Source organism: Microbacterium sp. NPDC058021 (genome assembly GCF_042885955.1).
Lineage (GTDB): Bacteria > Actinomycetota > Actinomycetes > Actinomycetales > Microbacteriaceae > Microbacterium.
The window spans coordinates 1-56,468 of record NZ_JBHVRF010000001.1; the positions used below are offsets into that span (position 1 = coordinate 1).

Annotated in this window: 52 protein-coding genes (1 of these 52 running past the window's edge); 28 read left to right on the top strand and 24 right to left on the bottom strand. The window is 70.5% G+C overall.

Annotated features, from left to right (window positions below):
- Window positions 1-403 precede the first annotated feature (403 nt).
- A complete protein-coding gene (locus ACFVR6_RS00005; protein WP_386957618.1) occupies window positions 404-1,936 on the bottom strand; it encodes a DHA2 family efflux MFS transporter permease subunit in 1,533 nt (510 codons plus the stop codon).
- Between the two features lie 124 nt (window positions 1,937-2,060).
- Here ACFVR6_RS00005 and ACFVR6_RS00010 point away from each other — a divergent pair, with 124 nt between their 5' ends.
- Window positions 2,061-2,990, top strand: coding sequence for a phosphoribosylaminoimidazolesuccinocarboxamide synthase (locus tag ACFVR6_RS00010; RefSeq protein WP_386957620.1), 930 nt, complete (start codon window positions 2,061-2,063; stop codon window positions 2,988-2,990).
- A 79-nt stretch (window positions 2,991-3,069) separates the two neighbouring features.
- Window positions 3,070-4,413 carry a uracil-xanthine permease family protein gene (locus ACFVR6_RS00015; protein ID WP_386957622.1) on the top strand — a complete coding sequence of 448 codons (1,344 nt, stop codon included), beginning with the start codon at window positions 3,070-3,072 and terminating at the stop codon, window positions 4,411-4,413.
- 159 nt (window positions 4,414-4,572) lie between these two features.
- On the opposite strand, the gene ACFVR6_RS00020 is transcribed toward ACFVR6_RS00015, so the two are convergent.
- From ACFVR6_RS00020 to ACFVR6_RS00040, 5 genes are all read right to left on the bottom strand, one after another.
- Entirely contained in the window at window positions 4,573-5,586 is a 1,014-nt protein-coding gene (locus ACFVR6_RS00020; RefSeq protein ID WP_386957624.1) for a LacI family DNA-binding transcriptional regulator, read from the bottom strand.
- A gap of 22 nt (window positions 5,587-5,608) precedes the next feature.
- Complete coding sequence (locus tag ACFVR6_RS00025; RefSeq protein WP_386957626.1) at window positions 5,609-7,066, bottom strand: GH1 family beta-glucosidase; 1,458 nt, start codon at window positions 7,064-7,066, stop codon at window positions 5,609-5,611.
- Between the two features lie 37 nt (window positions 7,067-7,103).
- Window positions 7,104-8,018 carry a carbohydrate ABC transporter permease gene (locus tag ACFVR6_RS00030; protein ID WP_386957628.1) on the bottom strand — a complete coding sequence of 305 codons (915 nt, stop codon included), beginning with the start codon at window positions 8,016-8,018 and terminating at the stop codon, window positions 7,104-7,106.
- On the bottom strand, window positions 8,015-9,070 hold the full coding sequence (locus tag ACFVR6_RS00035) for a carbohydrate ABC transporter permease (RefSeq protein WP_386957630.1): 1,056 nt from the start codon (window positions 9,068-9,070) through the stop codon (window positions 8,015-8,017). The genes ACFVR6_RS00030 and ACFVR6_RS00035 overlap by 4 nt, the downstream gene beginning before the upstream one ends.
- Before the next feature lie 83 nt (window positions 9,071-9,153).
- The gene (locus tag ACFVR6_RS00040; RefSeq protein WP_386957632.1) at window positions 9,154-10,422 is read right to left on the bottom strand and encodes an ABC transporter substrate-binding protein; all 1,269 of its coding nucleotides are present in this window, start codon (window positions 10,420-10,422) and stop codon (window positions 9,154-9,156) included.
- 234 nt (window positions 10,423-10,656) lie between these two features.
- Here ACFVR6_RS00040 and purS point away from each other — a divergent pair, with 234 nt between their 5' ends.
- From purS to ACFVR6_RS00055, 3 genes are read left to right on the top strand one after another with little or no spacing between them, the layout of a single operon-like run.
- On the top strand, window positions 10,657-10,905 hold the full coding sequence (gene purS / locus ACFVR6_RS00045; protein ID WP_386957634.1) for a phosphoribosylformylglycinamidine synthase subunit PurS: 249 nt from the start codon (window positions 10,657-10,659) through the stop codon (window positions 10,903-10,905).
- Window positions 10,902-11,609, top strand: a complete 708-nt coding sequence (gene purQ, locus ACFVR6_RS00050) for a phosphoribosylformylglycinamidine synthase subunit PurQ (protein ID WP_386957636.1) — start codon at window positions 10,902-10,904, stop codon at window positions 11,607-11,609. The genes purS and purQ overlap by 4 nt, the downstream gene beginning before the upstream one ends.
- A 34-nt stretch (window positions 11,610-11,643) precedes the next feature.
- Window positions 11,644-12,576, top strand: coding sequence for a 2-hydroxyacid dehydrogenase (locus ACFVR6_RS00055; RefSeq protein ID WP_386957638.1), 933 nt, complete (start codon window positions 11,644-11,646; stop codon window positions 12,574-12,576).
- Window positions 12,577-12,725: 149 nt separating this feature from the next.
- On the opposite strand, the gene ACFVR6_RS00060 is transcribed toward ACFVR6_RS00055, so the two are convergent.
- A complete protein-coding gene (locus ACFVR6_RS00060) occupies window positions 12,726-13,244 on the bottom strand; it encodes an adenine phosphoribosyltransferase (RefSeq protein ID WP_386958791.1) in 519 nt (172 codons plus the stop codon).
- A gap of 92 nt (window positions 13,245-13,336) precedes the next feature.
- On the opposite strand from ACFVR6_RS00060, the gene ACFVR6_RS00065 reads away from it, so the two are divergent.
- The 6 genes from ACFVR6_RS00065 (at window position 13,337) to sufU (ending at window position 21,405) form a co-directional block, all read left to right on the top strand.
- Complete coding sequence (locus ACFVR6_RS00065) at window positions 13,337-15,022, top strand: glycoside hydrolase family 13 protein (protein WP_386957640.1); 1,686 nt, start codon at window positions 13,337-13,339, stop codon at window positions 15,020-15,022.
- A 25-nt stretch (window positions 15,023-15,047) separates the two neighbouring features.
- On the top strand, window positions 15,048-16,067 hold the full coding sequence (locus ACFVR6_RS00070; RefSeq protein WP_386957641.1) for a LacI family DNA-binding transcriptional regulator: 1,020 nt from the start codon (window positions 15,048-15,050) through the stop codon (window positions 16,065-16,067).
- Window positions 16,068-16,077: 10 nt separating this feature from the next.
- A complete protein-coding gene (locus tag ACFVR6_RS00075) occupies window positions 16,078-17,292 on the top strand; it encodes an amidohydrolase (RefSeq protein ID WP_386957643.1) in 1,215 nt (404 codons plus the stop codon).
- 347 nt (window positions 17,293-17,639) lie between these two features.
- The gene (locus ACFVR6_RS00080; protein WP_386958793.1) at window positions 17,640-19,631 is read left to right on the top strand and encodes an APC family permease; all 1,992 of its coding nucleotides are present in this window, start codon (window positions 17,640-17,642) and stop codon (window positions 19,629-19,631) included.
- Window positions 19,628-20,944 carry an aminotransferase class V-fold PLP-dependent enzyme gene (locus tag ACFVR6_RS00085; protein WP_386957645.1) on the top strand — a complete coding sequence of 439 codons (1,317 nt, stop codon included), beginning with the start codon at window positions 19,628-19,630 and terminating at the stop codon, window positions 20,942-20,944. Before ACFVR6_RS00080 ends, ACFVR6_RS00085 begins: the two co-directional genes overlap by 4 nt.
- Window positions 20,941-21,405 (top strand): Fe-S cluster assembly sulfur transfer protein SufU, encoded by a 465-nt coding sequence (gene sufU / locus ACFVR6_RS00090; protein WP_386957646.1) that lies wholly within the window; start codon window positions 20,941-20,943, stop codon window positions 21,403-21,405. Before ACFVR6_RS00085 ends, sufU begins: the two co-directional genes overlap by 4 nt.
- Before the next feature lie 169 nt (window positions 21,406-21,574).
- Here sufU and ACFVR6_RS00095 read toward each other — a convergent pair whose 3' ends face one another.
- From ACFVR6_RS00095 to ACFVR6_RS00110, 4 genes are all read right to left on the bottom strand, one after another.
- Window positions 21,575-22,012: a hypothetical protein gene (locus ACFVR6_RS00095; RefSeq protein ID WP_386957648.1), complete on the bottom strand. Its 438-nt coding sequence runs from the start codon at window positions 22,010-22,012 to the stop codon at window positions 21,575-21,577.
- A gap of 141 nt (window positions 22,013-22,153) precedes the next feature.
- Entirely contained in the window at window positions 22,154-23,143 is a 990-nt protein-coding gene (locus tag ACFVR6_RS00100) for an SRPBCC family protein (protein ID WP_386957650.1), read from the bottom strand.
- 1 nt (window position 23,144) lies between these two features.
- On the bottom strand, window positions 23,145-23,507 hold the full coding sequence (locus ACFVR6_RS00105; RefSeq protein WP_386957652.1) for an ArsR/SmtB family transcription factor: 363 nt from the start codon (window positions 23,505-23,507) through the stop codon (window positions 23,145-23,147).
- 201 nt (window positions 23,508-23,708) lie between these two features.
- Window positions 23,709-24,302: a fasciclin domain-containing protein gene (locus ACFVR6_RS00110; RefSeq protein WP_386957654.1), complete on the bottom strand. Its 594-nt coding sequence runs from the start codon at window positions 24,300-24,302 to the stop codon at window positions 23,709-23,711.
- Window positions 24,303-24,524: 222 nt separating this feature from the next.
- On the opposite strand from ACFVR6_RS00110, the gene purL reads away from it, so the two are divergent.
- The 4 genes from purL to ACFVR6_RS00130 all read left to right on the top strand — a co-directional run bounded on the left by purL (window position 24,525) and on the right by ACFVR6_RS00130 (window position 28,883).
- Window positions 24,525-26,855: a phosphoribosylformylglycinamidine synthase subunit PurL gene (purL, locus tag ACFVR6_RS00115; RefSeq protein WP_386957656.1), complete on the top strand. Its 2,331-nt coding sequence runs from the start codon at window positions 24,525-24,527 to the stop codon at window positions 26,853-26,855.
- Between the two features lie 11 nt (window positions 26,856-26,866).
- The gene (locus tag ACFVR6_RS00120) at window positions 26,867-27,001 is read left to right on the top strand and encodes a hypothetical protein (RefSeq protein ID WP_386957658.1); all 135 of its coding nucleotides are present in this window, start codon (window positions 26,867-26,869) and stop codon (window positions 26,999-27,001) included.
- Window positions 27,002-27,212: 211 nt separating this feature from the next.
- Window positions 27,213-28,073, top strand: a complete 861-nt coding sequence (locus ACFVR6_RS00125; RefSeq protein WP_386957659.1) for a hypothetical protein — start codon at window positions 27,213-27,215, stop codon at window positions 28,071-28,073.
- A gap of 54 nt (window positions 28,074-28,127) precedes the next feature.
- Window positions 28,128-28,883: a hypothetical protein gene (locus ACFVR6_RS00130; protein WP_386957660.1), complete on the top strand. Its 756-nt coding sequence runs from the start codon at window positions 28,128-28,130 to the stop codon at window positions 28,881-28,883.
- Between the two features lie 187 nt (window positions 28,884-29,070).
- Here ACFVR6_RS00130 and ACFVR6_RS00135 read toward each other — a convergent pair whose 3' ends face one another.
- The 3 genes from ACFVR6_RS00135 to ACFVR6_RS00145 form a co-directional block, all read right to left on the bottom strand.
- Entirely contained in the window at window positions 29,071-29,970 is a 900-nt protein-coding gene (locus tag ACFVR6_RS00135; protein WP_386957662.1) for a glycine betaine ABC transporter substrate-binding protein, read from the bottom strand.
- A gap of 106 nt (window positions 29,971-30,076) precedes the next feature.
- Entirely contained in the window at window positions 30,077-31,045 is a 969-nt protein-coding gene (locus tag ACFVR6_RS00140) for an ABC transporter permease (protein ID WP_386957664.1), read from the bottom strand.
- A complete protein-coding gene (locus ACFVR6_RS00145) occupies window positions 31,042-32,361 on the bottom strand; it encodes a quaternary amine ABC transporter ATP-binding protein (RefSeq protein WP_386957666.1) in 1,320 nt (439 codons plus the stop codon). Before ACFVR6_RS00145 ends, ACFVR6_RS00140 begins: the two co-directional genes overlap by 4 nt.
- 336 nt (window positions 32,362-32,697) lie before the next feature.
- Here ACFVR6_RS00145 and ACFVR6_RS00150 point away from each other — a divergent pair, with 336 nt between their 5' ends.
- Genes ACFVR6_RS00150 through ACFVR6_RS00160 form a run of 3 tightly spaced genes read left to right on the top strand, consistent with a single transcriptional unit; the run spans window position 32,698 to window position 34,723 of the window.
- Entirely contained in the window at window positions 32,698-33,081 is a 384-nt protein-coding gene (locus tag ACFVR6_RS00150) for a GntR family transcriptional regulator (RefSeq protein ID WP_386957668.1), read from the top strand.
- The gene (locus tag ACFVR6_RS00155; protein ID WP_386957669.1) at window positions 33,078-34,031 is read left to right on the top strand and encodes an ABC transporter ATP-binding protein; all 954 of its coding nucleotides are present in this window, start codon (window positions 33,078-33,080) and stop codon (window positions 34,029-34,031) included. The genes ACFVR6_RS00150 and ACFVR6_RS00155 overlap by 4 nt, the downstream gene beginning before the upstream one ends.
- The gene (locus ACFVR6_RS00160) at window positions 34,028-34,723 is read left to right on the top strand and encodes a hypothetical protein (protein ID WP_386957671.1); all 696 of its coding nucleotides are present in this window, start codon (window positions 34,028-34,030) and stop codon (window positions 34,721-34,723) included. Before ACFVR6_RS00155 ends, ACFVR6_RS00160 begins: the two co-directional genes overlap by 4 nt.
- 61 nt (window positions 34,724-34,784) lie before the next feature.
- On the opposite strand, the gene ACFVR6_RS00165 is transcribed toward ACFVR6_RS00160, so the two are convergent.
- Window positions 34,785-35,078 carry a chorismate mutase gene (locus ACFVR6_RS00165; RefSeq protein WP_386957673.1) on the bottom strand — a complete coding sequence of 98 codons (294 nt, stop codon included), beginning with the start codon at window positions 35,076-35,078 and terminating at the stop codon, window positions 34,785-34,787.
- A gap of 103 nt (window positions 35,079-35,181) precedes the next feature.
- Between ACFVR6_RS00165 and ACFVR6_RS00170 the strand changes: the two genes are divergently transcribed.
- Window positions 35,182-36,354: an AI-2E family transporter gene (locus ACFVR6_RS00170; RefSeq protein WP_386957675.1), complete on the top strand. Its 1,173-nt coding sequence runs from the start codon at window positions 35,182-35,184 to the stop codon at window positions 36,352-36,354.
- Window positions 36,355-36,456: 102 nt separating this feature from the next.
- On the opposite strand, the gene ACFVR6_RS00175 is transcribed toward ACFVR6_RS00170, so the two are convergent.
- Window positions 36,457-37,725, bottom strand: a complete 1,269-nt coding sequence (locus ACFVR6_RS00175; RefSeq protein ID WP_386957677.1) for a lactonase family protein — start codon at window positions 37,723-37,725, stop codon at window positions 36,457-36,459.
- A complete protein-coding gene (locus tag ACFVR6_RS00180) occupies window positions 37,725-39,011 on the bottom strand; it encodes an adenylosuccinate synthase (protein WP_386957679.1) in 1,287 nt (428 codons plus the stop codon). Before ACFVR6_RS00180 ends, ACFVR6_RS00175 begins: the two co-directional genes overlap by 1 nt.
- 201 nt (window positions 39,012-39,212) lie before the next feature.
- Between ACFVR6_RS00180 and ACFVR6_RS00185 the strand changes: the two genes are divergently transcribed.
- The 8 genes from ACFVR6_RS00185 (at window position 39,213) to ACFVR6_RS00220 (ending at window position 49,071) form a co-directional block, all read left to right on the top strand.
- The gene (locus ACFVR6_RS00185) at window positions 39,213-40,232 is read left to right on the top strand and encodes a methionine ABC transporter ATP-binding protein (protein WP_386957680.1); all 1,020 of its coding nucleotides are present in this window, start codon (window positions 39,213-39,215) and stop codon (window positions 40,230-40,232) included.
- Window positions 40,229-40,945 carry a methionine ABC transporter permease gene (locus tag ACFVR6_RS00190; RefSeq protein ID WP_386957682.1) on the top strand — a complete coding sequence of 239 codons (717 nt, stop codon included), beginning with the start codon at window positions 40,229-40,231 and terminating at the stop codon, window positions 40,943-40,945. The genes ACFVR6_RS00185 and ACFVR6_RS00190 overlap by 4 nt, the downstream gene beginning before the upstream one ends.
- 31 nt (window positions 40,946-40,976) lie before the next feature.
- Window positions 40,977-41,810, top strand: coding sequence for a MetQ/NlpA family ABC transporter substrate-binding protein (locus ACFVR6_RS00195; protein WP_386957683.1), 834 nt, complete (start codon window positions 40,977-40,979; stop codon window positions 41,808-41,810).
- Window positions 41,811-41,897: 87 nt separating this feature from the next.
- Window positions 41,898-42,569: a peptidylprolyl isomerase gene (locus ACFVR6_RS00200; RefSeq protein ID WP_386957684.1), complete on the top strand. Its 672-nt coding sequence runs from the start codon at window positions 41,898-41,900 to the stop codon at window positions 42,567-42,569.
- Between the two features lie 62 nt (window positions 42,570-42,631).
- Complete coding sequence (argG, locus tag ACFVR6_RS00205; protein WP_386957686.1) at window positions 42,632-44,074, top strand: argininosuccinate synthase; 1,443 nt, start codon at window positions 42,632-42,634, stop codon at window positions 44,072-44,074.
- Window positions 44,075-44,166: 92 nt separating this feature from the next.
- Entirely contained in the window at window positions 44,167-46,851 is a 2,685-nt protein-coding gene (locus tag ACFVR6_RS00210; protein ID WP_386957688.1) for a penicillin acylase family protein, read from the top strand.
- Between the two features lie 82 nt (window positions 46,852-46,933).
- The gene (locus ACFVR6_RS00215; protein WP_386957689.1) at window positions 46,934-47,623 is read left to right on the top strand and encodes an SRPBCC family protein; all 690 of its coding nucleotides are present in this window, start codon (window positions 46,934-46,936) and stop codon (window positions 47,621-47,623) included.
- On the top strand, window positions 47,620-49,071 hold the full coding sequence (locus tag ACFVR6_RS00220; protein ID WP_386957691.1) for a phytoene desaturase family protein: 1,452 nt from the start codon (window positions 47,620-47,622) through the stop codon (window positions 49,069-49,071). Before ACFVR6_RS00215 ends, ACFVR6_RS00220 begins: the two co-directional genes overlap by 4 nt.
- Before the next feature lie 84 nt (window positions 49,072-49,155).
- On the opposite strand, the gene ACFVR6_RS00225 is transcribed toward ACFVR6_RS00220, so the two are convergent.
- A complete protein-coding gene (locus ACFVR6_RS00225) occupies window positions 49,156-50,883 on the bottom strand; it encodes a glycosyltransferase family 2 protein (protein WP_386957693.1) in 1,728 nt (575 codons plus the stop codon).
- A gap of 135 nt (window positions 50,884-51,018) precedes the next feature.
- Between ACFVR6_RS00225 and ACFVR6_RS00230 the strand changes: the two genes are divergently transcribed.
- Window positions 51,019-52,152, top strand: a complete 1,134-nt coding sequence (locus tag ACFVR6_RS00230; RefSeq protein ID WP_386957695.1) for an alpha/beta hydrolase — start codon at window positions 51,019-51,021, stop codon at window positions 52,150-52,152.
- A 114-nt stretch (window positions 52,153-52,266) separates the two neighbouring features.
- Here ACFVR6_RS00230 and mnhG read toward each other — a convergent pair whose 3' ends face one another.
- The 6 genes in view from mnhG to ACFVR6_RS00260 are tightly spaced (each overlapping or abutting the next) and all read right to left on the bottom strand, a layout consistent with a single transcriptional unit that may run on beyond the window.
- Complete coding sequence (mnhG, locus tag ACFVR6_RS00235; RefSeq protein ID WP_386957696.1) at window positions 52,267-52,623, bottom strand: monovalent cation/H(+) antiporter subunit G; 357 nt, start codon at window positions 52,621-52,623, stop codon at window positions 52,267-52,269.
- Window positions 52,620-52,889 carry a monovalent cation/H+ antiporter complex subunit F gene (locus tag ACFVR6_RS00240; protein ID WP_386957698.1) on the bottom strand — a complete coding sequence of 90 codons (270 nt, stop codon included), beginning with the start codon at window positions 52,887-52,889 and terminating at the stop codon, window positions 52,620-52,622. Before ACFVR6_RS00240 ends, mnhG begins: the two co-directional genes overlap by 4 nt.
- Window positions 52,886-53,470: a Na+/H+ antiporter subunit E gene (locus ACFVR6_RS00245; protein WP_386957699.1), complete on the bottom strand. Its 585-nt coding sequence runs from the start codon at window positions 53,468-53,470 to the stop codon at window positions 52,886-52,888. Before ACFVR6_RS00245 ends, ACFVR6_RS00240 begins: the two co-directional genes overlap by 4 nt.
- Window positions 53,467-55,038 (bottom strand): Na+/H+ antiporter subunit D, encoded by a 1,572-nt coding sequence (locus ACFVR6_RS00250; RefSeq protein ID WP_386957701.1) that lies wholly within the window; start codon window positions 55,036-55,038, stop codon window positions 53,467-53,469. The genes ACFVR6_RS00245 and ACFVR6_RS00250 overlap by 4 nt, the downstream gene beginning before the upstream one ends.
- Complete coding sequence (locus tag ACFVR6_RS00255) at window positions 55,035-55,568, bottom strand: Na(+)/H(+) antiporter subunit C (protein ID WP_386957703.1); 534 nt, start codon at window positions 55,566-55,568, stop codon at window positions 55,035-55,037. Before ACFVR6_RS00255 ends, ACFVR6_RS00250 begins: the two co-directional genes overlap by 4 nt.
- Window positions 55,553-56,468 carry the 3' portion of a Na+/H+ antiporter subunit A gene (locus ACFVR6_RS00260; protein ID WP_386957705.1) on the bottom strand. It continues 2,030 nt past the right edge of the window, so only the last 916 of its 2,946 coding nucleotides appear in the window; its start codon lies beyond the right edge, outside the window — the gene reads right to left on this strand; the stop codon is at window positions 55,553-55,555. The genes ACFVR6_RS00255 and ACFVR6_RS00260 overlap by 16 nt, the downstream gene beginning before the upstream one ends.

The following is a 56,468-nucleotide window of genomic DNA, read 5'->3' on the forward strand; positions in this document are numbered from 1 at the left end:
ATCCAAAGGAATCTCACCCGGTAAAAACCGGGACGAGGTTATTTGGCATTTGACAAGTGCACGCTGTTGAGTTCTCAAGGATCGGATGCTCCTGCTGCTCAGCCTCACGGCCTCGCCCACAGGGCAACTAATCGTTTGTCCGGTGTCCACCCGATCGGCGCTTCGCTCGGCATGACGCCGAGCAGTGGTCCCTGACCTGGTTTCCGTGAACCGGACTCCCCATCATAGCACGCCCCGGAGGGTGTGTGTAAGAGGTGGGGGTTGTTGACTGCATGAGGGGAGCGGGGCTTCTCAGCCTCTCCGCTGTCCCTGTGGGGCCAACAAGAAAAACAATACGTGGATCCTGGGGACCCGGCAAATCGGGCCTACCCCCCGGGCGTGTCGCACCCCTGGTTCCGCATGATCACGCGGGACCAGGCCGCTCCGGCGCGGGCACAGGCGGACGGCGCAGGAACACCACGGCGACGATGCCGAGCAGGATCACCCCGGCCGGCAGCAGCGTCGCCTGCGCCATCGCCGTCGCGAACCCGGCGGCGACCTCGGGCGGCAGCGCCCCGCCGCCGGCACTGCCCCCACCGGCATCCATCCCGGGGAGGTTCGCCTCCAGCCGCCCCTGCATGACGGCCGCGATCGCCGCGGAGCCGAGCACCGAGCCGATGGTGCGCATGGTGTTGTACACGCCGGATCCGGCTCCGGCCTGCCGCGGCGCGAGGTTGCGCGTCGCGGTCGTCGCCAGCGGTCCCCACAGTCCCGCCTGCCCGGCACCCATGAGCGCCGAGGGCAGCAGGAACATCCAGATCGGGGTGTCGAGGTTCATCAGCACCGCGTACCAGACGAGCGCTGCAGAGACCGCGAGCATTCCGGGCACCAGCAGGAACCGCGGATCGGTGCGGTCCAGCAGCCGCCCCGCCAAGGGCGACAGGATGCCGGCGGCCACCGCCATCGGCACGAGCACGAGCGCCGACTCGGTGGGGGTGAGCCCGCGGGCCAGCTGCAGGAAGAACATGAAGGGCAGCGACATACTCGCCGCCATGAACCCCACCGTCGTGATCCCGATGCCGGCGATCGCGAAGTTGCGGTCACGGAAGAGCACCATCGGCACGAGCGGCTCACTGCGCGTGCGCACCTGTTGCCAGAGGAACAGCCCGAGCACCGCGATGCCCGCCAGGAGCAGCATCCACACCGTCACCGGGCCCCAGATGACGCCCCAGTCGTAGTGCTCGGCCTCCTGCAGCGCGAACACGATGAGGAACAGCGCCGTGGCACTGAGGAGGACCCCCACGATGTCGAACCGATGCGGGTGGGTCTCGAGGGTGGGCACCAGCAGCCACGCCAGCACGAACCCGATGACGCCGACGGGGAGGTTGACGAAGAAGATCCACTCCCACCCGAGCGCGTCCACCAGCAGCCCGCCGGCGAGCGGTCCCACGAGCATCGCGACACCCGAGGTCGCGCCCCACAGCCCCATCGCCGCGCCCCGGCGGTCGGCGGGGAACGTGCGGGTGATGACGGCCATCGTCTGCGGCGTCATGAGCGCAGCCCCCAGGCCCTGCACGGCGCGGAAGGCGATGAGCGCGTCGAGGGTGGGCGAGAGCCCGCAGCCGAGCGAGGCGAGGGTGAACACCGCCAGGCCGATCAGGTAGATGTTCTTCGGCCCGAACCTGTCGCCCAGGCGCCCGGTGACCAGCAGCGGGACGGCGTACGCGAGCAGGTAGGCACTGGTGACCCAGACGACGTTGTCGAGGTTGCTCGTCGCGGGATCCAGCGCCGCCTTGATCGCGGGATTGGCCACCGAGACGATCGTGGTGTCCACCAGGATCATGAAGAACCCGATGACGAGCGCCCACAGCGCCGGCCACGGTCCGCGTTCGGGGGTGGATGCCGCGGGCGGACGCGGCGCGGGCGCGCGCCGTGCGCGGGTATCGGATTCGGTCACGGGTTCGCACTCCCTCGTCGCGCGGCCATCGCCCTGGTCGGGTCCACGGCGCACTCTACGCCCGGCGCGCGCCCGCGAGGGCCGCACGGGCAGGTCACCTGCCGCCACCGTCGATAATGGGCACGTGACCTCCCCCGAACTGCCCGGCTGGCGACACGTCTACTCCGGCAAGGTGCGCGACCTCTACGTCCCGGATGCCGCCACGAGCGACGAGGCGGTGGCCGACCGCATGCTCGTGGTCGCCAGCGATCGCGTCAGCGCATTCGACTTCGTGCTGGAGCCCGGCATCCCGGGCAAAGGCGTGCTGCTGACGACGCTGAGCCTGTGGTGGTTCGACCAGCTCGCCGGCGCCGACGGGGGGCGCGGCATCCCGAACCACCTCGCCGCGAACGTCGTGCTCGGCGACGACGACCAGCCGCACCCGCTCGCGCCCGAGGCCGTCGCGGGGCGGGCGATGGTGGTGCGCTCGCTCGAGATGCTGCCGGTCGAGTGCGTCGTGCGCGGCTATCTGACCGGGTCGGGCTGGGCGGAGTACCAGGCCGACGGCACGGTGTGCGGCATCCCGCTGCCGGCGGGGCTGGAAGACGGCGACCGGCTGCCCGAGCCCCTCTTCACCCCCGCGTACAAAGCGCCGATGGGCGAGCACGACGAGAACATCTCGTTCGCACAGACCATCGACCTCGTCGGCGCCGAGCGCGCGCACGAGCTGCGCGACACCTCGCTGGAGATCTACGCGCGCGCTGCGGCGACCGCCGAACGCCACGGGCTGATCCTCGCCGACACGAAGTTCGAGTTCGGCCTCGACGACCAGGGCGCGCTCACCCTCGCCGACGAAGTGCTCACGAGTGATTCGTCGCGCTACTGGGATGCCGCGGCCTGGCAGAGCGGCACGACCCCCGCCGCGCGCATGGCCTCGTTCGACAAGCAGATCGTGCGCGACTGGCTGGCGGCCAACTGGGACAAGGAGGGCACACCGCCCGCGCTCCCGGACGACATCGTCCGGCGCACCGCCGACCGCTACCGGGAGCTGCTGGAGCGCCTCACCGGCGACTGAGGTCACACACGGCATCCGCTCACGCATCTCGCCGATAATCTGACTCCAGCACATCCCCCGTTCCTACCCGAGGAGTCCCATGGCCATCTGGCGCCTGCACGGTGACGGCCGTCACGTCGAACGCGGAGCCGTCGTCAAGCCCGACGAACGTCTGAGCTGGGGCGCGACCGTCGCCATCGGCGCGCAGCACGTGGTCGCGATGTTCGGCGCCACATTCCTCGTGCCGATCCTCACCGGCTTCCCGGTGTCGACCACGCTGCTGTTCTCCGGACTCGGAACGCTGCTGTTCCTGCTCATCACCAAGAACCGCCTGCCCAGCTACCTGGGGTCGTCGTTCGCGTTCATCGCGCCGATCACCGCGCTGAACGCCGGCGGTCCGCTGGAGAACCCGCAGCAGCTGACGCAGGCCCTCGTGGGCGTCGTCGTGGCCGGTGCGCTGCTGGCCGCGGTCGGCTTCGTCGTGCAGGCGGTGGGCACGGGATGGATCGAGAAGCTCATGCCGCCGGTCGTGGCGGGCTCGATCGTCGCGCTCATCGGCTTCAACCTCGCCCCCGCCGCCTGGAACAACTTCCGCCTGCAGCCGGAGCTGGCCACCATCACCCTGGTCGCGGTCGTGCTGTTCAGCGTGCTGTTCCGTGGGTTCCTCGGCCGCATCTCGATCTTCCTCGGTGTCATCGTCGGCTACCTCGTCGCCGCCTTCACCGGTCAGATCGACTTCACCTCGGTGAACGAGGCCGCATGGATCGGCCTGCCGGAGTTCCACCTCGCCGGTCTCGCCGACCCCGCCGCGTGGGCGCTCGTGCCGATGTTCCTGCCGGTCGTGCTCGTGCTCATCGCCGAGAACGTCGGTCACGTCCGCGGCGTCGCGACCATGACCGAGGACCCCTCGATCAACAAGCACACCGGTCGGGCGCTCATCGCCGACGGTGCCGCCACGATGCTCGCCGGCGGCTTCGGCGGATCGGCGACGACGACATACGGCGAGAACATCGGCGTCATGGCCGCGACCCGCGTCTACTCCACCGCGGCGTACTGGGTCGCCGGTCTCGTGGCGATCCTGCTGGCGTTCTCGCCCAAGATCGGCGCGCTGTTCAACACCATCCCCGCCGGGGTCCTCGGCGGCGTGACGACGGCCCTCTACGGGCTCATCGGCGTCATCGGCATCAAGATCTGGGTCGACAACCGCGTGGACTTCTCCCGCCCGGTGAACCAGTACACCGTGGCGGTGTCGTTCATCATCGCGATCGCCGGCTTCACGATGGACTGGGGCTCGCTGCAGTTCGGCGCGATCGTGCTCGGCACGGTGGCCGCCCTCGCGATCTACCACGGCGGCAATGCCATCGCCCGCTGGCGCCGCACCGGCGCCGACGACGGCGGCCCCATCCCCGCGGTCGGCCAGCTGGGCGGCGACCCCCAGGACTGACCGCCGCCGCCACCCGGACCGTGAGACTACAGCTGGCGGCCGAGACGATGGGAAGTTCCCAATGTCTCGGCCGCCAACTGTCGTTTCAGCGATCAGGCGGGGCGGCGCGGGGCGGCAGGGCGGCAGGGCGCGGTGCGGCGACCGGGGCGCGGAGCGGGGTCAGGCGGAGTCGCGGACGATCAGCTCGGTGTCGAGCATCGTCACGTGCGGCGGGCGCCCGCCGTGCAGGAGCTCCAGCAGGATCGAGACCATCTGCTCGCCCTGCCCGTACGAGGGCTGGCGTACCGTCGTGAGCGCGGGGGTCACGGTCGTCGCGACCGGCGAGTCGTCGAAGCCGACGATGCCGACGTCCTGGGGCACCCGGATGCCGGCCTGCGCGAGGGTCGTGAGCGCTCCCCGGGCCATCAGGTCGCTGGCGACGAACAGTCCGTCGAACTCCACGCCCGCCTCGAGGATGCGCTGCATCGCCCGCGCGCCGCCCTGGACGGTGAAGTTGCCGTCCTCGATCGCCGCCTCCTCGAGCCCCGCGGCGGCGATCGCCTCGCGGTAGCCCTGCAGCCGGTCCACGCCCGCGGGCATGGTGAGCGGGCCCGTGATCGACGCGATGCGCCTGCGCCCACCGTCGATGAGGTGCTGGGTCGCGACGCGTCCGCCGGCGACGTTGTCCACGTCGACGTAGTAGTCGTTGTCGCGCTCGCGCACGGGGCGCCCGCCGTAGACGACCGGAACGCTCGCGGCGATGCGGTCGATGAAGGTGTCGCTGGTGTGGTGCGAGACGATGACGGCGCCGTCGACCGCGCCGCTGCGCAGGTAGCTCGTCGTCTTGTCGCGCGGATCGTCGTTGGCGAGGATCAGGTTCAGCACGTAGTCCGACCGGCTGATGCGCGCGTTGATGCCCGACACGACCGCCGCGAAGAACGGGTCGCCGAAGAACCTCGTCGTGTCCTCGGGCACCACCAGCGCGATCGCCAGCGTCTGGCGCCGCGCCAGCGAGCGCGCCGCCCGGTTGGGGACGTAGTTCAGCTCGGTGATCGCCCGGTTGACCGCCTCCAGCGCCGTGGGGCTGACCGCGGTCGAACCGTTGACGACGCGTGAGACCGTTGAACGCGAGACGCCGGCGGCGGCGGCGACCTCTTCGATCGTCACCGCACCGCGCAGTTCGTCGGTACTCATGCGTCCCCCGGTGACGTCGTGGCTAGCCCGCCGGCGGGACGTCCAGCGCCCGCTCGGCGATGATCCGACTGTACTCGCGACCGCTGTCCTTGACCGAGCGCTGCTGGGTGTCGTAATCGACGTGGACGATGCCGAAACGCTTCTCGTACCCCCACGCCCACTCGAAGTTGTCCAGCAGGGACCAGTAGAAGTAGCCGCGCACGTCGACACCGGCATCCTGCGCGTCGAGGATCGCGCCCAGGTGCACCCGCACGAACTGCGCGCGCTCGGCGTCGTGAACGCGCACCTCGCCGTCCTCGACCACGGCGACGTCGTCGTATGCGGCACCGTTCTCGGTGACGTAGAGCGGCACCCCGTTGGCCCCGGTGTAGTCGTCCTGCACGCGCTGGAGGAGGCGGGTCAGTCCTTCGGGCTGCACCTCCCAGTGCATGGTGGTGCGCGGCAGACCGCGGTCGTGCCAGTGGATGCCCTGGTGCGAGGGGAACGGCGACGAACCGCGGCGGTCGGTCGGGGCATCCCCGCCGGTCACCGGCACGGCCGGCGGCCGGCCGCCGACGAACTCGCCGTGGTAGTAGTTGACGCCGAGGGTGTCGATGGGAGTCGCGATGGCCTCGAGGTCACCCGGACGCACCGCCTCCTCGAGCGCCGCGATCGCCTCGGCATCCACCGCACGGATGTCCTCGACGGTGTCGGCGGGGTAGGCCGCCCGGAAGATCGGGTCGAGGAACCAGCGGTTGAACTGGCCGTCGATGCGCCGCGCGGCGTCGAGGTCTGCGGCATCCGTCGGGTCCACCGGGTCGGCCACCGTCAGGTTCAGCGTGATGCCCAGCTGCAGCGACGAGTCACGCACGCGCAGCTCCCGCACGGCCTGGCCGTGTCCGAGCAGCAGGTGGTGGGCGGCCAGCACACCCTCGCGCACGCTCTGGTGCCCCGGGGCGTGGATGCCGGCGGTGTAGCTGAGGAACGACGAGCACCACGGCTCGTTGAGGGTCGTCCACGCCTGCACGCGGTCACCGAGCGCGTCGTGCATGTCCACGGCGTACTCGGTGAACCGCTCGGCGGTGTCGCGGTTGGTCCAGCCGCCCTGCTCCTGCAGGGCCTGCGGCAGGTCCCAGTGGTAGAGCGTCAGCCACGGCACGATGCCGGCCTCGAGCAGCTCGTCGGTCAGCCGCTTGTAGAAGTCCACGCCCTTCGGGTTCAGCGCGCCGCCGTCGGGGCGCACGCGCGACCACGAGGTGGAGAACCGGTACGTCTGCAGCCCCATGCGCTTCATCAGCGCCACGTCGTCGCCGTAGCGGTGGTAGTGGTCGCAGGCGACGTCGCCGTTGTCGGCGTTGATGACGGCGCCGGGGACGCGGGAGAAGGCATCCCAGATGGAATCCTTGCGCCCGTCCTCGTGTGCGGCGCCCTCGATCTGGTAGGCCGCGGTGGCGGCTCCGAAGAGGAAGTCGGCGGGGAAGGGGCGGCTACGTGCCGACATGCGGACGGAGTCCTCTCGTGTGATTGTGCTCATGGCCTCAGCCCTTCACCGCTCCGGCCATGATGCCGCTGACCAGCTGCTTGCCCGCGAAGATGAACAGCAGCAGGAGCGGGATCGTGGCGAGCACCACCCCGGCGAGCACGATGGAGTAGTCGACGAAGTAGTTCGACTGCAGCAGCGAGAGCGCGACGGGCAACGTGGGGTTCTGGCGATCGAGCACGATGAACGGCCAGAAGAAATTGTTCCACGAGCCGACGAAGGTGAACAGGAACAGCATCGCGGCGGCGGGGCGCGCGGCGGTGACGCCGACGGTCCAGAAGGTGCGGATCATCGATGCCCCGTCCACACGGGCGGCCTCGATGAGCTCATCGGGCACGGCCTGCTGCAGGTACTGCGTCATCCAGAACACCCCGAAGGCGCTCGTGAGGGCCGGAATGATGATCGCGCCGATCTCACCGGTCCACCCGAGGTCGGCGAACAGGATGTACAGCGGGACGACGCCCAGCTGCTGCGGCACGGCCATGGTCGCCACGACGAACACCAGCAGCGCCGGTCCGCCGAGGAAGCGCAGCTTGGCGAACGCCCACCCGGCGAGGGTCGAGGTGATGACGACGGCCGCGGCGATGATGAACGAGCTGTAGATCGAGTTCCACAGCGCCGGCCAGAAATTGACCGCCGGGTTGGTCATGACCGAGACGGCGTTGTCGATGAAGTTCCCCGCCGGGATCCACGGGAAGTCCCCGCGGAGCGTCGTGGAGTCGCCGGAGCCGATGATGAACGACCAGTACAGCGGGAACACGGCGGACAGGAACACGACGCCGAGGGCCGCGTACGCCCAGAACCCGGGCCGGGCACCGCGGATGCGGATGGCCTTGGCGCCGCGGCGTCGCTTGGCGGCGTTGGGGATGCCCGATTCGACGATCGCGAGGGGCGGAGTGGTTCCGATGCTCATCGCTGGGCCTCCTTGACCTGCTTCTTGGCGGCGCGAACGGCCTGTTTCTGCTGGCGTTTGCTGAGCTCCGAGCGCAACCCCTCATCGCGCACCATCGTGCGGGTGATGAGCAGGTTGATCAGGCCGATGCCGAGGATGATGATGAACAGGATCCAGGCCATCGCCGCTGCGCGGCCGAAGTTCCACTGTCCCCACCCGATGTCGTACAGGTAGAGGGTGATGGTGAGCCACTGCTGGCCCGCACCGCCGCGACCGAACTGGTCGAACATGCGCGGTTCGTCGAAGATCTGCAGACCGCCGATGGTCGAGGTGATGATGACGAAGATCAGCGTGGGCTTGAGCGAGGGCATCGTGATGCTGAAGAACTGACGCACGGGGCCGGCGCCGTCGACGGTGGCGGCTTCGTAGAAGTCCCGGTTCACGGCCTGCATGGCCGCCAGCAGGATGAGGGCGTTGTAGCCGACCCAGCGGTAGTTGACCATCGTGGCGATGGCGACGTGGCTCCAGAAGGGCTCGACATGCCACGGGATGGCGGAGATGCCGATGAGCTCCAGCCCGCTGTTGATGAAGCCGGACTTGTCGGCGAACATCGCGTTGAAGATGAGGCCTACGGCGACGGGGGCCACGACGTAGGGCACGAGCACGCCCATGCGCCAGAAGGTCTTGGCGCGGATGTTGCGGTCGAGCACCGCCGCGATGAAGATCGCGAGGATCAGCTGCGGGACGCTGGAGAGCACGAAGATGCTGAAGGTGTTGCGCAGCGCCGTCCAGAAGTGGGGCTGCGACAGGATCCAGATGTACTGGTCGAAGCCGACGAACTCGCCGGAGTTGCGGACGAGGTCCCAATCCATGAACGAGATGACGGCGGTGTAGGCGATGGGGAACAGGCCCACGATCGCGAACATGATGAAGAACGGCGAGATGTAGAGGTAGGGCGAGACCTTCAGGTCCCACTTGCTCAGCCGTTGCGAGAACGAGATCACACGCGGCGGTCGCTGCGGCTGATCGGATGCCTCGGCGCTCGTCGCCGGGCGGGTGTCGGTAGCGGTCACGATCGCCTTTCGTTGTCGGGAGTCACGGGGTGCGGGCCGAGCGGGCGGCCCGCACCCCGTGGTTCAGTGGTCGAGACCGTGCGTCAGAAGCCGCTGATCTCGGTCAGCCACGTCTCCCAGGCGGTCTCCTTGTCTTCGAGGCCGTCGAAGACGCGGGTGATCGCGTTCTGCAGTGCGTCGTGGTACTTGAAGTAGTCCTGACCCTTGTAGGTCGACACGGTGATCGCGTTGGCGCGGTCGATGCCGATCTCACCCGTCGGGGCGTCGTTGAAGTACTCGTTGACGAAGCCGGTCAGATCAGCGCTGTCCTGCGCCTCGACCTGGCTCGGGAAGGTACCGGCGTTGACGAAGGCCTTGATCTGGTTCTCGGGGGCCGTCAGCCAGTCGGCGAGCTGCTGGGCAGCCTCGACGTTGTCGCCGTCGGCGGGGACGACGAGGTACGAGCCGCCCCAGTTGCCGCCGCCCTCGGGGAACGCGTTGGCGATGTCCCACCCTGCGACGTCGGGAGCCTCACCGGCGATGATGCCGTGCATCCACGGCGGGCACAGCATGGCGGCGAACTCGCCACCGGCCATGGCCGCGTACCAGTCGTCGCTCCACTGTCCGGCATAAGCCGAGATCGGCAGACCCTGGTCGATGACCGTGTCGTAGGCCGCGCGGATGTCGGGGTTGTCGGCGGCGATGATGGTGCCGTCCGGCTCCTCGTACGCGAACTCGAGCTGGTTGACCAGACCCTGCAGCACCGAGTTGGCCGAGTCGATGAACGGCTTGCCGGTCTTGGCGACGTAGTCCGAACCCACCTGGAAGAAGGCGTCCCACGTCGGGAACAGCTCGGCGACGGCCTCGCGGTCGCTGGGCAGGCCGGCGGCCTCGAAGAGGTCCTGGCGGTAGCAGACCGCCTGCGGGCCCATGTCGGTGCCGTACGCGACCAGGTTGCCGGCGGCATCCGTCGCCGCAGCTTCCTTCCAGTCGAGCCAGCGGCCCTTCAGGTCGTCGGGCACGGGCACGACGAGGTCGGAGTACTGCATCATCTCGGTGAACCAGTCGACCTCGACGGCCTCGACATCGGCGAGGCCGCCCTTGCCGAGCTTCTGGAAGAAGTTGGCGCGGGCGTCGTTGGAGGTGGCCGCCTTGTTGTGGACGACCTCGATGCCGGTCTCTTCGGTGAACTCCGCGAGCAGCTCGTCCGAGTAGCCCATGTCGTTGAAGGTGGCGAGGGTCAGGGTTCCCCCTTCGGCCTCGCCGTCGCCTGCGTCCCCGCCGCCGTCGCCGGCGCAGCCGGCGAGCACGAGCGCGGAGGTGGTCGCGACGGCCGCCAGAAGGGCGGTGCGCCGCAGTGCGCGTGATTTCACGTGTCACTCCTTTGTGGTGTGGGTATGGCTGGTGCGTCGGCCCGTGCCCTCCCGTGGGAGCGCTCTCACCGATGACCTCGACGCTATGGGATCGCTCCCATGAGCGTCAAGGGAGCGCTCCCACGTTTTGATCACGCTTGCGTAACGGTGTCCGGTTCCCACCGCGGCGGCGGCGCTCGGCGGTGTCCCCGTAGACTGGCCCGGCACCCTTCCCGCGACATCCGGAGCCCCCACATGCCCACCATCGTCGTCGACGTCATGCCCAAGGCCGAGCTGCTGGATCCGCAGGGGAAGGCCGTCTCGGGCGCACTGGACCGCCTGGGGGTCGAAGAGTTCACCGGCGTGCGCATCGGCAAGCGCTTCGAGCTCACCGTCGACGGCGAGGTCACCGACGAGGTGCTCGCCACCGCCCGGCGCATCGCCGACGAGATCCTCTCCAACGCCGTCATCGAGGACGTCGTGGGCATCGAGGTCGTCGAATGACCGCCCGGGTCGGGGTCATCACCTTCCCCGGCTCGCTCGACGACGGCGACGCCGCCCGCGCCATCCGCCTGTCCGGCGCCGAGCCGGTCGCCCTCTGGCACGGCTCGCACGACCTCGAGGGCGTCGACGCGCTCGTGCTGCCCGGCGGGTTCAGCTACGGCGACTACCTGCGCGCCGGCGCGATCGCCGCGCTCGCGCCGATCATGGCCGAGGTGAAGGATGCCGCGGCCAAGGGCATGCCGGTGCTCGGCATCTGCAACGGCTTCCAGATGCTCGTCGAGGCGCACCTGCTGCCGGGCGGCCTCATCCGCAACGCGCACCAGCAGTTCATCCGCCGCGACCAGCGTCTGCGCGTCGAGAACGCCACGACCGCGTGGACGAGCGACTACGAGGCGGGGCAGGAGATCGTCATCCCGCTGAAGAACGCCGACGGCGGCTACATCGCCTCGGAGTCCGAGCTCGACCGGCTCGAGGGCGAGGGCCTCGTGGCCCTCCGCTACCTGGGGGTCAACCCCAACGGGTCGCTGCGCGACATCGCCGGCATCACGAACGAGCGCGGCAACGTCGTGGGACTCATGCCCCACCCCGAGCACGCCGTCGAACCCGGCTTCGGCCCCGACACGTCCGTGGCGATGCGTTCGGGCGTCGACGGACTGACGTTTTTCACCTCGGCCATCGCGGCTGTGGCGGCATCCGTCGCCTGACCCTCCGCGCGGCGGTCGTCGGTAGGGTCGGATCGTGACCCCCGGCATCCCTCGCGTCCTCGTCAGCGTCCCCACCGACCGGCTCGCCGGAGACCTGGAACCACTCCCCGACGGCGTGGAGGTGGTGGTGTGGGACATGGAATCGGCCGCTCCCCGCGCCCGCATCGACATCGTCGTGCCGCCCTACATGAGCCAGGGATCGACGCTCCCGCGCCTCGCCGACATCGACGTGCGACTCGTGCAGGGCCAATCGATCGGCTACGAGGGCATCGAGGACGTGCTGCCCGCGGGTCTCGTCTTCGCCAACGCCGCGAGCGTGCACGAGACGTCGACCGCGGAGCTCGCCGTCGGGCTCGCCATCGCCGCGCAGCGCCACCTCGACGACTTCGCCGTCGACACCCGCGAGGGCCGCTGGCGGCCGCAGTTCTCGCAGAGCCTCGCCGACCGCCGGGTGCTGCTGATCGGCTACGGCGGCGTCGGCAAGGCCACCGCCGCGCGACTGGCGCCGTTCGAGGTGGAGCTGACCGTCGTCGCCCGCACCGCGCGCGACGAGGACGGCGTGCACGTGCACGGCATCGACGAACTCGACGACCTGCTCGCCGATGCCGAGATCGTGGTGCTGACCCTGCCCGGCGGCGCGGAAACGCGCGGCATCCTCGATGCCCACACCCTGGCCCTGCTGCCCGACGGCGCGCTCGTGGTCAACGTCGGCCGCGGCTCGCTGATCGACACCGATGCGCTCGTGGCGGAGACGGCGTCGGGCCGCCTGCGCGCGGCACTCGACGTCGTCGACCCCGAGCCGCTGCCCGAGGGACACGCGCTCTGGGGCACGCCGGGCGTGCTGATCGCGCCCCACGTGGGAGGTGCGTCCAGCGCCATGCGCCCGCGCATCGCGCGGCTCATCCGACGTCAGGCCGAGCGGATGCTGGCGGGCGAAGAGCCGCTCAACGTGGTCGTCCGCACCTGAGCGGACGCGGCGGGGCGCGACGAGCGCGACGAGCGTAGGAGATGTGGCGAGCGTAGGACCGTTCGCGTGCGCGGCATCCTACGTCCGTGTCATCGCCTACGCCCGCGACATGATGCGGGCCGGATGCCGCAGCCCGCGGTGCCGGCGACTCAGGCGGTGAAGACCGAGTACACGTCGCCGACGGCCTCGCGGCCCCCGAGGCCCTCGAGCTCCATGAGCACGGCGGTGCCGACCACGACGCCGCCGAGCAGGCCGATGAGCTCGTGCGCGGCGACGAGGGTGCCGCCGGTGGCGAGCACGTCGTCGACCAGCAGCACACGGGTGCCGTCGGCGATGTCGTCGTGCGCCTCGATCGTGGCGGTGCCGTACTCGAGGGTGTACGAGACGGCGGCGGCGGGACGGGGGAGCTTGCCGGCCTTGCGGATCGGCACGAGTCCGACGCCGGCGGCGGTCGCCATGGCGCCGGCGAGCAGGAAGCCGCGCGCCTCGATGCCGGCGACCACGTCGAACTCGCCGGCGAACGGGGCGATCATCGCGTCGATCACGCTGCGCAGCGCGGCGGCATCGGCCAGCAGCGGGGTGACGTCGCGGAAGAGCACGCCCGGCTGGGGATAGTCGGGGATCGTGCGGATGAGCGAGTCGGCGTGTGCGAGCGCGGTTTCGGGGATCACCAACAGATTCTACGCGCCACACCGAGGAGGTCCCTGAGAGATCCGGTGGACGCCGCGACCACTGTAAGCGCTTGCAGTACCATGTCGGCATGACACTTTCCGACACCGCCCTCCCCGGTGAGACCCGCGAGAACACCCGCCCCGGCGCCGAGTGGTGGCGCACCGCCGTCATCTACCAGATCTACCCCCGCTCCTTCGCCGACGCCTCGGGCGACGGCGTGGGCGACCTGCCCGGTGTCACCGCGCACATCGACGATCTGAAGTCCCTCGGCATCGACGCGATCTGGCTGAGCCCGTTCCAGCGGTCGCCCCAGAAGGATGCCGGCTACGACGTGTCCGACTACTGCGACGTCGACCCGCTCTTCGGTACCCTCACCGACTTCGACGACCTCATCGAGGCGGCCCACGCCCGTGGCATCCGCATCATCGCGGACCTCGTCCCCAACCACTCCTCCGACCAGCACGTGTGGTTCCAGCAGGCCCTCGCCGCCGCCCCCGGCAGCCGCGAGCGCGCCCGCTACATCTTCCGCGACGGCAAGGGCGAGCACGGCGAACTGCCGCCGAACAACTGGGAGTCCGTGTTCGGCGGGCCTGCCTGGACCCGTGTGATCGAGCCCGACGGCACGCCCGGTCAGTGGTACCTGCACCTGTTCGACTCGTCGCAACCCGACTTCGACTGGTCCAACCCCGAGGTGCACGAGGAGTTCCGCCGCATCCTGCGCTTCTGGCTCGACCGCGGGGTCGACGGCTTCCGCGTGGACGTCGCCCACGGCCTGGTGAAGGCTGCGGGCCTGCCCGACTACACGCCCGACCCCGAGAGCGGGTCGATGGGTGGCGACGAGGCCGACGTCCCCTACTGGGGCCAGGAGGGCGTGCACGACATTTACCGCGACTGGCACAAGCTGCTCGCCGAGTACGACGGCGACCGGGCCCTCTGCGCCGAGGCGTGGCTGCCCACCGTGGACATCACCGCCAAGTGGGTGCGTCCCGACGAGATGCACCAGGCGTTCAATTTCGCCTACCTCGAGACCCCCTGGGATGCCACGGCACTGCGTGAGGTCATCGACGAGTCGCTGCGCGCCTACCCCGCCGTCGGCGCCCCGAGCACGTGGGTGCTGTCCAACCACGACGTCGTGCGCCACGCGTCGCGTCTGGCGCTGACCGCTGAGAACCCGCAGGGTCACGGCATCGGGCCGGACTCCCCCGGCCAGCCGGAGCCCGTGCTGGGCCTGCGCCGCGCCCGCGCCGCGTCGTCGGTCATGCTCGCTCTTCCCGGTTCGGCCTACCTCTTCCAGGGCGAGGAACTGGGCCTGCCCGAGGTCATCGACCTCCCCGGCGACGCCCGCCAGGACCCGACCTGGTTCCGCACCGAGGGTGAGCGCTACGGACGCGACGGCTGCCGCGTGCCGATCCCGTGGGATGCCGACGCCCCCGCGTACGGGTTCAGCCCGACCGGTCAGTCCTGGCTGCCGCAGCCCGCGGAATGGGCACGGTTCGCCCGCGACGCGCAGGCCGGCGACCCGGCATCGACCCTGTCGCTGTACCGCACGCTCCTCGCCGAGCGCCGCGCGCACGGCCTGGGCGCCGGCACGCTGGAGTGGATCGACGGCTTCGGCGACGACGTGCTGGCCTTCCGCAACGGCGACGTCACCGTGCTGTCGAACATCGGCTCCGAGCCGGTGGCACTGCCGGCCGGTGACGTGCTGGCGGCGAGCGAGCCGGTGACCGGCGGCTCGCTGCCGGCCGACACGACCGTGTGGCTGCGATCGGCCTGATCCGAGCCCTGCGGGGCCCGACACCATGGTGAGCATCGACGAAGTGGCCCGCGCGGCCGGGGTCTCCACGGCCACGGTCTCGCGGGCCCTCAGCGGCCGCGGCCAGGTGTCGCTGGACACCCGCTCGCGGGTGCTCGCGACGGCGGCGGAGCTCGGGTACGTCGTCTCGTCGTCGGCGTCGAGCCTCGCCTCCGGCCGCACCCGCAACATCGGGGTGCTGCTGCCGGTGGTCGACCGCTGGTACTTCTCCACCGTGCTCGCCGGCATCGCCTCCGGACTGCAGCGGGCGGGGTACGACATCACGCTCTACGCGTTGACGGAGGATGCCGCCGAGCGCGCGACGGTGTTCGAGACGTTCCTGCGGCGGCAGCGGGTGGATGCCGTGATCGCGATCGCCATCTCGCTCGACGCCGCCGAGGTCGAACGGGTCGAGGCGCTGGGGCTCCCGGTGGTCGCCCTCGGCGCCGCGCACCCGCGATTGCCGAGCCTGTCGGTCGACGACGTTGCGGTGGCGCGCCTGGCCACCGGGCACCTCACCGCCCTCGGGCACCGCAGCATCGCCCACATCGGCACCACCTCCGCGTACGACGCCGAGGGCGACCACATTCCGACGCTCCGGCGACACGGCTTCGAACAGGCCATCGCCGACGCCGGCCTGCCTGCGGCATCCGCCCGCCATGAGCACGCCGACTTCACGATCGAGGGCGGCCACCGCGCGGCCATGCGGCTGCTGCGCTCCGACCAGCCGCCCACCGCGATCTTCGCCGCCTCGGACGAGATGGCGATCGGCGCGCTCATCGCCGCGCGCGACCTCGGCCTCTCGGTGCCGGGCGACCTGTCGATCGTGGGTGTCGACGGTCACGAGCTGAGCGGGTTCTTCGGGCTCACCACCGTCGATCAGTTCCCCCACGACCAGGGCCTGCGCGCCGCCGAGGCTGTGCTGGCCGAGCTCGGCGACGTCGCACCATCGGCGCCGCTCGCGCCCCTTCCGTTCGAGCTCGTCGTGCGCGCGTCCACCGCACCACCGGCACGCCCCGCCCCCTAGGCTCACGGGCATGAGCATCGACCTCGAAGCCCTCTACCTCGATCTGCACCGGCATCCGGAGCTCTCGTTCCAGGAGACCCGCACCGCCGGCGTCGTCACACGCGTGCTGGACAAGCTCGGCATCGAGTTCGAAGAGGGCATCGGCAAGACCGGCGTCGCCGCTGTGCTGCACAACGGCGAGGGGCCCACGGTGTGGCTGCGTGCCGACATGGACGGCCTCCCCGTCGAGGAGCGCACGGGACTGGAGTACGCCAGCACCGCGCGCGGCATCGATCCGGCGGGCCAGGACGTGCCGGTCATGCACGCGTGCGGTCACGACATGCACGTCACCGCGCTGCTCGGCGCGCTGGAGCGGCTGAGGGCCACGAGGAACGAATGGTCGGGAACGGTCGTGGCGGTGTTCCAGCCGGCCGAGGAGTACGGCGCCGGCTCGCAGGCGATGATCGCCGACGGCGTGCTCGACAGGTTCCCCCGTCCCGACATCGTGCTCGGCCAGCACGTCACGCCGCTGCCTGCGGGCGTCGTCGGGGTGCGCAGCGGCACGCAGATGGCGGCGTCCGACGGACTGACCGTGACCCTGCTCGGCCGCGGCGGCCACGGCTCGCGCCCGCACGCCACGATCGACCCCGTCGTCATGGCGGCGGCCACCGTCATGCGGCTGCAGACGATCGTCTCGCGCGAAGTCGACCCGCGCGATGTGGCGGTCGTCACGGTGGGGTCGATCCACGCGGGCCTGAAGAACAACATCATCCCCGCCGAGGCGAGGCTGGAGCTGAGCCTGCGCTACCCCGACGACCAGGCACGCGCCCGCGTGATGGCGAAGGTGGAGCGGATCGTGCGGGCCGAGGCGGATGCCTCCGGCGCAGAGGCCCCGCCGGTGATCAGCATCCAGCACACGCTGCCGCCGACGATCAACGACGCGGATGCCACGGCGCGCCTCACCGCGGCGTTCGAGCGGACGTTCGGCGAGGGCACGGTCGTGGACCCCGGCATGTTCACCGGCAGCGAGGACGTGTCGTGGTTCGCCCGCGACAGCGGCGCACCCTTGGTGTTCTGGTTCTTCGGCGGCGTGGACCCCGACGCCTACGCCGCGGCGGTCGCCGCGGACACGGTGGAGAAGGACATCCCGACCAACCACTCCCCGTTCTACGCGCCGGTCCTGCATCCCACCATCGAGCGGGGCGTGGCGAACCTGGTGGTCGCGGCGCGGGAGTTCCTCGGCTGACGCGCACCCGGCATCCGGTGTCCCGGCATCCGCTGCCCCGGCATCCGCTGCCGGAATGCGGAGATCTGCCGGGCTGAGGGCCGGATGCCGCGAACGCACCGCATTCCGGCCGATCACCGCATTCCGGTCGACCGGGGGACGCGCTCGCACGTGGGCGGCCCCTGAGCCCGCACACCTCGGGCGACGCGCCGCGCGCCCATTGCGCACCGGACCGCGCAGGCGTAGCGTCCCCCGCCGTGACCACAGATCAACCGGGTCCGGCGGCGGAGTCCCCCGCCGTGAAGCGCCTGCTCCTCGGCGAGCCGCTCACCTCCAGCGGGCAGGACCAGCAACTGCTGCGCAAGCGCATGGCGCTGCCGATCTTCGCCTCCGACGCCCTGTCGTCGGTGGCGTATGCGCCGCAGGAACTGCTCATGATCCTGCTGCTGGGCGGGCTGTCGTTTCTCACCTTCAGCCCGTGGATCGCCCTGGCGGTGGTGGTGCTGCTGGCCGTCGTCGTGCTCAGCTACCGGCAGCTGATCACCGCCTACCCGTCCGGCGGCGGTGACTACGAGGTGGCACGCACCAACCTGGGCGAGGTACCGGGGGTGGTCGTCGCCTCCGCCCTGCTGGTGGACTACATCCTCACCGTCGCGGTGTCGGTGGCTGCGGGGGTCGACAACATCATCTCGGCGCTGCCCGTGCTGAACCCGTGGCGCGTCGAGCTCGCCATCGGGTTCGTCGCCCTCCTCGTCGCGGTCAACCTGCGCGGGGTGCGCGAAGCGTCGCGCGCGTTCGCCCTGCCGACCTACCTGTTCATCGGCTCGGTGGGCGTCATGGTGGCCACCGGGCTCGTGCGCTGGGCCGTCGGCGACGCCCCGGTGGCATCCAGTGCGCAGTTCGGGGTGGAGGCGGACGGCCTCACCCAGGTCGCGGTCGTGCTGCTGCTCCTGCGTGCTTTCGCCAGCGGCTGTTCGGCGCTGACGGGGGTCGAGGCGATCGCCAACGGCGTGCCCGCCTTCCGTCCGCCGAAGGACCGCAACGCACGCACCACCCTGGCGATCATGGGCGTCATCGCCATCTCGCTCTTCGCGGGACTCACCGCCCTCGCCCTCGTCAGCGGCGTGCGGTACGCGGAGGACCCCTGCCGGCTGATCGGCTTCGACTGCTCCCTGCCCCAGCCATCGCTCATGGCACAGGTCGCGGCGGCGACCTTCGGCATGGGCTCCGTGCCCTTCTACATCGTGCAGGCCACCACCGCGTGCGTTCTGCTGCTCGCCGCCAACACCGCGTTCAACGGGTTCCCCCTGCTCGGATCGGTGCTCGCCCGCGACGGATACGCACCCAAGTCGCTCAACACGCGCGGTGACCGCCTGGTCTACTCCAACGGCATGATCCTGCTCGGCATCGCCGCCCTCGCCGTGCTGCTGATCTTCCAGGCCGACCTCACGACGCTGATCCAGCTGTACATCATCGGCGTGTTCGTGTCGTTCTCGCTCGGCCAGATCGGCATGGTGCGGCACTGGAACCGCGAGCTGAGGCTGATCCCGCGCAGCGCGACGCTCGAACGACGCGCCGCCCTGCGCGGGCGCGTCGTCAACTCGCTCGGCGCCGTGATGACGGTGGTGGTGCTGGTCATCGTCACGGTGACCAAGTTCACGCACGGAGCGTGGCTGATCTTCCTGGCGATCCCGGTGCTGACGGCGCTGATGATGGGCGTGCGCCGGTACTACCTCCACGTCGAGGAGGAGACCACCATCGACGACAGTGTCCACTTCGGATCCCGCGGCGACGTCGCCCTGGTGCTCGTGGGGTCCCTCCACAAGCCGGCGGCGAAGGCGATCGACTACGCCCTCGCCGCCCGGCACGACACGACGATCGCGGTGCATGTGAGCGTCACGCCGCGCGACACCGCACAGCTGGAAGCGGACTGGGAGGAGCACCACGTGCCGGTGCCCCTGGTCATCCTGGAATCCCCGTACCGCCAGTACGCCGGCCCGCTGGCCGCGTTCATCGGCGAGTACCGGAAGAAGCACGGGTCGTCGGTCGTGACCATCTACCTGCCGCAGTACATCGTCGGGCACTGGTGGGAGTCGTTCCTGCACAACCGGCGTGCGCGACGGCTCACCCAGCGGCTGATGCTCGTGCACGGGGTCGTGGTGACCCTCGTACCCTGGATGCTGGACTCCTCGCGGCTGCTCTACCGGCGGGCGGCCCGTCCTCTGCCCGGCGACGACCGGGCAGGGCTCCCCGCGACCTACGGCCTGGTGGCGCACCTGGCGCCCGCCGCCGACGCCGAGCCCCCGGACCCCGTACCGCCGGACCCCGTACCGCCGGAGCGGCGTAGCCTGGAAGGGTGAGTGCCCCCATCGCATCCGAGGCCGCGGGCCGTCTTCTCGACGCCGCTGCGCTGCGCGCCGACTTCCCGATCCTGGGCGAGACCGTCAACGGCGAGCCGCTGGTCTACCTCGACTCCGGAGCCACAAGCCAGAAGCCGCGCGTCGTGCTCGACACCGAGATCGACTTCCTCACGCGCGCCAACTCCGCCGTGCACCGCGGCGCCCACACGCTGGCCGCCGAGGCCACCGAGCTGTTCGAGGACGCCCGCGAGACCGTCGCCGGCTTCGTCGGCGCCGACCCCGAGAACCTGGTGTGGACCAGCGGCGCCACCGCCGCCCTCAACCTGGTCGCCTACGCCATCGGCAACGCCACGGCGGGGCGGGGCCTCCCGGCATCCGCACCCTACGCGCTGCGTGAGGGCGACGAACTGGTCGTCACCGAGGCCGAGCACCACGCGAACCTCATCCCCTGGCAGGAGCTCGCCGCCCGCACCGGCGCCGTGCTGCGTCACATCCCGGTGCGCGAGGACGGCACGCTCGACATGGATGCCGCGGCCGAGATCATCGGCGAGCGCACCCGGGTCGTGGCGTTCTCGCACGTCTCCAACGTGCTCGGCATCGTGAACCCCGTCGCCGACATCGTCGCCCTCGCGCGCGACGTCGGCGCTCTGACCGTGATGGATGCCTGCCAGTCGGTGCCGCACCTGGCGCTGGACCTCCCCGCGCTCGGCGTCGACCTCGCCGCCTTCTCGGGCCACAAGATGCTCGGCCCCTACGGCATCGGCGCGCTCTACGGCCGCACCGACGTGCTCGAGGCCCTCCCGCCGTTCCTCACCGGCGGCTCGATGGTGACGACCGTGACCCTCGACGAGGCCGGGTTCCTGCCCGCCCCGCAGAAGTTCGAGGCCGGCACGCAGCCGGTGTCGCAGGCCATCGCGCTGGCTGCGGCGGTGCGGTACCTCGAGGACATCGGCATGGATGCGGTCCACGCGCACGAGCGCGAGATCGGCCGTCGGCTCCTCGCGGGGCTGCGCGACATCGACGGCGTGCGGGTGCTGGGTGACGCCGCCGAGGGCGCGGCCGACCGCATCGGGCTCGCGTCGTTCGACGTCGCCGGCGTGCACGCCCACGACGTGGGGCAGTTCCTGGACTCCCGCGGCATCGCGGTGCGTGTCGGTCACCACTGCGCCAAGCCGCTGCACGCCCGATTCGGCCTGACGGCGTCCGTGCGCGCCTCGGCATCCGTGTTCACCACCGACGACGACGTCGACCGCTTTCTCGACGCTGTCGCCGGAGTGCGGTCGTACTTCGGCGTGGAAGGGGCCACCGCATGAGCAACCTCGATTCGCTGTACCAGGAGCTGATCCTCGATCACTCCAAGCACCCGCACGCCCGCGGGCTCGCGCCCGAGGAGGGCCGCACGGCCACCTCGCACCAGCACAACCCCATCTGCGGCGACGACATCACGCTGCGCGCCCGGGTGTCCGACGACGGTGAGACGCTCACCTCGGTCACGTGGGACGGCGCCGGATGCTCCATCTCGCAGGCGTCGGCATCCATGCTCGCCTCGCTCATCGACGACCGGGTCGAAGCCGACGGCGGCATGAGCCGTGAAGACGCCATCAAGCTCATCGGCGGGTTCCGCGAGGTGCTGCGCTCGCGCGGCAAGCTCGAACTCGACGACGACGTCTACGGGGATGCCACGGCGCTGTCGGGGGTATCGAAGTTCACCGCCCGCGTGAAGTGCGCGATGCTCGCGTGGGTGGCATTGGAAGACGCGCTGCCGCGCGCCTGAGGCACTGCGGGGCCCGCCTGCCGGAGGCTGCCGCGGCTCTGCCGGAGGCTGCCGCGGCTCTGCCGGAGGCTGCCGCGGCTGAGCCGCCGTTGCCGCGCCTGTCTGACACCTGCCGTGAGTCTGGCGCCTGCCGCTGGGCTGGGCAGCCCGGCCGTCGTGCGCCTCGCCGCTAAACGGCGTCGTCGGGAGCGAGGATGCGCAGGCCCCGGTCGTGCAGCAGGAACTGCGCACGCACGCGCGCGCCTTCCGCGCGGAGCGCCGCTCCCAATGCCCGCGCCCACTCACGTTCCTCCGCGTGCATCTTCGCGCCGCCCCGGCGCTCCCACACCAGTACGACCTGCGCGAGGCCGAGCTCCTGCATGAGGGTGGAGAACCGGGCCCCGATCACGTCGGCGACGGTCTGCTCCCCGAGGTCCTCGGTGAGCACCATGCGGGACGGATCGCGGGGCAGTTCGGCGGTCGGCATGACAGGGCCGCCGAGGCGGTCGTCGGCGTCGAGGAAGAACAGCCACAGCTGTCGGCGTGCCGCCGTCTGCAGGAGCGGCTCGAGGTACTCCTGCAGGCGCACGTCGTCGGTCAACGGGGGTGATGCGATGGGTGTCGTCATGCCCCTCAGGGTGGCCCCCGGCGGGGTGTCCCCGCGGGCGCAAAGCGGCGTTCTGGGGACGACTCGCCGGGATCACCTCCCTGTGGAGGAGGCGCTGTGCACCGGCAGAGGCACACAGCGCCTCTGGGGCGTCAGCGCGGTTCAGCGGGGTGCGGTGTCGCTCGCGAGCACCGACTCGAGCCGGGCGTAACTGTCTTCCATCCCGTCGGCCATGCCGGTGGCGAGGATCATGTCGCGGGTCTGCAGGTCGGGGTATTCGATGAACAGGGTCAGCAGCGTCGCGCCGTCCTCCTCTTCGAGGTTCATGTCGTTGACGGTTCCCGGACCTTCCATCCCGACCATGCGCTCGGTCGTGACGGCCCGTCGCGGCGGCTCGGACAGCAGCGTCTCGCCCTCGAAGCCGAACTCCGTCCCGGGCACCCCGTCCTGAGCCCACGCGTAGTGGTAGCGCCCGCCCACGGCCGGAGCGACCTCGCACGTCGTCATGGACCAGCCGTCGGGACCGAGCATCCATCGACGCAGCAGATCCGGGTCGTGGTGCGCGCGCCACACGAGTTCGCGCGGGCCCTCGATCAGACGGGTGATGCGCACGTGGGTGTCATCGAGCAGTCCGACCTGGGTGCCCTTGCCCTGCGCGTAGTCCCGCAGTCCCGCCAGGACGCGGTCCAGTTGGTTCATCGCCATCGTCGATCCCTCGACGAAACCGATCGCGACGATCTGCTCCAGCGCCTCGGCCGACGTGAAGTAGTTGGTGCTGCGCAGGCGCGAGCCGTCGGGCGTGGGCTCGAAAGAGAGCACCATGCGCGTCGTCGGCATCCCTTCCGACGGCTGTCCGTCCTCATCGACGAACGAGTCGAGAACCTCGATGCTCCGGGGCTCTTCGATCGCGAGGAACTCCCATACCGCGCCGGCGCGCTCACCCCGCGGACCGGTCATGTGGTAGCGAGCGCGCCCACCGACGGACAGGTCGAACTCGGTGAAGGTGGCGGGCCATCCCGGCGGGCCCCAGAACCGCTCGAGCTCGCGGGGGTCGGTGAACGCCTGCCAGAGACGCTCTGCGGGGGCGGCGAAGTCCGCGATGAGCGTCATCGTGAGGGCTTCAGGGTCGGTGGTGACTTCGGTGACGGGCATGTCATTGTCCTTGCATCGTTGGAGGAGGGGTGCGTTCGGCCAGCAGGTCATCCAGCCGGTCGATGCGAGTGCGCCACAGGGCTTCGTATGCCGCGAGCAGCGCCTGTGCCCGGGAGATCATGGTCGGATCCGCCCGCACGAGCCGCTCGCGCCCTTCGACGCGCTTGACGACGAGGCCGGCCGTCTCGAGCACGGCGACGTGCTTCTGCACAGCCGCGAACGACATGTCGTAGGCCGCGGCGAGCGCCGAGACGGATTGCTCGCGCTGGAGCGTCCGCCGCAGGATGTCGCGCCTGGTCGACGCCGCCAGTGCATGGAACAGGCGGTCGGTCTCATCATCGGTCAACTCAATTCGTACAACCATTTGGTTGCACGTTACGCCCGGCGGGGTGGCGCGTCAAGGGCTTCGGCGCGATGCGTGCGCGGCGGCATCGGCGAATGCTCACTCGGCAGCGCGAATGCTCACTCGACAGCGCGAATGCTCACTCGGCAGCGGGGCGGGACGCTGCGGCGGAACGAGACGAGGCCGAGGGCGCTGCCCCCGGCCTCGTGACGATCGCCGCGATCAGGCGGCGGGGACCAGGACTCGGTCGATCGTGTGGATGACGCCGTTGGTCGCCTGGATGTTGATCGCCCAGAGCACCAGACGCGGGTCCTTGAGGGACGGGGTCTCGTCACGGAGGGTCGTCGCCCGCGGCTGGATCGTGCCCCCGTTGGCCATCGTCAGATTGCGCGACAGCAGCACCTGGAGCGGACCGAGCTTCTGGCCCGGCACCACGTGGTAGAGCAGGATGTTCGAGATCTGCTCTGCCGTGAACGACGAGGTGATGGTCGTGAGCGCCTCCGCCTCCGACGCCGGCGCCGCACCGGTGAGGTCGGTGACCAGGCGCAGGAAGGCCTGGTCGTTGGGCGCGAACACCGTGTACTTCGTGCTCGTGTCGGCCAGGGTCGCGTCGAGCCCGGTCGCCACGAGCGCCTGGACCAGCAGGTCGTAGTCGCGATTGTTGCCATCCGGGGTTCCGCCGCCGGATGCGGCGACCGCCACGTCGACGATCGACCCTGTGGGCTTCGAGCCGCCGTTCGCCGACGCCGGCGAGGCGGTCAGCGTGAGCGCCGCGGTGACGGCGGCAGCGAGGCCGATCAAGAGTTTCCTGTTCATCTTCCAGCTCCTTCGATGAGAAGAGTCACGCTCGGCGACAGCCGTCGGGCGCCACAGAGGTATTCCGTGCGAGCGGACCGTTTGGATGCACATCGGTCCGGTCAGTTCTCACGCGACCCTGCAGCGGCCCTGACGGGGACGCCGTCGGGGACCGGGCGAAAGCATCGGGCGACTAGGATGGACGCGTCCGGCCACCCCCCTCATCTTCTGGAGTACAGCCGCGTGACCACCCCCTCTTCGACCTCTGTCGCCGATACCGTCGAGAACGCGGTCGCCACCCCCGAACGGGAGCAGCCGTACGCCGCTCTCGGGCTGAAGCCCGACGAGTACGCCAAGATCCGCGAGATCCTCGGCCGCCGCCCCACGTCGGGCGAGCTGGCGATGTACTCCGTCATGTGGAGCGAGCACTGCTCCTACAAGTCGAGCAAGATCTACCTGCGCAAATTCGGCGAGAAGGTCTCCGACGAGATGAAGACCCGCCTGATGGTGGGCATGGGCCAGAACGCCGGCGTCGTCGACGTCGGCGAGGGCTGGGCGGTGACCTTCAAGGTCGAGTCGCACAACCACCCGAGCTACATCGAGCCGTTCCAGGGCGCCGCGACCGGCGTCGGCGGCATCGTGCGCGACATCATCTCGATGGGTGCGCGCCCCGTGGCCGTCATGGACCAGCTGCGCTTCGGCGCGATCGACCACCCCGACACGGCGCGCGTCGTCCACGGCGTCACCAGCGGCATCTCGTTCTACGGCAACTGCCTGGGCCTGCCCAACATCGGCGGCGAGACGGTGTTCGATTCCGTCTACCAGGGCAACCCGCTCGTCAACGCGCTCGCGGTCGGCATCATGCGCCACGAGGACATCAAGCTGGCCAACGCCACCGGCGCCGGCAACAAGGTCGTCCTGTTCGGGGCGCGCACCGGCGGTGACGGCATCGGCGGCGCGTCGATCCTGGCATCCGACACCTTCGCCGACGGCGGCCCCACCAAGCGCCCCGCGGTGCAGGTGGGCGACCCCTTCGCCGAGAAGGTGCTCATCGAGTGCTGCCTGGAGCTGTACCAGGGCGAGCTCGTCGAGGCGATCCAGGATCTCGGGGCCGCCGGCATCTCGTGCGCGACGAGCGAGCTGGCCGCCAACGGCGGTTCGGGCATGCGCGTCGACCTGGAGAACGTGCTGCTGCGCGACCCCTCGCTCACGCCGGAGGAGATCCTCATGAGCGAGAGCCAGGAGCGCATGATGGCCATCGTCGCTCCCGAGAAGCTCGACGCCTTCCTCGCCGTCACCGGCAAGTGGGACGTCGAGACCAGCGTGCTGGGCGAGGTCACCGGCGACGGCCGCCTGCAGATCTTCTGGCACGGCGAGGAGATCGTCAATGTCGACCCGTCCACGGTCGCCGTCGACGGCCCCGTCTATGAGCGCCCCGTCGCGTACCCGACCTGGATCGACGCGCTCCGCGACGACTCGGCATCCGCGCTCCCCCGCACCGACGACCCGGAGACGCTGCGCGAGCAGTTCCTGCAGCTGGTCGCCAGCCCCAACCTCGCCGACACCTCGTGGGTGACCAACCAGTACGACTACTACGTGCTGGGCAACACCGCGCTGAGCTTCCCCGACGACGCCGGCATGATCCGCGTCGACGAGGAGTCGGGCCTCGGCTTCGCCATCGCCACCGACTGCAACGGCCGCTTCTGCCAGCTCGACCCGTACGAGGGTGCGAAGCTGGCCCTGGCCGAGGCGTACCGCAACGTCGCCGTGACGGGTGCCGTCCCGACCGCGGTCACCGACTGCCTCAACTTCGGCAGCCCCGAGAACCCCGAGGTCATGTGGCAGTTCGGCCAGACCGTCGACGGCCTGTCGGATGCCTGCCTGGAACTGGGCGTCCCGGTCACGGGCGGCAACGTGTCGTTCTACAACCAGACCGGTGACACCCCGATCCACCCCACCCCCGTCGTGGGCGTGCTCGGCATCATCGACGACGTCGCCCGCCGTATCCCGAGCGGCTGGCAGGATGCCGGCGAGAACATCTACCTCCTCGGCGTCACCGCCACCGAGCTGAGCGGATCGCAGTGGGCGGGCACCATCCACGGTCACCTCGGTGGCCGTCCGCCCAAGGTCGACCTGGCGGGTGAGAAGCGTCTGGCGCAGCTGCTGCACGCGGCATCCCTGCAGTCGCTGGTCTCCAGCGCACACGACCTGTCCGAGGGCGGCCTCGCCCAGGCGCTCGTGGAGGGCGTCATGCGCTTCGGCGTCGGCGCCCGCGTCTGGCTGCGCGAGATCATGGAGCGCGACGGGGTGGATGCCGCGACCGCGCTGTTCTCCGAGTCGACCGGCCGTGTCATCGTCTCCGTCCCCCGCGAGGACGACGTGAAGTTCCGGGGCCTCTGCGACGGCCGCGGGTACCCGGTGCTGCGCATCGGCGTGACCGACGCCCCGGGCGACGGCGACGCCCCCGCCCTCGAGGTGCAGGGCCTGTTCACCGTCCCGGCCGCCGAACTGCGTGAGCGCTCGCGCGCGACCCTTCCCGCCGCGTTCGGCGCCACGGTCACCGAGCCCGCCTGAGAGGGAGACACATGTCGAACGACGACGAATACGGAACCTACGGCCAGGGGCGCCAGCGGCGCATGAAGATCGTGGCATGGGTCGTCATCGTGTCCCTGATCCTCGTCGGCGGCGGCTCGACGGTGATCGCGCTGCTCTTCGGCTGACCCCGGCCCGCTGACACACCACTTCTCGGTCGAGACACCGCGCATCGCGTGCGGTCTCGGCCGATTCGTGGTTTCTGGGCGGGATGCCGGCGGGCGGGCGGGGCCGGACGGGGGGATGCCGAGCGGGCGGGATGCCGGGCGTGGGGGACGACGGGCGGGCGCGAGCGACGCGTCCGGGACGGCCCGGTGCCGCCGCGGCTAGCATGGCAGGGTGGAGACGGTGCTCCTGATCGTGAGCTCGTGGTGGTGGGTCGCCCCCGCCGCCGCGGGCGTGGGCGCGGTCGGCTACGGCGCGCTGACCACCACCCGTCGCCGGGCCCGTCGGCTCGAACTCGACGCCGCCCGCCAGGAAGAGCTCACCGCCTACCGCGCGCTGCAGGCGGCGCGCGCGCAGCTGCGGGCCGCGCAGGCCGACCTGCTCACGGCGAAGGCGCAGCGCGGCATCCCCGCCCCCGGCATCCCATCGACGTCCGCGGCCCGGCAGGCGCTGCAGGCCGCGAAGCAGCAGGAGCGGGTGGCCTCGTTGCAGCTGCGGGCGAGCCGCAGCAGGGTGAAGGCCACGCGGGCGAAGTACGGCGCCACCGCGGGCGATGCGCCGCTGCCGATCGAGGCGCTGTTCGCCCAGCACGACACCGTGACGGCGCGCTGGCTCGAGTACGAAACGGATGCCGGCAGGGCGCTGGCCTTCCCGCAGATGCTCGACGCGCGGCATCCGGCGACCCTCGCCTTCCTCCGTGCCCAGCACGAGGCGCAGCGATTGCGGCCGGCCTCGGCGCGCGCGAAGGTGACGCCGGCGGAGTTCCTCGCGTATCGCGATGCGGTGCGGCAGGTGGAGGCCGCCTTCGTGACGGCCGAGCAGGACGCGTATCGCGCGGCGCGGGTCGCCCTGCCGCGCACTGCTCCGCGGCCGACTCCCGCGCCCCCCGCGGCTGCGCCCGCGGCCGCTTCCCCGACCTCGCCGCCGGCGGCCCCGCCCGCCGCACCCACGCCGGACCCGTCGCCGACCCGGCCGACGGGCAGTCCGGTCTGGCCGGTGCCCGCGCGCAGCCCGCGCCCCCCGGCATCCGACTGACCTCGGCTCAGCACCGCGCCCTGGTGCGGCGACGGCGAGGGCTACCATGACAGGGTGGAGCCCCTGTTCGACTTCCTCGGCAACTACTGGTGGCTGGCGTTTCCTCTCGTCGGCATCTTCGGTGGTGTCGGCTCCGCGTGGGAGCGTGCCTCCAAGCGCCGGCACAAGCGGCGACTGGAGATCCTCCACGCCAAGAGTGAGCTGAAGGCCGCGCAGGCCGCGGCGCGGGCGAAACCGGTCGCGACGGCATCCGTGCCGACGGCGATCACCCGTCCGTCGCCGGAGCCCGATCAGCTCGAGCAGCTGTTCGTCGCGCACGATCAGGTGACCCGGCGCTGGCTGGACTACGAGCTCGATGTGGCGAAGCTCATCGCGTTCCCGGCGATGAGCGACGGGCGGCAGCCGCTGACGGCGGCGTTCCTGCGGGCGAAGCGGAACGCCGATCACCTGCGACCGGCATCGGCCAAGGCGAAGGTGACGAAGGAGCAGCTCGACGAGTACCGGGCAGCGGTGACCGAGTTCGAGGTGGCATTCGACCTCGCCGAGCGGGACGCCCGTCGCGTGCGCGATTCGTCGTTCACCGAGGGGGAGCGCAAGCGCCTCTCGACGGCGAAGCAGCTGCTGACGGTGGCCATCGATCAGGCCGCCACGCCCGCCGAGCGCCAGCTGGCCTACAAGCGCGTGCGCGAGGAGCTCGACGGCCTCATCTCACTGTCGGACGAGGCCGTGGAGGAGCTGGAGAAGAAGGTCGCGCTGGAGCTGACCGCCGATCCCCACCCCACCCCGCGCGTGTCCCCTTCCCGCGACTGAGCATTCACGCCCGCGAGTGAGCATTCACGTCGCCGAGTGAGTACTCGCCCGCGCCCGAATCGATGATCGCGGGCACGCGACGAGTACTCACTCGACGCGACGAATACTCACTCGAACAGACGAATGCTCACTCGAACAGACGAATGCTCACTCGAGCAGACGAATGCTCACTCGAGCGGACGAATGCTCACTCGGCGGTCAGGGAGGAGACGTAGGACTCGTTCTCGGCCATCCAGGCGGCGACGAGAGGCGCGTAGTCGTCGGTGTCCTGACCGTTGAACATCGCGTTCTCGAGGGAGTACAGCGTGTCGCTGTCCATCGTGAAGTCGCTCAGCCACCCGAACACCTCAGGGAACTCCTCCTCGAACGAGGTCGAGGCGTAGGAGTGGATGCCCTCTGCCTCGCCGAGCAGACCCTTCGGGTCCTCGAGGTCCTTGATCGGGAACGCGTCGTACGCCCAGTGCGGACGCCACAGCGTGACCAGGATGTTCTCGCCCGCGCTCGTGGCGGTGTCGAGCTCGGTGAGCATGGCCGGGGTCGACGACGTCACGTGGTCGAACGCGTCCAGGCCGTACCCGGGGATGACGGCCTCGTCGACGACGGTGGCAAGACCCGAGCCCGATTCGATGCCGATGATCGTGCTGTCGAACAGGTCCGCGTTATCGGCGAGCTGCTCGAGCGAGTCGATCGGCGCGTCCTCGTTGACGGCGAGCGTCAGCTTGGCGTCCTCGTTCCACGCGCCGAGGTCCACCATGTCATCGCCGTACTCGTCGATGTAGTCGCCGTGGGTCAGCGGCAGCCAGGTGTCCAGTGTCACGTCGTAGTCGCCGCTGGCGATGCCGTTGTAGACGGCGGCCGGGTCGGCGTACTCGAGCTCGACCTCGTACCCCTGCTCCTCGAGGACCGCCTTCCACAGTTCGGATGCGGCGATGCCCTCGTCCCAGCCGTTGAACACGGCGATCGTGATCGGACGGTCGGCGGGGCCGTCGGCGGACCCGCCATCGGATCCTCCGGCGCAGCCGGTGAGCGCCAGTGCGGCTGCCGACGTCAGTGCGACTGCCCCCAGAAGGGTGCTTCTCTTGGTCATCGTGACTTCCTCTCCCTCCGCGTGCTGTGCGCGAAGCGGTCGTTGTGGTCGGGCGCGGAGTCTCCCCGCCCCTCGCGAGTGATGAGCTCGCAAGACTGTGTCGGCGTCAGGCCGAGGGCGCGGAGGCCGAGGGCGCGGATGCCGAGGGCGCGGATGCCGCAGCCGTCGGCTGCGTCGGGACGCCGGCGCGCCACGCGCCGAAACCGAAACCGAGGCCGCGACCGCGCGCCCGTCCGCCGGCGCCGCGCGCCCCGCGGGTGGCCAGCGCCGAGGTCATGCGGTCGAGGATCATCGCGATGACGACGACCGACAGGCCGGCCTCGACGCCCAGGGCGATGTCGATCTTCTGCAGGCTCTGCACGACGTCGCCGCCGAGACCGCGGGCCCCGACCATGCCGGCGATGACGACCATCGACAGGCTCAGCATGATGACCTGGTTCACACCGGCCATGATCGACGGCATCGCCAGCGGCAGCTGGATCTGACGCAGGATGCGACCGGGCGAGGCGCCGAAGGCGTGCCCGGCCTCGACGATCTCTCGGTCGACGCCGCGGATGCCGAGTTCGGTGAGGCGCACGCCCGGTGCCAGCGCGAAGACGATCGTCGCGACGATGCCGGGGACGACGCCCACGCGGAAGAGCATGAGCGCGGGGATGAGGTACACGAAGGCGGGCATGGTCTGGAGGAAGTCCAGCACGGGCCGCACGATCGCCGAGACCGTGTCGCTGCGCGCAGCCCAGATGCCCAGCGGAATGCCGATGGCGAGAGCGATCACCGAGGCGACGATGACGAGCGCGAGGGACTGCATGGCGTTGTCCCACTGGTCGACGCCGACGATGATGAGCAGCCCCACGGCGGTGCCGACGGCCAACCACAGGCCCTTGGCCCAGAAGGCCAGCACCGCGAGCACGACGATGATCACCCAGAACGGGGGCGTCTGCAGCACCCACTCCAGCGAGTCGTAGATGGCCAGGAAGATCGCCCGGAGGCCGTCGAAGAACCAGCCCATGGTGTCGATGAGCCAGCGGACGAAGGTCTCGGCGATGTCGCCGAGCGGGAGGCGCACGTCGTTCACTCGGAACCCCCCTTCGTGGCGGCGGCGAGGTCGGCGGCCTGGGCCTCCGACGCGCCGAGCTCGGCAAGCGACGCGACGAGGTCGGCCTGCGGCACGGAGGGTGCGGGCTCGATGATCGGCAGCGCCTGCGTGGTGGGCGGCACGTTGCCGAGCGCGGCCAGCAGCGTCACTCGGGGGATGAGCCCCACAAGACGTCCGCCGGCGTCGACGACCGGAACGGGCACGGTGGTCTCGACGGCGTGCTCGACGACATCGGTGAGCGGGTCGTCCGGTGAGACGGTCGGCACCGAGGTGTCGACGATGGCGCGCAGGTCGGTCTCGCCCGACTTGATCGCCCGGATCACGCGGCGGTCGCTGACGACACCGAGCAGCCGGCGGTTCTCGACGACGAACACCGAGCCCGCCTGCAGCTCGCGCAGCGAGCGCAGCGCACCCCGCAGCCCTGCGCTGACCGGGGTGGTGGCGTGCGCGGGCTCCATGACGGCGGATGCCGTGAGCACCCGGGCCCGGTCGACGTCCTGCACGAACTGGGCGACGTAGTCGTTGGCCGGGTCGGTGAGGATCTCCTCGGGCGTGCCGTTCTGCACGATGCGCCCATCGCGCATGACGGCGATGCGGTCGCCGAGGAACATCGCCTCGTTGAGGTCATGGGTGATGAAGACGATGGTGCGGCCGAGCTCGCGCTGCAACTCCACCAGCTGCTCCTGCATCTCGCGGCGGATGAGCGGGTCCAGCGCCGAGAAGGCCTCGTCCATCAGCAGGATGTCGGTGCCGGCGGTGAGCGCACGGGCAAGACCCACCCGCTGCCGCATGCCGCCGGAGAGCTCGTCTGGCATGGCCTCGGCGCGATCGGCGAGGCCCACCTTCTCGAGGATCTCCATGGCGCGACGGCGACGCTCGGCCTTTCCGACACCTTGGATCTCGAGGGCGTAGGCGGCGTTGTCGAGCACGGTGCGGTGCGGGAGGAGCGCGAAGTGCTGGAACACCATCGAGATCGACTGCCGGCGGATGCTGCGCAGCGTCACCGGAGAGGCTCCGGTGACGCTGCGTCCCTGCACGAGCACCTCGCCCGCGGTGGGCTGGAGCAGCCCGTTGAGCATGCGGATGATGGTGGACTTGCCGGAACCGGACAGGCCCATGATCACGAAGATCTCGCCCGGTTGCACCGTGAAGCTCGCATCGATCACGGCGGCCGTTCCGGCATCGGCCACGTCGGTCCGGCTCTGGCCGGCGCGCAGACGCTTGACGGCATCCTTGGGGTTGCGTCCGAAGACCTTGAACAGGTTCTTCGCTTCGACAGCAGGGGCAGAAGTCACGTGGTTTCACCTCGGCAGCCGTCGCTTCAGGCCGCATCGGTTGCGCCCGGGTGGACGGTCATCGGCGCTGCGCGCTGCATCGAAAATCGACGCGGCACAGCACTCCGGCGACGCACATCGGATCCGTCGCCCAGACCGCCGACCATACGCTCTCCCGCGACATCCGGCTTCGGGTGGCCGGGGGGCGCGAGGGCGCGGACTGGTTCCTCGGGGCCTCACGGCCCGATGTCCACCGTACCCAGCGGCCCCCGCATCCCGCAAAACAGGCGCTTGACATCACCTCCCCTCCCGTTGCATGGTTAGTTAGTCAAGTAATGAACCAGTGAACGGAACGCAATGATCGAAGAAGGCCGAGCTCTGTTCCTGCAGATCGCCGAGAGCATCGAGGATGCGATCGTCGACGGCAGTCTCGCCGAAGAAGCCCAAGTGCCCTCGACGAACGAACTCGCCGCCTTCCATCGGATCAACCCCGCCACGGCGGCGAAAGGAGTGAACATGCTCGTCGACAAGGGCGTGTTGTACAAGCGACGCGGTATCGGCATGTTCGTCGCCCCCGGCGCCCGCGAGCAGGTGCGCGGCGAGCGGCGCGCCGTGTTCGCCGATCGCTACATCGAGCCGCTTCTCGCCGAAGCGCGGGCCCTCGGGCTCAGCTCCGCCGATCTCGGCACCCTCATCCAACAGCGCTACAACGCACACACAGCAGAAGGGACGGCACGATGACCCCCGTCATCGAGGTCACAGGCCTCACCAAGCGCTACCGCGACACGGTCGCCGTGGACGACGTGAGCTTCGCCATCGAGAAGGACACCATCTACGGTCTCCTCGGCCGCAACGGCGCCGGCAAGACGACGATCATGTCGATCCTCACAGCGCAGAACTTCGCGACGCGCGGCGACGTGCGCATCCTCGGCGAGAACCCGTACGAGAACGCGCGGGTCCTGCAGCGCATGTGCTTCGTGCGCGAGAGCCAGAAGTACCCCGAGGATGCCCTGCCCAAGCACGCGTTCGACACCGCGAGGCTGTTCTTCCCGAACTGGGATCAGCAGCTCGCCGAGCGTCTGATCGACGACTTCCAGCTGCCGGTTAAGACGCGCATCAAGAAGCTGTCGCGCGGGCAGCTGTCGGCGGTCGGCGTCATCATCGGGCTGGCCTCACGCGCCGAGATCACGTTCTTCGACGAGCCGTATCTCGGGCTCGATGCCGTCGCGCGGCAGATCTTCTACGACCGGCTGCTCGAGGACTACGCCGAGCACCCGCGCACCGTCATCCTCTCCAGCCACCTCATCGACGAGGTCTCCAACCTCATCGAACGCGTCCTGGTCATCGATCGCGGACGCATCATCATGGACGAGACGACGGATGCCGTGCGCGACCGCGCGACGAACATCGTCGGCGACACGGCAGCGGTCGAGGCGTTCATCGCCGGTCGCGAGGTCATCCACCGCGAGAGCCTCGGCCGGGTCTCCAGCGCCACCGTGCTGGGGGCGCTCACCGCCGAGGACCGCGACCGGCTCACCGCGACCCGGCTCGACGTCACGCCCGTCTCGCTGCAGCAGCTCATCGTCCGGGTCACACAGCATGCCGCCGAGGAGCGCGACCGCCGCGCCGGCACGGAGACGGCGGGTGCCGCTGATCCTGCGGCATCCACCGAGGAAGGAGCACTGCGATGAGCCGCACGCTCAATGTCGTCCGCATGCAGCTGGTCAACCGGCAGACCTACATCTGGGTGCCGCTGATCGTGCTGGGGGGCGCACTGCTGGTCACGCTCGCGATCTACATGATGCTGAGCAACGCGGGAGTCGACGGGCCCAAGTACGGCGGCGGGGCTCAGGCGCCGCTGTGGTACTTCGGGGTCGTCGGCATCCAGGCCCTGACCCTGGTGTTCCCGTTCTCGCAGGCCATGAGCGTCACCCGGCGGGAGTTCTACTTCGGCACACTGCTGACCTCGGTGCTGACCTCCGGCATCCTCGCCGTGGTCTTCGTGCTGGGCGGGCTGATCGAGCAGGCCACCCAAGGGTGGGGCATCAACGGCTACTTCTTCTACCTGCCGTGGATCTGGGAGGCCGGGGCGCTGGCTGCCGGGTTCTTCTTCTTCGTCGTGGCGATGCTGTTCTTCGTCGTGGGATTCTGGGCGGCGACGATCTACAAGCGCTTCGGCAACCTGTGGCTGACGGTCATCCTGGTCGGACTGGGTCTGGTGCTCGTCGGCATCCTGTGGCTCATCACGATCGCCGAGGCCTGGCCGACGGTCTGGGAGTGGTTCGTGAATCAGGGCGCGCTGGGATTGAGCCTGTGGGGAACGGCGCTGCTGGCGGTGCTCGCCGTCAGCTCGTGGGCGACGGTGCGCCGCGCGATCCCCTGAGCCTCTTCAAGAGCGGACGCCCCGGGCTTCGGCTCGGGGCGTTCGTCGTGTCAGCGCGCGGTCAGCGGCCGTCGGCGGCGGCGGTGTGGTGGCGGATGACCTCGGCGACGACGAAGTTGAACCACTTCTCAGCGAACTCGGGATCCAGCGACGACTCCTCGGCCAGGCGCCGCAGCCGGCCGATCTGCTGCTCTTCGCGCGACGGGTCCGACGCCGGCATCCCGTGCTCCGCCTTGAGGATGCCGACCTGCTTGGTGCAGCGGAACCGCTCGGCGAGCATGAAGATGAGCGCGGCGTCGATGTTGTCGATGCTGCTGCGCAGGTTCTGCAGCGTCACAGTGGGATCTTCGGTCATGGCATCCTCCTCGCATCGACCCTACCGGCGGGGCGGCGGCCGCCCGGACGGCAGTGCACGCGCCACCCTGCCGTCGCCAGATGCCCGCCCCTAGAGTGTCCCCATGAGCGACACCGCCGACCGACCGCTCGCCGCGGATGCCACCACCGGAACCGACACCGGAACCGCGCCGGACGCCGCGACGGCGACCACGGATGCCGCGACGGCAGGCCCCGCACCGGCTCGGCGATTCGCAAGCCTCCCGAATCCGTTCTCGCTCGGCTTCCTCCTGACGCTCGGAGGTCTCGCCGCCCTCGTGCTCGGGATGGCGATATCGAGCCTGTCGACGATCCTGATCTACATCGCGTTCGCGCTGTTCGCCGCTCTCGGCCTCAATCCGGTGGTGCGCTGGCTCGAGGCGCACAAGGTTCCCCGCGCCTGGGGAATCGTCATCGTCTTCGCGGGGTTCGCGCTGGTGATCGTCGGGCTGCTGTGGCTGGTCATCCCGACGGTCGCCTCGCAGGTGAAGCAGTTCATCGACAACGTGCCGAGCCTGTTCTCGGACTTCCAGAAGTCGGACTTCTACGCCTGGCTCACCAATACGTTCAGCGATCAGATCGGCACGCTCGTCACCGACGTGCAGAACTTCATCACCAACCCCAGCAACCTCGCCTCCATCGGCGGCGGCGTGCTGCAGGTCGGGGTGTCGATCGCCACGACGATCTCGGGCATCATCATCGTCCTCGTGCTGTCGCTCTACTTCCTCGCCTCGCTCGATGGGATGAAGCGTTCGTTCGTGCGACTCACGCCAGCTCGCACCCGGGCGAAGGTCTCGGGCCTCACAGACGAGATCACCGAGTCGATCGGCAGCTATCTGATGGGCATGGTGATCCTGGCATTCTGCAACTCGATGTTCGCGTTGCTCCTGCACCTGCTCCTGGGGTTGCCGTTCCCCGCCCTCATGGCCGTCATCGCGTTCTGCATCACGCTCATTCCCCTCGTGGGTACGGTGATCTACTGGGGGCTCGCGACGATCTTGGCGCTGTTCAGCAGCCCGCTCGCCGCGCTCATCTTCGGCATCGCGTATCTCGTGTACATGCAGATCGAGGCATACGTCCTCACGCCGCGCGTGATGAACCGGGCCATCTCGGTGCCCGGAGCGCTCGTGGTGATCGGAGCGCTCGTCGGCGGCACGCTGCTGGGGCTGCTCGGCGCTCTCATCGCGATCCCGGTGACGGCGTCGATCCTGCTGATCATCAAGCAGGTGCTGATCCCCCGCCAGGACGCGAAGCTGTAGCGGGCGCGAGTCCTCGCGCCTCTCCGCAGCCGTCACGAGCGTAGGAGATGTGACGACGGGAGGACGGATGCCGGCGGTTGGGTCCTACGCTCGCACCATCTCCTACGCTCGCGACGAGCGCAGCGGCACGATGCAGGTCGGCGACGGCGCGGCGGTGCGTGCGCGCACGCGACCGGGCACTCCGGTGCGGATGTCGAGGGTGAGTGCGGCGACCTCGCCGGACTGCTGCCCTGCCACCAGCAGGGTGTCCCGCACGACGGTGTGATGCCGCGGCCCGCGGACCCCGGCTTCGGCGAGCGCGACGGGTGTCACCGAGGAGCCGTCGCCGCGCACCCGCAGGACGGCGAGGGTGTTGCTGCCTCGTACCCCGGCGTAGACGAACTCCGCATCGCGCGACAGGCACACCTCCGCGGCGCTGTCGCCGGCGAGGGTCGCCCCGAGCGGCGTGCCCGAGACGATGCGCCAGACCCCCGAGGCATCCGGTGCCAGCACGAACAGCTCGCAGGACAGCTCCGTCATGACGTAGAGATGACCGCTCGGATGCCACACCATGTGGCGCGGGCCGCTGCCGCGCGGCAGCACGACGCCGGGCTGCGACCGCATGCCGCCGTCGCCGGCGCGCCAGAACCGCACCAGGTCGAAGCCCATGTCGGTGGCGGCGACGATGCCGCCGGGCAGGTAGAGGGTCTGGTGCGCGTGCGAAGCGCGGGCGACGACGGCTGCCCCGTCCTCGGCGACCATCGCCGGGGTGGGCTCGGGCACCTCCTGCGGAGCGTCGTACTCCGGCACCAGGTGTGCGAACTCCTCGCCGGCGGCCTCGCGCAGCGCCCGGGCCGCAGCCGCCAGATCCAGCAGCCGCCCCTGGGCTTCCTCGCCGCGCGCGCCGAGATCCACGGCGCCGGCCGGACCGATCGCGGCGGGGCCCCACGCGTCGGGACCTTCCTCGGCGTGCGGATCGCGCGCAGCAGCGGCAGCGGCCGTCGCACCGGGGCGCCCGTCGGCATCCAGGCGCACGCGCACCACGCGGCCATCACCCCAGCAGCTCGCGATGAGCGAGCCGCCATCGGGCGCGACGGCGATGTGGCAGGGCGCCTCGCCGACGGCCACCGGCGCACCGAGCCGCGCGAGCGACATCGTGCCGGTGCGGCGGAACGCCTGCACCGTGCCGTCGCCCTCGAGCGCCGCGTACACGACGTCGAGCCCCGGATGCCACGTGAGCCACGACGGCGACCCACCGGAGGTCGCCGCCTCGCCTTCGAAGGCGAGCGGCCCGCCGGCGGAGGCGACGTCCGCCTCGCCGGCGCGCAGGACGCCGATGCCCTCGGCGTGACCATCCATGTCGGCGGTGTACCCGCCGAGCAGGAAGCGCATCAGTCCAGCAGGTCGTGCCGCACGATCACCGCGTCGCGGCCGGGACCGACCCCGATGACCGAGATGCGTGTGTTGCTCATCGCCTCGAGCGCCAGCACGTAGTCCTGGGCCGCCGCCGGCAGCTCTTCGAACGTGCGCGCCTTCGAGATGTCCTCGGTCCAGCCGCGGAAGTACTCGTAGATCGGTGTGGCGTGGTGGAAGTCGGACTGGTTGACCGGCACCTCTTCGAAGCGCGTGGCGTCGACGTCGTACGCGACGCAGACCGGGATGCGCTCGAGACCGGTGAGGATGTCGAGCTTGGTGAGCACCAGGTCGGTGATGCCGTTGATGCGGGTGGCGTAGCGCGTGACGGGCGCGTCGTACCAGCCGACCCGGCGCGGACGCCCGGTGGTGGTGCCGAACTCGAAGCCGCGCGAGCGCAGCCAGTCGCCCTGCTCGTCGAACAGCTCGGTCGGGAACGGGCCCGACCCGACGCGGGTCGTGTACGCCTTCACGATGCCGACGATGCGGTCCAGGCGGTTGGGGCCGACGCCGGAGCCGGTCGACGCACCACCGGCGGTGGCCGACGACGAGGTGACGAACGGGTAGGTGCCGTGGTCGACGTCGAGCATGGTGGCCTGGCCACCCTCGAAGACGACGACCTCACCGGCATCCAGTGCGTCGCTCAGCAGCAGGCCGGTGTCGCACACCATGGGACGCAGGCGATCGGCGTAGGACAGCAGGTCCTCGACGACCTCGTCCACCGTGATGGCGCGGCGGTTGAACACCTTCACCAGCAGGTGGTTCTTCTGGTCGAGAGCGCCCTCGACCTTCTGCCGCAGGATGTTCTCGTCGAAGAGGTCCTGCATGCGGATGCCGACACGGTTGATCTTGTCGGCGTAGGCGGGGCCGATGCCGCGACCGGTCGTGCCGATCATGCGCTTGCCGAGGAACCGCTCGGTGACCTTGTCGAGGGTGCGGTGGTACTGGGTGATGATGTGCGCGTTGGCGCTCACGCGCAGCCGCGACGTGTCGAGCCCTCGGGCGTTCAGTGCCTCGAGCTCGTCGAAGAGCACTTCGAGGTCGACCACCACGCCGTTGCCGATGACGGCGTTCACGCCCGGCGACAGGATGCCGGAGGGCAGCAGGTGCAGCGCGTACTTCTCGTCGCCGATGACGACGGTGTGACCGGCGTTGTTACCGCCGTTGAACTTGACGACCCAGTCGGTGCGCTCTCCGAGGAGGTCAGTGGCTTTGCCCTTGCCCTCGTCTCCCCATTGAACGCCGACGATGACGATGCCTGGCATGGCCTTCTCCCCCGTGATCGGACGGTTACACCCCATCCTATCGGCCGCGCCCGCGGCGGCCCCCGGCGGCGGCACATCCGCCGCTCCTGCCGCAGCCGCACGATCCGCGCCACCGGGGACGACACGGGGCGTAACGCGATTACCGCCGGGCACCGGGCTGCCGCTTGGATCGACACGGCCCCCTTGCCGCCGATCGGCAGGGTGCGGGCACTGCATTGGAAGGCCTACCCGAACATGATCGCGCTCGACCACGTCACGAAACGCTACGGCGATCTCGCCGCCGTCGACGACGTCTCCCTGACGATCCCGAGCGGCGAGGTCTACGGCATCGTGGGGCAGAGCGGCGCCGGCAAGAGCACCCTCGCCCGCATCGTCAACCTCCTCGAGCGCCCGGACTCCGGCCGTGTCGTCGTGGACGACACCGATCTGACTGCCCTGCGCGACGCCGACCTGCGGGCCGCCCGTCGCCGCATCGGCATGGTCTTCCAGCGCTTCAACCTGCTCGGCAGCCGCAGCGTCCGCGGCAACGTGGAGCTCGCCCTCGAACTCGACGGTGTGCCGCGCGCCCAGCGCCGGGCACGGGCGCAGGAGATGCTCGACCTCGTCGGCATCGGACACCGCGGCGACGCCTCGGTGCACGAGCTGTCGGGCGGTCAGCAGCAGCGCGTCGGCATCGCCCGCGCCCTCGCCGCCCGCCCGAGCGTGCTGCTCTCGGACGAGGCCACGAGCGCGTTGGACCCCGAGACGACCACGTCGATCCTCGACCTGTACCGCCGCATCAACGAGGAGCTCGGGCTCACCGTGCTGCTCATCACCCACGAGATGGACGTCGTCAAGGCGGCCTGCCACTCCGCCGCGCTCGTCGAAGCCGGCCGTGTGGTCGAGAGCGGCCGCCTCGTCGACATCATCCGCACCCCCGGCTCGCGCCTGACGTCGCAGCTGTTCCCGCTCGGGCGGATCCCGGCGACCGTCGCGCCGGATGCCACGGTCATCGACATCACGTTCGCGGGCGGCACCGCCGACCGCCCCGTCATCGCCCGCCTCGCCCGCGAACACGACGTCGACGTGTCGATCCTCGGCGCCCTCATCGAGCAGATCGGCGGCACGCAGGCCGGTCGCACCCGCCTGGAGATCCCCACCCGCGCGGCCGCCGGCATCATCACGGACCTCCGCGGGCAGGATCTGCTGGTCGAGGTCCTGCAGGAAGGCGTACGCGCATGAACGAGCAGCTGCTGCAGATCCTCCTCGTCGCCACGGGGCAGACCCTCTACATGGTGGGCGTCGCCCTGGTCGTGACGGTCGTCGTGGGGCTTCCCCTCGGCGTCGTGCTGGTCGGCACCGAGGAGGGCCGGTTCCTCGACCGCCTGTTCGGGTCGCGTACCGCCGCGGTCGTCGTCAACCGTGTGCTGGATTTCATCGTCAACTTCGGCCGTTCGGTGCCGTTCATCATCCTGATGGTCGCGCTGATCCCCTTCACCCGCCTGGTCGTGGGCACTTTCATCGGACCCACCGCGGCGATCGTGCCGCTGTCGGTGGTGGCGATCCCGTTCTTCGCCCGCATGGTCGAGATCGCGATCAAGGAGGTCGACCCGGGCCTGCTCGAAGTGGCATCCTCCCTCGGCGCGAGCCGCTGGGAGCTGGTGACCAAGGTGCTGCTGCCCGAGGCCGCCGCACCCATGCTGCTGGGCCTGTCGACCACCGTCACCTCGATCATCAACTTCTCCGCGATGGTCGGCACCGTCGCCGGCGGCGGGCTGGGCGATGTCGCCATCCGCTACGGCTACCAGCAGTACAGCTGGATCCACATCGTGGCGGTGATCGTCGTCATCTTCGCCATCGTGATGGCCCTGCAGTCACTGGCGAGCTGGGGCGCACGGCGCCTCGCCCGCAAGACCCCGACCCGCACGCGCCGCACGCGCGAGCGCACCGCCTGACCCGACCCGACCCGACCGAGAGGACATCCCCATGCCCCGCACCCCCCGTACCCTGCTCCTGGCCGCCGTCGCGGCCACCGCCTTGACCCTCACCGCCTGCGCCGGCGGTTCCGCCGCCGAAGACGGTGGCGACGCCGCGGCATCCGACGGTCTCGGCACCATCAAGGTCGGCGCGCTGCAGACGCCCGCCGGCGACATCCTCAACCACATCGCCGAGGGGGCCGCGGCCGAAGTGGGCCTGACGATCGAATTCGTCCCGTTCACCGACTACAACACGCCCAACACGGCGCTGGCGGACGGCTCGATCGACGCGAACCTGTTCCAGAACTCCACGTTCCTGGCGACCTTCAACGAGGCCACCGGCTCCGACCTCGTGAGCGTCGGCGAGGCGTACCTGCCCAGCGCAGCGTTCTACTCCGACAAGGTCGACAGCCTCGACGACCTCGAGGACGGCGCCACGATCGCCGTTCCCAACGACCCCACCAACGAGGGTCGTGCGCTGCAGCTGCTCGCCGACGAGGGCCTCATCGAGGTCGAAGAAGGCGTCGTCGACCTCACCGGCATCACCGACAACCCGCGCGGGTTCACCTTCACCGAGATCGAGAACGCGACGCTGCCGCAGGCCCTGCCCGACGTGGATGCCGCCTTCGTCACCATCTCGTTCGCGCTGCCGGCCGGCCTCACCGGCGACCAGGCGATCCTGCTCGAGGGCGAGTCGAGCCCTTATTACAACGTGCTGGCCACCCGCCCCGAGCTCGCCGACGACCCCCGCATCGTGGCGCTCTACGAGCTGCTGACCTCGCAGGAGGTCGCCGACTTCGAGAACGAGACGTGGGGCGGCCTGGTCGTCCCCGTCATCGGCTGACCCTCCGCGCACCCGTCGGGCCCCCGTTCCTCGTGGACGGGGGCCCGCGTCGTGTTCCGGGCGGAGCGCCCCACGTACGCTGGACGCATGCGCTCCCGCCTTCTCGCCGCTCCGCTGCTCGCCGTGTCGCTCCTCGTCTTCGCCGGCTGCGCGAGCGTCGACCAGACTCCGGGCGGGTCCGCGGACACCCCGTCGGCGACGACGGATGCCGGCGCGTGCGCCTACCCTGCGGGCGGCAGCGCGGCGGTCGAGGTGCAGGCACCCCCGGCCGACCCCGCCGTCACCGGGGAGGTCGCCGCCACCCTGCAGACCACGGCGGGCGACATCACCCTCACCCTCGACGCCGACCGCACACCGTGCACCGTCGGCAGCTTCGTCTCGCTCGCCGAGCAGGGCTACTACACCGACTCCAGCTGCCACCGGCTGACGACCGCCGGCATCTACGTGCTGCAGTGCGGCGACCCCACAGGCACCGGCCGCGGCGGCCCCGGCTACAGCTACGCCGACGAACTCGCCGGCACCGAGACCTACCCGGCCGGCACCGTCGCGATGGCCAACGCCGGCCCCGACACCAACAGCTCGCAGTTCTTCCTCGTCTACGAAGACACCGAGCTCCCGCCGTTGTACACGGTGTTCGGTGAGATGGATGCCGCCGGTCTCGCACTCGTGCAGGCGGTCGCCGCGGCCGGCACCGAATCGGGCGCACCCGACGGACCGCCGGCGACGGACGTGACGATCACGGCCGTGACGATCGACTGACCGCCCCGTCCGCGTCGGCACCGTGCCCGGGCGGCATCCGCCCGGTCGGTAGACTGAAGACCATGTCGAAGGTCCTTCAGTCCCTGCCCGTCGGCGAACGCGTCGGCATCGCCTTCTCCGGAGGACTCGACACGTCCGTCGCCGTCGCCTGGATGCGTGACAAGGGCGCCGTGCCCTGCACCTACACCGGCGACCTCGGTCAGCCGGATGAGACCGACATCGCCGCCATCCCCGGCCGTGCGCTCGAGTACGGCGCCGAGGTCGCGCGCCTGGTCGACTGCAAGACGTCCCTGGTCGAAGAGGGCTTCGTCGCCCTCGCGTGCGGCGCGTTCCATATCCGCAGCGGCGGCCGCACCTACTTCAACACCACGCCGCTGGGCCGCGCCGTCACCGGCACGCTGCTGGTGCGCGCCATGAAGGAGGACGGCGTCGACATCTGGGGCGACGGCTCCACCTACAAGGGCAACGACATCGAGCGGTTCTACCGCTACGGCCTGCTCGCGAACCCCGCGCTGCGCATCTACAAGCCGTGGCTCGACGCCGACTTCGTCACCGAACTCGGTGGCCGCACCGAGATGAGCCAGTGGCTCGTCGCCCACGGCTTCCCCTACCGGGACTCGGCCGAGAAGGCCTACTCCACCGACGCGAACATCTGGGGCGCGACGCACGAGGCGAAGACCCTCGAGCACCTGGACATCTCGCTCGAGACGGTCGAACCCATCATGGGCGTGCGCTTCTGGGACCCGTCCGTCCAGATCGAGACCGAGGACGTCTCGGTGACGTTCGAGGCCGGCCGGCCGGTCGCCCTCAACGGCGTCGAGTTCGCCGACCCGGTGGACCTCGTCTTCGAGGCCAACCGCATCGGCGGCCGCCATGGCCTCGGGATGAGCGACCAGATCGAGAACCGCATCATCGAGGCGAAGTCACGCGGCATCTACGAGGCGCCGGGCATGGCGCTGCTGTTCACCGCGTACGAGCGGCTCGTGAACGCCATCCTCAACGAGGACACCCTGGCGACCTACCACGAGCAGGGTCGGCGCCTGGGCCGCCTCATGTACGAAGGCCGCTGGCTCGAGCCGCAGTCGCTCATGCTGCGCGAGTCGATCCAGCGCTGGGTGGGCTCGGCGATCAGCGGCACCGTCACGCTGCGACTGCGTCGCGGTGAGGACTACACGGTGCTCGACACCTCGGGCCCCGGCCTGTCGTACCACCCCGAGAAGCTGTCGATGGAGCGGGTCGGCGACGCCGCCTTCGGTCCCACCGACCGCATCGGCCAGCTGACGATGCGCAACCTCGACATCGCCGACTCGCGCTCGCGCCTGGAGCAGTACGCGGGCATGGGCCTGCTCGGCGGCCCCACCGGCGACCTCATCGGCACGCTCGAGAAGGGCGGGGCGGGCGAGATCACCGAGCACGCCGACGGCTACGACGCCAAGCGCGAAGAGCTGGCGGAGGCCGTCGACGAGGCATCCGAGTCGGCGTCGTTCGACTTCGGCGCCGACTGACGGGCGACCGGCGGCGCGATCGGGCGCCGTCGGGATAGCATTCGAGCACGGTCGCGCTCACTGGGGAGCCGCGGCACGACTGGGGAAGCTCGATGGCGACACGCGAACTCATGACGGTGGACGACGAACCGCGCGGCGGTGATCCGACCGGCGACGACGGCGCACCGAAGCGGCGCCGGTCGGTCGGCCGCATCATCGGGATGTCTCTGTACGGGCTGTTCGCCGGCATCGTGATCATCGCGCTCATCGCGGCGAGCGCCGTGGTGTGGACGATCCAGCGATCGTTCCCGCAGCTGGACGGCACGGTGGAGCTGGCCGGCCTCACCGGCGAGGTCGAGGTGCTGCGCGATGGGCTCGGGGTCCCGACCATCGTCGCAAGCTCCTCCGAGGACCTCTTCTTCGCGCAGGGCTTCGTGCACGCGCAGGACCGGTTCTGGGAGATGGACTTCCGCCGACACGTCACCAGCGGCCGCGTGTCGGAGCTGTTCGGCGAGAGCCAGCTGCCGACCGACCTGTTCCTGCGGACCCTGGGGTGGCGCGAGGTCGCCGAGCAGGAGGTGGCAGCCCTCGACGAGGAGACCCGCGGATACTACGAGGCCTACGCCGACGGGGTGAACGCCTACCTCGCCGATCACGACGGCGCCGAGGCTTCGCTGGAGTACGCCGTGCTGGGGCTGCAGAACCCCGACTACCGCATCGAGCCGTGGACGGCCGCCGACTCGATCGCGTGGCTGAAGGCGATGGCGTGGGATCTGCGCAGCAATGTCGAGACCGAGACGGAGCGGGCGCTCATGGCGCAGGACTTCTCCACCGAGCAGATCACGCAGCTCTTCCCCGGGTACCCGTTCGACCGCAACCCGGTGATCGCCCCCACCCTCACCCCCGTCGACCAGCTGCCGGCGACACCCGAGACCTCCGAATTCTCCGCGGCGTCCGCCGGGGCGCCTCCGGCCGAAGGCGAGACGGATGCCGCAGCGGCGACGATCGACTGGGCGGCCGTGGACGGGGTCGTCGAGGCGGCCGCGGCTCTGCTCGGCGGCGTGGGCGAGGGCATCGGCTCGAACTCGTGGGTCGTCTCGGGCGAGCTGACGGCGTCGGGCATGCCACTGCTGGCCAACGACCCGCACCTCGGCGCGTCGCTGCCGAGCGTCTGGCACCAGAGCCACCTGCGCTGCGAGCCGGTGTCGGCGGAGTGCCCCTTCGACGTCTCGGGCTTCGGGTTCTCGGGGGTGCCCGGGGTCATCATCGGCCACAACCGCGACGTCGCGTGGGGGTTCACCAACCTCACCACCGACGTGACCGACCTCTACATCGAGCGCATCGACGGCGACGCGTACTGGCGCGACGGCGAACTGGTTCCGCTCGAGACGCGCACCGAGACGGTCGAGGTGGCCGGCGGCGAGCCGGTGACCCTCGAGATCCGCTCCACCGTGCACGGCCCGATCGTCTCGGGCCTCACGCCCGACTTCACCGCGATCGCCGAGGACCCCGTGATCCCCCGAGGCTCGGGGGCGGCATCCCCCGGAGCGGAACCCACCGGTAGCGAGTACGCGGTGAGCCTGCGGTGGACCGCTCTCGAACCCGGCTCCACCGCGGCATCCATCTTCGCGCTGGACAAGGCCACCGATTTCGCGACGTTCCGCGACGCCGCCGCCCTGTTCGACGTGCCGGCGCAGAACCTCGTCTACGCCGACCGTGAAGGCAACATCGGCTACCAGACCCCGGGGCGCCTGCCCATCCGCGGCGCCGGCGACGGTTCGCTGCCGCAGCCGGGCTGGGATTCCGCCTACGACTGGCAGGGCATGATCCCGTTCGCCGAGCTGCCGGTGGTCTACAACCCCGACGAGGGCTACATCGTCACCGCCAACAACGCCATCGTGGATCCCGACTACCACTACTTCCTCACGTCCGACTGGGACTACGGCTGGCGGGCGGCGCGCATCACCGACCTGCTGCAGCGCAAGGCCGCGTCGGGTCCGCTCACCGCCGACGACATGCGCGACATCCAGGCCGACGCGCAGTTCTGGATGGGCAAACGCCTGGCCACCGCCTACGCCGACGTCACGACGGGTGACGCGCAGACGGATGCCGCGCTGGCGCTGCTGGGCGACTGGGACGCGCAGAACTCCGCCGACTCCCCCGCGGCCGCCTACGCGAACGTGCTGTGGGACGAGCTGGTGGCGAACATGTTCGTCCGCGAGCGCGACGTCCCGGCTCCCGCCGGAAGTCAGTCGCGCATGTTCCTCGTCGTCGACCGGCTGCTGGAGGAATCCACCGATCCGTGGTGGACCAACGAGGCGCTGGGCGTCTCGGGACAGCGGGAGATGCTCGAGCGCTCCGCCGCGGATGCCGCCGAGCGTCTCACCGGGCTGCAGGGCGACGACCCGGCGCGCTGGGAGTGGGGGTCGCTGCACGCCATCACCCTCACCAGCGACACGTTCGGCTCGTCGGGCATCGCACCGATCGAGTGGCTGTTCAATCGCGGCCCCTACGCTGTCGCGGGCGGCACGTCGGTGGTGGATGCCACCGGTTGGGTGCTCGGCAGCGAAAGCTTCGCCACCGTGACGGTGCCGTCGATGCGGATGGTGGTCGACCTCGCCGACCTCGACGCGTCGCGCTGGAACCACCTCACCGGCACCAGCGGTCACGCGTTCCACCCGAACTACACGGATCAGACCGAGACGTGGCAGCGCCGCGAGATGACCCCGTGGGCGTTCAGCGACGACGCGGTGCGGGCGGCGGCGACCGACGAACTGCGGCTCGTGCCGGCGTCCTGAGCAGGTCGCCCGCCTCGACGCAACCCCGGGCGACCTCGACACCTGCTCCCCTACGATCGGAGCACCGACGAGAGGAGTCGCGATGGCAGGCGGCAATGCGCGCGTCATGCGCTGCACGCCCGAGGACGTGTTCGCCACGCTCGCCGACGGGTGGCTGTACCCCGTGTGGGTGGTGGGCGCGGCGCGCATGCGCGCCGTCTCCCCCGAGTGGCCCGAGCGAGGATCGACCCTCCATCACTCCGTGGGACTGTGGCCGGTGCTCATCGACGACTCCACCGAGATCGTGTCGTGGTCGCCTCCCCGGCGCATCCGGCTGCGTGCCAAGGCCGGCCCGTTCGGTCGGGCGGTCGTCGTGATCGACGTGCGTGAGCACGGCGACGGGTGCGTCGTGCGCATGGGTGAAGAACCCGTCGCCGGCGCCGGGAGGCTCTTGCCGCGGCTGCTCTGGGCGCCGCTGCTGCGCGCGCGCAACCGTGAGACCCTCCGCCGTCTGGGCTTCCTCGCCGAGGGGCGCCGCCGCGAACGCGACGCGGGCGAGCAGACCGCACGCGAAGAGGTGCCCGAGACCGCGCCGTCGCCCGCGGGGTCGCAGGCGTCGGCCGACGTCGCCGCCGCGACCGATGCCGCAGCCGATGCGGGGGCGCCGCCGGCACGGGAGGCGGGATCGGCCGCCGCGGGCGGCGCGGATTCAGCCGACGCTGCGGATGCCGCCGATGCTGCGGGCTCCGCGGATTCAGCCGACACCGCCGAGGCTGCTGACCGGTCGGCATGAGCGACCTCGACGCGATCGTCGTCGGTGCGGGCCCCAACGGCCTGGCCGCGGCCGTCACGCTCGCCCGTGCCGGGCTGGCGGTGCGGGTGTACGAACGTGCCGCGCAGCCGGGCGGCGGTGCCCGCACGCAGGAGCTGACCCTCCCCGGGTTCCGGCATGACACGTGCTCTGCGGTGCACCCGCTGGCGGTCGCCTCGCCGTTCTTCCGCGCGTTCGGGCTCGCGGAGCGCATCGAGCTGCTGACCCCGGAAGTGTCGTTCGCGCATCCGCTTCCCGGTGGCGGTGGCGGCATCGCGTACCGCGATCTCGAGCGCACCGCCCAGACTCTCGGCCGCGACGGCCGGGCCTATCGGCGGCTGTTCGCTCCGCTGGCGGCGCGTTCGCTCGAGGTCGCGGAGTTCACGGGATCGAACCTCATCGGCATCCCGCGGCATCCGCTGGTCACGGCACGGTTCGGCGTGAGCGCGCTGGAGCAGGGGTCGCCGCTGTGGAACGCACGGTTCTCGGGCGAGACCGCGCCCGCGATGATCACCGGCGTGGCCGCGCACGCGATCGTGCGGCAGCCGTCGGTCGTCGGCGCCGGCGCGGGGCTCGCACTGCAGGCGCACGCGCACGCCGGCGGCTGGCCCATCCCCCGCGGGGGGAGCCAGGCGATCGTCGACGCGCTCGTCGCGGACCTCGTCGCGCATGGCGGCGAGGTCGTCACCGACCACGAGGTTCGGTCACTGCGCGCACTGCCGCCGGCCCGGGCGACGCTGATGGACGTGACTCCGCGCGCCTTTCTCCGGTGGAGCGGCGACCGGCTGCCGGCGCGCTATCGGCGGGCGCTGCAGGCGTTCCGCTACGGGAACGCCGCGGCGAAGGTGGACTTCGCCCTGTCGGGCCCGGTGCCGTGGGCCGATCCGCGCGTAGCGCAGGCGGGCACCGCGCACCTGGGCGGCACCCGCCGCGAGATCGCGTACGCCGAGAACGAGGTGGCCCGGGGGCGGCACGCGACTGACCCGTATGTGCTGGTGTCGCAGCCGTCGGTGCTCGACGACACCCGCGCGCCCGGTGACGCGCAGTCGCTGTGGGCGTACACGCACGTGCCGGCTGGTTCCACGGTCGATCAGCGCGAAACGATCACGCGGATGATCGAGCGCTCTGCGCCGGGCTTCCGCGACATCATCCTCGACGCCCGGAGCGTCACGGCGGCCGAGCTCCCCGAGGAGAACCCGAACTACATCGACGGGGACATCAGCGCCGGGGCGGCGACACTGCGCCAGCTGGTGCGCCGGCCGGTGGCCACCACCGACCCCTGGCGCACCCCGCTGCCCGGGGTGTATCTGTGCGGCGCGTCGACGGTCCCCGGGCCCGGCGTGCACGGCCTGTCGGGGTGGTACGCCGCCCGCTCCGCGCTGCGTCACACCTTCCGCCTCCCCACCCTCCCCTCCCTGGCTCCCGAGTGAGCATTCGTCACGCCGAGTGAGCACTTGCGGCGCCGAGTGAGCACTCGCGGTGCCGAGTGAACACTCGTCACGCCGAGTGAGTACTCACGAGCGGCGGGCCCGCGAGACGAGCCGCCAGATGCGCGACGGCACGACGCGACGGGCGAGGGCGATCGGGCGCCGCGCCGCCCGGGCCACCGTGTCCCTGAGGGCTCCGCCGGCGCCGTCACGACGCAGCTCGACCGTGCCGTCGTCCGAGACGACCAGGTCGCACCGGCGTCCCGCGAGCAGCGGCGAGCGCGTCAGCGAATCGAGGGATGCCGGCGCGGCGCGCAGCGGTGCATCGAACGTCCATCCGGCGTGGCGCACCCGCACCATGAGCTGGCCCTCCACGGCGACCTCCCCCGCGCCTGCCGCGTGCAGCGGGTCGACGATCACGGTGGCGCGCGAGACGTCGCGCTGCGCGCGGCCCGGCAGACTCCGCACGCTGCCGTCGCCCCGATCGCGCACCAGCAGATCCACCCGATCCCGGCGCAGGTCGCGGCTCGCGTCGCGCACCTCGACCGGGAGCGCGTCGAGGTCGAGGAATGCCGGTGGCCGCCAGATCACCGGACGGCCGGAGGCCGCATCCGCCCGATCCTCCGCACCGACGGCATCCGCCCCGTCCCGCGCACCCGCGGCGTCCGCGGCATCCACGGCATCCACCCCCGCCGGCTCTCGCGGCTCGAACACGAGCGCGTCCTGGCCGTCGCGGAGGAACCGGGTGCGGATGCGGAGCTTGAGCTTGCCGCCGCGAGTCCACTGCGCGGAAGTGAGGTCGGCGCGGCATTCGATGCCCTCCTCGAACTCGGCCAACCGCAGCAGCCCGTCACGCCGCCCGGCCCGCAGCAGCGCGGAGCGCACCCGCAGCGGGAACGGCAGCCCCGCCTCGACACCCGGCCCGAAGCGCCGCTGCGCGATCGGGATGACGGTGTCGAGGAACCGCTCGCGGTACCCGTCTGGGTAGCGCGCCATCCGCCGCGGGGCGAGCCGGTTCAGGATCTTGCCGCGATACCAATGGCGCAGCAGCGTGTCGCGCGTTCGGCCGGGCGTCGTGTTCGCCTCGACGAGGTCGAGCACGGTCTCGAGGTGCGGGAAGTAGGTCTCGGGATCGATGCGCGCCGCGCTCGCGCTGCCCTTGCTCTTCACCCACGCGTAGCAGGGCTCGCTCGCGAGGATCGAGATCGTCTTCGCCGCGAAGTAGGCCTGCATGACGAACAGGTGATCCTCCAGGCGCACCTTGCCGTCGGGGAAGCGGATGCCGTTGTCTCGCAGGAACGACAGCCGGAACACCTTGTGCGGGGTGAGCATCTCCAGCAGCGGGTCCTTGCCGAGCACGGCGCGGGGGATGTCACGCTGGAAGATGCGGCCCGGCAGCGCACGCCCGATCCCCACTTCCTTGCCCACGACCACGTCGGACGCGTGCGCGTCGCCGTAGTCGCAGAGCCGCTCCAGCGCCCGTTCGAACAGCCAATCGTCCTGGTCGACGAAGTACACATACGTTCCGCGTGCCGCCTCGATGCCGTGGTTGCGCGGCGTGCCCGGCCATCCGGTGTGCTCGAGGCTCAGCACGCGCATGTTCGGTCGCTCAGCGGCGGCAGCCGCCAGGCGCCGGCGGGTCGACTCGTCCGATCCGTCGTCGCACAGCAGCACCTCGAACTCGTCCTGCGGCAGCGTCTGCCGGTCGAGGGATCCGATGAGATCGTCGAAGCCGGCTCCCGGGTTGTACACCGGCACGATCACACTCATCCGCGTCGCGGCGCGCTCGCGCTGGTTCTGCTGCGTCGAGGTCATGGTTCCACTCAACCTCGGCGGCTCCGACACTTCACGGGGTTGCGCTCGCTCGTCGGACGTGCTGAGCTCGGGCGCTCCGGTGAGCGGGATGCCTGCCGTCACTAGACTCGAAGACCGACAGCGGAGGAGCTCACCATGCCCTTGGATCCCTTCTTCGCGGAGCGGCTGCGGGTGCATCGGCGGTACCTCATCGGCCAGACGCTGATGGCTTTTCGCACGCGCATCGCGAGCTGGCGGGCGCTGGTGTGGGGCAAGGCGGCTGCGCGGGCGCGAGGGGATGCCGGGAGGACTGCCGCGAGGTCGACGGGGGCCGCCGTCGGCACGGCGGCGGGTCGTGCGGGTCCCGCCGGCGGGGCGCGCTCGAGCGCCGATGCCGCACGCGCCCGGCATCGGCGCGCCGCGCTGGCCTGGGACCGCAAGGAGCTCGATGCGATCGGCACGCCGGGGCCGCCGGTGCGCACGACCGAGCACGAGGTCGCCGTCGTGGGCCACCCCTCGGTGCGGGTGCGCATCTACCACCCGCGGGAGGCCGACGCCCCGCCCGTGCCGGGTTGGCTGAGCTTCTTCGGCGGGGCGTTCCGCATCGGGGGCATCGACTATCCGACGACGGATGCCGCCAATCGCCGCCGCGCGGTGGAGGCCGATGTCGCGATCGTCGCCGTCGACTACTCCCTCGCCCCCGAGCATCGCTTCCCGACGCAGGTCGAGCAGGCCCACGCCGCGCTCGTGTGGGTGCATGAGAACGCCGCCGCGCTCGGGATCGATCCCGACCGGCTCGGGGTCACCGGCACCTCCGCCGGTGGGGCGATCGCGGCGTCGCTGGCGCTGGCCAACCGCGACCGCGGCAACCTGCCGATCCGGCTGCAGCTGCTCGAGGTGCCCGTCACCGACCTCACCGGCCGCCACATCGACCTGCGCGCCACGTGGGCGCTCGGAATCCCGAGCTTCATCGCGGTGAGGGAACTGCGATCGGTGGCGCGCACGTACCTGCGGCATCCCGCCGACGCACGCAACCCGCTCGCTTCACCGTTGCGCGCGCCCTCGCATGCGGGCCTGCCCGAAGCCGTGATCCTCACCGCGCAGTACGACCCGCTGCGGCGCGACGGCGCCCTTTACGCGGCGCGGCTGCGCGCGAACGGCGTCGCGGCCAGCGCTGTGCAGTATCTCGGCGTCACCCACGACATCCCGATGTTCACCGGTGCGTTGCCGGCCGCTCGTCGGTGGCATCGCGACGTCGTCGCGGCGCTCGCGCGCCTGCACGAGGGCTGACGCTGCGCGAAGCAGCACGAGTACTCACTCGACGCCGCGAATACTCACTCGACGCCACGAATACTCACTCGGCAGCGCGAATGCTCACTCGGCAGCACGCAGGCGGGCGGGGGGTCAGCCGCCGGAGGCGGGCGGGGTCTCGTGCGACTCGGCCAGCTCGTCCACGTACAGCGAGCTCGCCTCGATCGTGCCGTTGCGGTGGGCGGCGCGCCCCACCATGTGGGCCGACAGGGGCGCCGTCGCCAGCTGCACCAGCACGATGGCGACCAGGAACGCGACCACCGGCCACGACCGCGCCGACAGCGCCACCGCGAGGCAGATCACGATGAGACCGAGCACCTGCGGCTTGGTGGCCGCGTGCAGGCGGGTGGGCACGTCATGAAAGCGCAGCAGACCGATCGCGGCGGTCAGGCACAGCGCCGCCCCGAAGAGGATCAGCACGAGGGAGAGGGTGTCCAGCACGGCGTTCATCGTTCGCTGTTGTCCCTTCTCGCCACGAAGCGCGCGATCGAGATCGACCCGAACACACCCACCGCGGCGATGATCAGCAGCACCGGCAGCGTGCGGGTGTGGTGGTTGATGGCCATGTCGGCGCCGAGCAGGCACATCACGAGCGTCAGAAGCACATCGGATGCCACGGCGCGGTCGAGGATCGACGGGCCTTTGATGATGCGCCACACCGTGAGGAGGCCCGAGACGGCGAACACGACGTAGATGACGATCAGCAGCGCACTCATGCGGGGGTCCCCCCTTGGCGCGGGGTGTCGATGGCCGCCGCGCGGATCTTCTCCAGCTGGGCGTGGGAGCCGACAGCGCGCACGATGCGCGCCTCCCACCCCTGGATGGCGCGGCGCTGCATCCGCACGTCGTCGTCGCTGTCGACGCCGATCACGTGCAGGTACAGGATGCGGCGGTCACGATCGGCCTCGACGACGAGTGACCCCGGGATGAGCGACGCGGTCACGCCCACATGGGTCATGATCAGGTCGTCGTCGGTGACCAGCGGCACGGCGATGATCGCGGTGCCGGGATAGCGGCGGGGGTTGAGCACCTGCCACGCGACAAGCAGCGATCCGCGCACGAGCGCCCAGAAGAACGTGACGACGAAGACGAACCCGTACCAGAGGTTGACCCGCCCCGACAGCTCCACCGGCGGCAGCCGGAACACGCGGGTGACGAACAGCGCGACGACGAGCCCGGTGAGCAGCGCCAGCACGGTGAACTGGCCCCACAGCAGCATCCACAGCGCCACGAGCCACACCATGAACGGCATCTGCCGCCATGCCTGCACCAGCAGGGACTGCCGTTCGGGGCTCATGACTCGGTCCCCTCCTCCAGCTGCACGAGGGTGACCGGGTCCATCAGCGACGCCCCGATGCGCGCGCAGACGTCGTACAGCGGACCGGCGAAGACGGTGAGGGCGATCGTGACGGCGACCATGCCGGCGGTCGCCGCCGTCATGATGCGCGGGATCACCCGGCGGCGGGTCTCGGTGGCGGCGGCAGGGGCCCCGCCGAGGTACGAGATGCGCGCCTCGGTCTCGGACTCGCCGTGGTCGTCCTCGTCCTCGCGCCAGAACGACAGGTTCCACGCCCGCATGAGCGAGTACAGCGTCAGCAGGCTCGTGATGATGCCACCGACGATCAGCACCATCATCAGCGGGGTGCCGACGGATGCCGCGGCGTCGAACAGCGCGAACTTGCCGATGAACCCCGAGAAGGGGGGCAGGCCGCCGAGGTTGATCGCCGGGATGAAGTAGAGCACGGCCAGCAACGGCGCGGCTCGCATGAGGCCGCGCACCTTCAGGATCGACGTGGATCCGGCGCGGCGCTCGACGAGCCCGACGGCGAGGAACAGCGTCGTCTGCACGACGATGTGGTGCACCGTGTAGTAGATGGTCGCGCCGATCGCGGCGGGCGTCGCGATCGCGAGGCCGAACACCATGTAGCCGATGTGGCTGACGAGGGTGAACGACAGGATGCGTTTGAGCTCCGCCTGCGCGACGGCGCCCAGCACCCCGACGATCATGGTCGCCAGCGCCACGATGAGCAGCAGCGTGTTGACGTCGTTGTCGCGGAAGATCTGCGTCTCGGTGCGGATCATCGCGTACACGCCGACCTTGGTCAGCAGGCCCGCGAACACCGCCGTGACCGGCGCCGGGGCCGTCGGATACGAGTCGGGCAGCCAGAACGACAGCGGGAAGACGGCCGCTTTGATGCTGAACGCGAGCAGCAGCAGGATGTGCAGCACCATCTGCGTCTCCTGCGGCAGCTCGCTCATCCGCTGCGACAACTGCGCCATGTTCACCGTGCCCAGCGCCCCGTAGATGGCGGCGATGGCCGAGAGGAACAGGATCGACGACACGAGCGAGACGACGATGTACACGACGCCGGTGCGGATGCGCGATTCGGTGCCGCCGAGGGTGATGAGCACGTACGAGGCGACGAGCAGGATCTCGAAGCCGACGTAGAGGTTGAACAGGTCGCCGGCGATGAACGCGTTGAAGATGCCGGCCGCGAGGATCAGGTACGAGGGGTGGAAGATCGACACCGGGGTGTCGTCATCGCCGTCGGCGGCGCCCTGGCCGACCGAGAACAGCAGCACCGCCAGCAGCACGATGCTCGAGACGACCACGAGGAGCGCCGCGAGCCGGTCGACGTAGAGCACGATTCCGAAGGGGATCGGCCAGCCGCCCACCGAGACCGCGAGCGGCAGGTCGGAGGAGTCCACGGCCACCAGCAGCACGGCCGCGATGATGCAGACCAGCGTCAGGGTGACGATCGAGACGACCACCTGCGTGCGACGGTGTCGGCCGGCGATGAGGGCGACGGCGGCACCCAGCAGCGGCAGGGTCACCAGCAGCGGGACGAGGGCGTTGAGGGTCATCGCTCACCTCCCGCGTCGGGCCGGTCGGTGGGGGCGTCGTCGCGCAAGCCGGGGACGTCCTTCGCGTGGAGCACCGTGATGGGTGCGGTCTCGACGCCGACGAAGTCCGTCGTCGCCTCCTCGTCGTCTTCGGTGACCTCGTCGTCCATCGAGTCCTCGTCCACCGCGCTGCGCTCGCGCACGGCGCGGTCCTCGGCGTCGTCCTCGACGGTGTCGGCCTGGCCGAGCTGCCACGAGCGGTAGATGAGGGCGAGGAGGAACGCGGAGACGGCGAAGGTGATGACGATCGCGGTGAGGGTGAGCGCCTGCGGCAGCGGGTCGCTCATCCGCTCGTCACCGGTGCCGCCTTCGCCGCCGAAGAACGGTGCCGTTCCCGGCTCGCCCATCACGATCAGGAGGAAGAGGTTGGCGGCGTTGCCCAGCAGCAGGAAGCCGATGAGCACGCGGGTGAGGCTCCGCTCGAGCATCGCGTAGACACCGGCGGCGAACAGCACCGCCATGATCACGATGAGGGTCAGTGAGACATCCACGGCGCGCTCACCCCCCGGTCACGCAGTTCCTGCGTCTGTCGGTCGACTTCGGCGCCGAGGCTGCGCAGCACGTCGAGGACGAGCCCGATGACGACGAGGTACACACCGACGTCGAAGATCGTGGAGCTGACGAACTCGACGTGTCCGATCACCGGGAGCTCCGCCTCCCAGAAGGTGCTCGTCAGCGGCGGCGCCCCGAAGAAGAGCGGGACGATCGCGCAGCCGACGGCGAGCGTCATCCCCACGCCCAGCAGGCGCCCGGCGTCGGTGGGTGCAGCGGCGCCCAGCTCGTAGCGTCCGCCCGCGACGTAGCGCATGACCAGTCCCATCCCGGCGACGAGGCCGCCGGCGAAGCCGCCGCCGGGCAGGTTGTGTCCGGCGAACAGCAGGTAGATCGAGACGACCATGATCGTGTGGAAGAGCACGCGCACGATCACTTCGAGCATGATCGAGCGGTTCTCCGGGCGCACACGCTGCCCGCCGACGAGCCACGTGCGCGGCGCGCCGCGATTGTCGGCGGTCTGCGGCCGCGGGCCGTCGGCGGTGTCCACGAGCAGACGCCGGTTGCGGCTGGCCGACATCGGCAGCGGCGCGACGGCGCGCGAGAGCGTGTCGGCACGATGCGTGACGAACACCAGGGATGCCACGCCCGTGGCGGCGAGGATGAGCACCGACAGTTCGCCCATCGTGTCCCAGCCGCGCAGGTCCACCAGCGCCACGTTGACGACGTTCTTGCCGTGGCCGAGCTCGTAGGCGAGTTCGGGGAAGGCGTCGGATACGGGGGCGTGCACGCGCGCACCGGTCGCGACGATGGCGACCATCGCCATCGTGAGGCCGACGGCGGCGGCCAGCACCGCGCGGGCGACGGGCAGCACCGAGGCGTTGTGCTCGCCGAGCCGC

What these genes read in the sequence shown, in the direction of transcription:
- ACFVR6_RS00245 (WP_386957699.1), bottom strand. Translation starts at nt 53,470, where the DNA reads ATGAGCCCCGAACGGCAGTCCCTGCTGGTGCAGGCATGGCGGCAGATG.
- ACFVR6_RS00095 (WP_386957648.1), bottom strand. Translation starts at nt 22,012, where the DNA reads ATGACGACACCCATCGCATCACCCCCGTTGACCGACGACGTGCGCCTG.
- ACFVR6_RS00070 (WP_386957641.1), top strand. Translation starts at nt 15,048, where the DNA reads ATGGTGAGCATCGACGAAGTGGCCCGCGCGGCCGGGGTCTCCACGGCC.
- sufU (WP_386957646.1), top strand. Translation starts at nt 20,941, where the DNA reads ATGAGCAACCTCGATTCGCTGTACCAGGAGCTGATCCTCGATCACTCC.
- ACFVR6_RS00065 (WP_386957640.1), top strand. Translation starts at nt 13,337, where the DNA reads ATGACACTTTCCGACACCGCCCTCCCCGGTGAGACCCGCGAGAACACC.
- ACFVR6_RS00190 (WP_386957682.1), top strand. Translation starts at nt 40,229, where the DNA reads ATGAACGAGCAGCTGCTGCAGATCCTCCTCGTCGCCACGGGGCAGACC.
- ACFVR6_RS00200 (WP_386957684.1), top strand. Translation starts at nt 41,898, where the DNA reads ATGCGCTCCCGCCTTCTCGCCGCTCCGCTGCTCGCCGTGTCGCTCCTC.
- ACFVR6_RS00080 (WP_386958793.1), top strand. Translation starts at nt 17,640, where the DNA reads ATGGCGCTGCCGATCTTCGCCTCCGACGCCCTGTCGTCGGTGGCGTAT.
- mnhG (WP_386957696.1), bottom strand. Translation starts at nt 52,623, where the DNA reads ATGAACGCCGTGCTGGACACCCTCTCCCTCGTGCTGATCCTCTTCGGG.
- ACFVR6_RS00110 (WP_386957654.1), bottom strand. Translation starts at nt 24,302, where the DNA reads ATGAACAGGAAACTCTTGATCGGCCTCGCTGCCGCCGTCACCGCGGCG.
- ACFVR6_RS00170 (WP_386957675.1), top strand. Translation starts at nt 35,182, where the DNA reads ATGAGCGACACCGCCGACCGACCGCTCGCCGCGGATGCCACCACCGGA.
- ACFVR6_RS00195 (WP_386957683.1), top strand. Translation starts at nt 40,977, where the DNA reads ATGCCCCGCACCCCCCGTACCCTGCTCCTGGCCGCCGTCGCGGCCACC.
- ACFVR6_RS00160 (WP_386957671.1), top strand. Translation starts at nt 34,028, where the DNA reads ATGAGCCGCACGCTCAATGTCGTCCGCATGCAGCTGGTCAACCGGCAG.
- ACFVR6_RS00105 (WP_386957652.1), bottom strand. Translation starts at nt 23,507, where the DNA reads ATGGTTGTACGAATTGAGTTGACCGATGATGAGACCGACCGCCTGTTC.
- ACFVR6_RS00075 (WP_386957643.1), top strand. Translation starts at nt 16,078, where the DNA reads ATGAGCATCGACCTCGAAGCCCTCTACCTCGATCTGCACCGGCATCCG.
- purS (WP_386957634.1), top strand. Translation starts at nt 10,657, where the DNA reads ATGCCCACCATCGTCGTCGACGTCATGCCCAAGGCCGAGCTGCTGGAT.
- ACFVR6_RS00215 (WP_386957689.1), top strand. Translation starts at nt 46,934, where the DNA reads ATGGCAGGCGGCAATGCGCGCGTCATGCGCTGCACGCCCGAGGACGTG.
- ACFVR6_RS00175 (WP_386957677.1), bottom strand. Translation starts at nt 37,725, where the DNA reads ATGCGCTTCCTGCTCGGCGGGTACACCGCCGACATGGATGGTCACGCC.
- ACFVR6_RS00120 (WP_386957658.1), top strand. Translation starts at nt 26,867, where the DNA reads ATGTCGAACGACGACGAATACGGAACCTACGGCCAGGGGCGCCAGCGG.
- ACFVR6_RS00240 (WP_386957698.1), bottom strand. Translation starts at nt 52,889, where the DNA reads ATGAGTGCGCTGCTGATCGTCATCTACGTCGTGTTCGCCGTCTCGGGC.
- ACFVR6_RS00180 (WP_386957679.1), bottom strand. Translation starts at nt 39,011, where the DNA reads ATGCCAGGCATCGTCATCGTCGGCGTTCAATGGGGAGACGAGGGCAAG.
- ACFVR6_RS00250 (WP_386957701.1), bottom strand. Translation starts at nt 55,038, where the DNA reads ATGACCCTCAACGCCCTCGTCCCGCTGCTGGTGACCCTGCCGCTGCTG.
- ACFVR6_RS00100 (WP_386957650.1), bottom strand. Translation starts at nt 23,143, where the DNA reads ATGCCCGTCACCGAAGTCACCACCGACCCTGAAGCCCTCACGATGACG.
- argG (WP_386957686.1), top strand. Translation starts at nt 42,632, where the DNA reads ATGTCGAAGGTCCTTCAGTCCCTGCCCGTCGGCGAACGCGTCGGCATC.
- ACFVR6_RS00230 (WP_386957695.1), top strand. Translation starts at nt 51,019, where the DNA reads ATGCCCTTGGATCCCTTCTTCGCGGAGCGGCTGCGGGTGCATCGGCGG.
- ACFVR6_RS00220 (WP_386957691.1), top strand. Translation starts at nt 47,620, where the DNA reads ATGAGCGACCTCGACGCGATCGTCGTCGGTGCGGGCCCCAACGGCCTG.
- purQ (WP_386957636.1), top strand. Translation starts at nt 10,902, where the DNA reads ATGACCGCCCGGGTCGGGGTCATCACCTTCCCCGGCTCGCTCGACGAC.
- ACFVR6_RS00030 (WP_386957628.1), bottom strand. Translation starts at nt 8,018, where the DNA reads ATGAGCATCGGAACCACTCCGCCCCTCGCGATCGTCGAATCGGGCATC.
- ACFVR6_RS00150 (WP_386957668.1), top strand. Translation starts at nt 32,698, where the DNA reads ATGATCGAAGAAGGCCGAGCTCTGTTCCTGCAGATCGCCGAGAGCATC.
- ACFVR6_RS00135 (WP_386957662.1), bottom strand. Translation starts at nt 29,970, where the DNA reads ATGACCAAGAGAAGCACCCTTCTGGGGGCAGTCGCACTGACGTCGGCA.
- ACFVR6_RS00225 (WP_386957693.1), bottom strand. Translation starts at nt 50,883, where the DNA reads ATGACCTCGACGCAGCAGAACCAGCGCGAGCGCGCCGCGACGCGGATG.
- ACFVR6_RS00165 (WP_386957673.1), bottom strand. Translation starts at nt 35,078, where the DNA reads ATGACCGAAGATCCCACTGTGACGCTGCAGAACCTGCGCAGCAGCATC.
- ACFVR6_RS00025 (WP_386957626.1), bottom strand. Translation starts at nt 7,066, where the DNA reads ATGTCGGCACGTAGCCGCCCCTTCCCCGCCGACTTCCTCTTCGGAGCC.
- ACFVR6_RS00155 (WP_386957669.1), top strand. Translation starts at nt 33,078, where the DNA reads ATGACCCCCGTCATCGAGGTCACAGGCCTCACCAAGCGCTACCGCGAC.
- ACFVR6_RS00020 (WP_386957624.1), bottom strand. Translation starts at nt 5,586, where the DNA reads ATGAGTACCGACGAACTGCGCGGTGCGGTGACGATCGAAGAGGTCGCC.
- ACFVR6_RS00015 (WP_386957622.1), top strand. Translation starts at nt 3,070, where the DNA reads ATGGCCATCTGGCGCCTGCACGGTGACGGCCGTCACGTCGAACGCGGA.
- ACFVR6_RS00210 (WP_386957688.1), top strand. Translation starts at nt 44,167, where the DNA reads ATGGCGACACGCGAACTCATGACGGTGGACGACGAACCGCGCGGCGGT.